This window comes from Nonomuraea antri (assembly GCF_013283785.1).
GTDB lineage: Bacteria > Actinomycetota > Actinomycetes > Streptosporangiales > Streptosporangiaceae > Nonomuraea > Nonomuraea antri.
This window is the reverse complement of the sequence record NZ_JABCPZ010000045.1, coordinates 1-57,140: the sequence shown is the minus strand read 5'-3', so window position 1 is coordinate 57,140 and position 57,140 is coordinate 1. Positions and strand designations below refer to the sequence as shown.

The following is a 57,140-nucleotide window of genomic DNA, read 5'->3' as shown; positions in this document are numbered from 1 at the left end:
GGCGGGCATGCCGGGGAACGCGCCGGTGAGCCCGGGTTTGAAGGCGTACGAGCGCGCCACCGCCTCCTGCATGGCCTGTGCCGCGTACTGGCGCACCTTGACGTCCCGCGCCGACACCAGCTCCAGGTAGGCCGCCGTCACCCCGGTTTCGAGCTGCACGGCCAGCTTGACGGCCTGCGCGGCGGTCGAGGGCACGAAGGGCAGCGCGTACGAGCCGGCCGCCTCGGCGGGTTCGCCGCCCCGGCCGAGGATCAGCGTGCGGAGCTGGTCGCGGCGGGTGCGGTGGGCGTCGTAGGCCGCCCGCACCCGCTCACGCAGCGAGCCGGACGTGCGCGCGCCGAGCAGCCCGTACGCGAAGACCGCCGCGTGCTCGGCGGCCAGGGCCTTGCGCAGCTTGTCGATGTCGTCGTCCAGCACGGCGACCCCCTGATTCACAGTGACCTCGGCAACGCCAGGGCGTGACCGGCCTCGCAGGCGCCGATGCTGGCGATGAGCTGCGCCAGCCCGGGAGAGGCGGCGGCCAGCTGCTTGGGCCGGGCCGCGGCGGCCTTGCGCTCGGCGTCACGCAGCCGCGCCAGCGACGGCTTCGGCGCGGTGGAAGACGTGGCGGAAGCGGCCGGAGTGGCGGGAGTGGGCGCGGCCGAGGCGGCCTGGGGGACGTACTTGCGCAGCTCGGCCAGATGCGCCTCGTGGTGCGCCTTGAACGGGGCCAGCCGCTCGCCCCCGTCGGCCATCACGGCCGCGTACAGCGCGATGGTCCGCTCCTTCTCGGCGATCAGCGACTTCAGCAGGACGACCTCGGCGGAGTCCTTCGCGGGCGGCGGCGGTGGCTCGGGCGTGCCGCCGCAGGCCGTGAGGGCGGCCGCCCCGCCTACCAGCATGGCTCGCCTGGAGAGGTGACGCTGGCGCACGGGCAGGGACCTCCAGTGACTACGGTACGCAGATAGCATCGTACGGGCTCGTGCCCGCCGTCGCCGTCATGCGCCGCGCCACCCGACCGCGTCGAGTGGCGCTCTTTCTGTGCCCCCGTACAGATAGGGTGTCAACTGTCGTCGCTGGCTGCGCGGCCAGACGACGGAGAGCCTGAGGCGAGGTCCGCCCGGCTGAGACTTGACAATAGGGGAGGTCGAGATGGGCAGCGCATCACCCCGCGACCACCTGATGAAGCTCCTTGAGCCCGTGGTCGCCGCGGAGGGCCTCGACCTGGAGGACATCACGGTCACCCAGGCGGGCAAGAGACGGTTGCTGCGCGTGATCGTCGACCGCGACGGCGGCGTGAGCCTCGATGACGTGGCCGACGTGAGCCAGGCCGTGTCCGCCGCGCTCGACGACGACGACTCGATGGGCACCCAGGCCTACACGCTGGAGGTCTCCTCTCCCGGCGTCGATCGCCCGCTGACCGAGCCGCGCCACTGGCGCCGCGCGGCCAAGCGGCTGGTGAAGGCGGAGATGAGAGACGGCTCCGTGGTCGAGGGCAGGATCCTCGCCGCGGACGAGAACGGCGTCGACCTCGACGTCGCAGGAGCCGCCAGAAGGCTCGACTATCAGGACCTGACCCGGGGACGGGTGCAGGTGGAGTTCCGCCGCTTCGACGAAGACGAAGACGACGTCGACGGCGACGAAGGCTAAGGGGGAGCCTCGTGGACATCGACATGAGCGTCCTGCGCAGCCTGGAGCGGGAGAAGGACATCTCCTTCGACCTGGTCGTCAAGGCGATCGAGGACGCGCTGCTGATCGCCTACTTCCGCACCGAGGGCGCCGCGTCCAAGGCGCGCGCCGAGCTCGACCGCGCCAGCGGTCACGTGACGATCTGGGCTGCCGAGCTCGACGAGGAGGGCGACGTCGTCAGGGAGTTCGACGACACGCCTGGCAACTTCAGCAGGATCGCGGCGACCACCGCCAAGCAGGTCATCCTGCAGCAGCTCCGCGACGCTGAAGACGAGATCAACTTCGGCGAGTTCGCCAGCCGCGAGGGCGAGCTGGTCTCCGGCGTGATCCAGCAGGGCAAGGACCCGCGGGTGGTGCTGGTCGACCTCGGCAAGATCGAGGCCGTGCTGCTGCACGCCGAGCAGGTGCCGGGCGAGGAATACGTGCACGGCGAGCGCATCAAGGCGTACGTGGTGCAGGTGAAGAAGGGCCACAAGGGCCCGTCGGTCTCGCTGTCGCGCACGCATCCCGGCCTGGTCAAGAAGCTGTTCGCGCTGGAGGTTCCGGAGATCGTCGACGGCACGGTGGAGATCGCCGCCGTCGCGCGCGAGGCCGGCCACCGCACGAAGATCGCGGTCAGGTCGCGCAAGCCGGGCGTCAACGCCAAGGGCGCGTGCATCGGCCCGATGGGCTCGCGGGTGCGCAACGTGATGACCGAGCTGCACGGCGAGAAGATCGACATCATCGACTGGTCGGAAGATCCGGCCGAGTTCGTCGGGAATGCGTTGTCCCCGGCCCGCGTTTCCAACGTCGAGGTTCTCGATCTCGACGGGCGCGTCGCCCGGGTCACGGTTCCTGACTACCAGCTTTCACTGGCGATCGGGAAGGAAGGGCAGAATGCCCGGCTCGCCGCCCGGCTCACCGGGTGGCGGATCGACATCCGTCCTGACACCCAGGCCGAGGATGCCGCCGGTTCCGTAGATGCGTCAACACGGTAAGCTGGAATATGGTGGCCACGCGGCCCCACAGCGCACCTGTGTGGGCTGCAGGGTTCGCACGGCTAAGTCCGAGCTGCTCCGCCTGGTGCAGGTCGAGGGCCAAGTGGTCCCTGACCTGCGAGGACGGCTTTCCGGCCGGGGTGCATCGCTGCATCCGTCCTTGAGCTGTCTGGAGCTTGCCGAGCGTCGCCGAGCGTTTCCGCGCGCGTTCCGCGTGCAGGGGGCGCTTGACGTCTCGCGCGTGCGGGCGCACCTGGAAGGAGAACCACGAAATGTCATGTAGGACGCCGAGTTGATGGGCGGAGTCAGATTGCTATGAGCGCCTGATGAGCACGCGGCGATGAAGACGTCAAGGTAACGACGGTCCGGACGGCACAGCCAGCCTCCCGGGCCGAGTAAGGGAGTGCAGTGGCGAAGGTCCGGGTATACGAGCTCGCTAAGGAGTTCGGCGTAGAGAGCAAGGTCGTCATGGCCAAGCTCCAAGAGATGGGGGAGTTCGTCCGTTCGGCGTCCTCCACCATCGAGGCGCCGGTGGTCCGTCGGCTCACCGAAGCGTTGGGCGCATCGAAGGGTGGGCCCTCAAGAGGCGGCGGTCAGCCGTCCAACAAGCCGCAGCCGCCCAGGGCTGCTCCCCGGCCGGCCGAAGGCCAGGCCGGCAACGGCGCCCCCGAGGCGCCTGCTCAACCTGCTCCGCGTCCGGGCCCCAGGCCCGGTCCGCGTCCTGGGCCCGCGGGCGGCGGTCAGCCGCGTCCGCCGGTGCCCATGCCTCACCAGCAGCCGGAAGCGGCGCGCGGTGAGACCCCGCCGCCGAGCGCGCCGCAGGCGCGTTTCGAGACCGGCGCGCGTCCGACCCCGGGTCCCAAGCCCGGTCCCGCGGCCCGTCCCGGCCCCAAGCCGGGTCCCGCGCCTCGTCCGGGTGGCGACCGCGATCGCGATCGCGAGCGTCCCGGTGGCGGCGGTGGCGGTGCTCAGGCGCCGCGTCCCGGCGCGCCTTCCGGTGGCGGCCCGCGTCCCGGTCCCGGCCCCAAGCCGGGTCCCCGTGGCCCGCGTCCGGGCAACAACCCGTTCTCTTCCACGGCCAGTGGCATGGGTCAGCAGTCCCGTCCGCCGCGGCCCGGTGGCCCGCGCGGCGAAGGCGGCGGTCCCGGCCGTGAGCGTCGCGAGGGTCCGCCGCGTGACGGTGCGATCCCGCGTCCGCCGCAGGGTCGTGGCGGTGGCGGCGAGGGCAGGCCGACTCCCGGCCCGCGTCCTGGTCCGCCCGGTGCGGCGGGTCCGCGTCCCGGTCCCGGCGCCGGTGGTCCGCGTCCCGGTGGGCCGCGGCCGAACCCGATGATGATGCCGCAGGGTCGTCCTGCCGGTCCCGGTGGCGGCGGTGGCCGTCCCGGTGGCGGTGGCGGCGGCGGTCGTCCCGGTGGCGGCGGTGGCCGTCCCGGTGGCGGCGGTGGCGGTCGTCCTGGTGGCGGCGGCGGTTTCGCCGGTCGTCCCGGTGGTGGCGGCGGCGCGGGCACGCGTACCGGCACCGGTGGTCCCGGTGGCGGCGGCGGTGGGTTCGGCGGCCGTCCCGGCGGCGGTGGCCGTGGTCGCGGTGGCGGCACGGCGGGCGCCTTCGGTCGTCCCGGTGGCCGTCCCGCTCGTGGCCGCAAGTCCAAGCGTCAGAGGCGCCAGGAGTTCGACAACATGTCGGCTCCGGCGATCGGCGGTGTGCAGGTCGCGCGCGGCAACGGCGCGACGATCAGGCTGCCGCGCGGCGCTTCGCTGTCCGACTTCGCCGACCGCATCGGCGCGAACCCCGCCTCGCTCGTGCAGATCATGCTGCACCTGGGCGAGATGGTGACCGCGACCCAGTCGGTCAACGAGGAGACGCTGCAGCTCCTGGGCCAGGAGCTCGACTACAACATCCAGGTCGTCAGCCCGGAGGAGGAGGACCGCGAGCTTCTCGAGGCCTTCGACATCGAGTTCGGCGAGGACGAGGGCGACGAGGCCGACCTGGCCGCGCGTCCGCCGGTCGTGACCGTCATGGGTCACGTCGACCACGGTAAGACGAAGCTGCTCGACGCCATCCGCAAGACCAACGTGGTCGCGCGGGAGGCCGGCGGCATCACCCAGCACATCGGCGCCTACCAGGTCTCCGCCGAGCACGAGGGCGAAGACCGGAAGATCACCTTCATCGACACCCCGGGTCACGAGGCGTTCACCGCCATGCGTGCCCGTGGCGCGAAGTCCACGGACATCGCGGTGCTGGTGGTCGCGGCCGACGACGGCGTGAAGCCGCAGACGATCGAGGCGCTCAACCACGCCCAGGCGGCCGACGTGCCGATCGTGGTCGCGGTCAACAAGGTCGACAAGGAGGGCGCAGACCCGAACAAGGTCCGTGCCCAGCTCACCGAGTACGGCCTGGTGGCCGAGGAGTACGGCGGCTCGACGCTGTTCGTCGACATCTCGGCGAAGAACGGCACCGGCATCGACGCACTGCTCGAGGCCATCCTGCTGACCGCCGACGCCGAGCTCGACCTGCGGGCCAACCCGACGATGGACGCCCAGGGCATCGCGATCGAGGCGCACCTCGACAAGGGCCGCGGCCCCGTCGCGACCGTCCTGGTCCAGCGCGGCACGCTGCGCGTCGGCGACTCGATCGTGTGTGGCGAGGCCTTCGGCCGCGTCCGCGCGATGCTCGACGACAACGGCGAGCCGGTCGAGGAGGCCACGCCGTCGCGTCCGGTCCTGGTGATGGGTCTGACCGCGGTGCCGAGCGCCGGTGACAACTTCATCGTCGTCACCGACGACCGGATGGCCAGGCAGATCGCCCAGCAGCGCGCGGCGCGCAAGCGCAGCGCCGACATGGCGAAGTCGAGCCGTCGCCGCACCCTCGAAGAGCTGTTCAGCGACCTTGAGAAGGGTCGCGTCGACGAGCTCAAGCTCATCATCAAGGGTGACGTGTCCGGTTCGGTGGAGGCCCTGGAAGACGCCCTGCTCAAGATCGACGTCGGCGACGAGGTCAGGCTCCGTGTCCTGCACCGCGCGGTCGGCGCCATCACCGAGTACGACGTCAACCTGGCCGTCGCCGACGACAACGCGGTCATCATCGGCTTCAACGTCCGCCCCGAGCCTCGGGCGCGCGACCTGGCCGAGCGCGAGGGCGTCGACATCCGCTACTACTCGGTCATCTACCAGGCGATCGAGGAGATCGAAGCGGCGCTCAAGGGCATGCTCAAGCCCGAGTTCGAAGAGGTCCAGATGGGCACGGCCGAAGTCCGCGAGGTCTTCAAGGTGCCGAAGATCGGCAACGTCGCCGGTTCGCTGGTCCGCTCCGGCGTGATCGTCCGCAACAGCAAGGCCAGGGTGATCCGCGATGGCGTCGTCATCGCCGACAACCTGACCGTCTCGTCGCTGCGCCGGTTCAAGGATGACGCGACCGAGGTCCGCGAGGGCTTCGAGTGCGGTATCGGTGTCGGTTACAACGACATCAGGATCGACGACGTCATCGAGACGTTCGAGATGCGGGAGAAGCCGCGCGCGTAATGCGCGGCCGGGCGCCCGGCGGAACCTCCGCCGGGCGCCTCTCGCACGCCCGGGCCTGGTCTCCACCGCAGCAGGCGCGGCGTGCGTCTGACACACCAGTGCAAGCGGTGGTTGCCAACGATGTATGTGGGTGCTTTGACCCTGGACATCCTGCTCGGCGACGTGCGATCGCTGAAGCAGAAGCGATCCGTCATGCGACCCCTGGTCGCCGAGCTGCAACGGCGTTACCCCAGCATCGCCGTCGCTGAGACCGGCCATCTCGACCTGCATCGCAGGGCCGAGGTAGGCGTCGCGGTCGTCTCCGCCTCCGCGGGTAACTGCAAAGAGGTGATGGACGCCTGCGAACGCATGGTGGCCTTCCGCCCCGAAATCGAGTTGCTGTCCGCCAGGCAGCGCCTCTACAACGACGAAGACTGAACGAACTGCACGACCGCGTCGTGCGGGAGGGGGAGCGAACATGGTGGATGCAGCACGAGCGCGCAAGCTCGCGGACCGCATCCAGCAGATCGTCGCCGAGATGCTGGAGCGCCGGATCAAGGACCCGCGCCTGGGCTTCGTCACCGTGACCGACACGCGCATCACCGCCGACCTGCGCGAGGCCACGGTGTTCTACACGGTGTTCGGCTCCGACGCCGAGCGGGCCGACAGCGCCGCCGCTCTGGAGAGCGCCAAGGGCATCATTCGCTCCGAGGTGGGCAAGCAGACCGGAGTGCGCTTCACTCCGAACCTGACCTTCAAGCACGACCCGCTGCCCGACAGCGCTCGTCAGCTCGACGACCTGATCAACGTGGCCAGGGCGCGCGACGCCGAGGTGGCGCGCCAGGCCGAGACGGCGTCCTACGCCGGCGAGGCCGACCCGTACAAGAAGCCCGACGAGGACGAGGACGAGGGGCCCGCGGCGCCGTGACGCCCGACGTGCGCGACAGGACCGAGCGGCCGTCCCGCCCCGGGCAGGACGGCCAGGACCCGTGCGCCGTGCCCGAGTCCGCGTGGCGCCGGGCGCTCGACCTGATCGGCGGGGCCGACGAGATCGCGCTGGCCTGTCACGTCGCGCCCGACGGCGACGCGCTCGGCTCCATGCTGGCCGTCGGCTTCGCGCTGCGGTCGCAGGGCAAGCGCGTCGTGGCCTCCTTCGGCGACGTGGTCTTCGAGGTGCCGCGCCTGCTGCGGTTCCTGCCCGGCCAGGACCTGCTGGTGCCGCCCGCGGAGTTCCCCGCCGAGCCCGGCGTGCTGATCGCGTTCGACTCCTCGATGTCGGAGCGGCTGGGGCTGCTGCGGCCGAGCGCCGAGGCGGCCCGCGAGGTCATCGTGGTCGACCACCATCCGTCCAACGTCGGGTTCGGCACGGTCCGGCTGATCGACCCGCGGGCAGCGGCCACCGCGATGCTGGCCGAGGAGCTGGTCTACCGGCTCGGCGGCACGCTCGACCGCGACATCGCCACCTGCCTGTACGCCGGCCTGGTCACCGACACCGGGTCGTTCAGGTACTCCTCGACCACCCCGGCCGTGCACCGGATGGCGGCCCGGCTGGTGGCCACCGGGCTGCACGTCGAGGAGATCGCCCGGGAGCTGTGGGACCGCTCGCCGTTCGGCTACCTGAAGGTGCTGGCGGCCGCCCTGGACCGGGTGGTGCTGGACGACCGGCTGGTCTGGACGTACGTCACCAGGGTCGACCGGGCCGCGCAGGGGCTGCCGTACACCGAGCTCGAAGGCGTGATCGACATCGTCAGGCGCGCCGACGAGGCCGAGGTGGCGGTGGTGCTCAAGGAGGACGACCAGGGCGCCTGGCAGGTGTCGTGCCGCTCGAAGGGTGGCGTCGACGTGGCCGCGGTGTGCGCGGCGCTGGGCGGCGGCGGTCATCACAACGCGGCCGGGTTCACCTCGTACGACAGCGTCGAGGAGACCATGGCCAGATTCCGTGCGGAACTGAGGAAGGCTTGATGGCCGAGAGTGGCTTGATCATCGTGGACAAGCCGGGCGAGTGGACCTCCCACGACGTCGTCGCCAAGATGCGGCGCATCGCGGGCACCCGGCGCGTCGGGCACGCGGGCACGCTCGACCCGATGGCGACCGGCGTGCTGGTGATCGGGGTGGAGAAGGCGACCAGGCTGCTCGGGCACCTGACGCTGACCGAGAAGGTGTACGCGGCGACCATCAGGCTGGGCGTCACCACCAACACCGACGACGCCGAGGGCGAGGTGACCGCCACCGCGTCCGCGGCCGGCGTCACCGCGGCCGAGATCCACAAGGGCGTCGCCGCGCTGACCGGCCCGATCATGCAGGTGCCGCCGCAGGTCAGCGCGATCAAGGTGAACGGGCAGCGGGCCTACAAGATGGCCCGGGCCGGCACCGAGGTCGAGCTGGTGGCCAGGCCGGTCACCGTGCGCGAGTTCGAGGTGCTCGACGTGCGCCATGGCGGCGACGTGATCGACGTCGACGCGGTCGTCACCTGCTCCAGCGGGACCTACATCCGCTCGCTGGCCCGCGACCTGGGCGCCGGGCTCGGCGTCGGCGGGCATCTGACGGCGCTGCGCCGCACCCGGGTGGGGCCGTACGACCTGTCACTGGCCCGGACGATCGAGCAGCTCGCCGGGGAGTGCGTGATCCTGCCGATCGGCGAGGCCGTGTCGGCGGCGTTCCCGCGCAGGGACGTCACCGCCGAGGAGGCCCGGGTGATCGGGCACGGCGGGCGGCTGCCCGCGGCCGGGCTCGGGAAGGGGCCGATCGGGGTGTTCGGGCCCGAGGGCGAGTTGCTGGCGCTGGTGGAGGAGCAGGGGCGGCTGGCCAAGCCGCTGGCCGTGTTCGTCTCCTGACAGCGTCGCCCGAGAGAGCCGCGGGCGTCAGGGTTTGCGGGCGACCAGGATGTCACGGACGATGGCCTGGTCGACCCAGTGCTCGAAATCCGGATATTTCATGACGTCGAGGCCCGCGTCGGTGAGGATCTGGCCGAGGTCGTCGCGGCTGCCGCCATAGGTGTTCCAGGAGATGCCCATCGCGCCACCCGGCCGCAGCAGCTCCGCCCATCCCGGCACGGCCTGCCTGAGCAGCTCCAGCGGGCTGCGCGACAACCCGCCGCCGCCCTTGCTGCCGTGCTGCACCCCGTACGGCGCGTCGGTCACCAGGACGTCGAACGAGCGCGGCTTGAAGAACTCCCTGCTGCGCAGGGTGTCGGCGTTGACCATGGCCAGCTGCTGGGTCTCGCCCGCTTTCATGGCCTCCTTGGACAGCGCGAACGTGACGTTCAGCCGCCGCCCCACCAGCGCACGCGCCCGCCGCACCGGGACGGTCTCCGCACTGTGCTTGAGCCGCTTGTTCTTCAGCCAGGTCTTGATGAAGCCGGTGTACGCCTCGAAGTCCTTGCCGTCGACGTCGAGGCCGTAGGCGTCGTAGCCGTACATGAGGGCCTGGTTGAGGCTGGTGCCGCGGCCGCACATCGGGTCGAACACCTCGACCCTGGAGTCGAGCGGCCGGTCCGAGGCCAGCACGGTGACGTTCAGCAGCAGCTTGGTGAAGTGCTCGTTCGTCTTGCCGGCGTATTTCTGGATGGTGATCAGGTCGCTGCTCAGCCGGTCGAGCGGCCGCATGGCCAGCGGCCTGAGCAGGTCGCCCTCGACGCCGAACAACGCGTACGCCGACGACAGGTTCGACAGCAGCGCGACGTCGTGCTCCGCCAGCGGCGCCGCGGTCTCGAACGTGACGTACGGCAGCCCGCCGATCCTGGTCTCCGCCACCTCCGAGACCGCGGTGCGCAGCGCGCGGTCGCCGAAGACGGCCAGCTCGGCCCGGGTCAGCCGGACGGAGCTCTCGCCGTAGACCCGGTTGAAGGCAGGCAGGATCAGAAGCGCGTAACGAGGCATGATGCCGAATGCTACCCCCCTCGATTGGAGGGAAGCGGGAGGTGCATGGCAGGCTTGGGTGGGATTGATCCGCAAGGTTGATGCGGCACGAGCGAATGGGGCCTAGCGTGCAGGGTTCGGAAAGGTCTGTCGTCACCGTCGGCGTGTACGACGGGGTCCACCGCGGGCACCAGCGGGTGATCGAGCGGGCCGTGGAGATCGCGCGTGAGCGGGGCCACCGGAGCGTGGCGGTGACCTTCGAGCCGCATCCGGACGAGGTCGTGCTGCCCGGCTCGCACCCGGCCAGGCTCACCAGCCTGCGGCGGCGGGCCGAGCTGGTCGCCGAGCTGGGGGCCGACTCCATGGAGGTGGTGGAGTTCACGCTGGAGCTGTCGCGGATGAGCCCGGCCGACTTCGTCCAGAGCGTGCTGGCCGACCGGCTGCGGGCCGCGGTGGTCGTGGTGGGCGAGGGGTTCGTGTTCGGGCACCAGGCCGCGGGAGACGTCGAGACCCTGCGCACGCTGGGCGAGAAGTACGACTTCTCGGTCGAGGTCGTCCCGCTGCTCACCGCGCTGCCCGGCGACGCGCCCGACGGCACCGGTTCGGCTGACGCGCCCGCTTCCGTGCCCGTCTCGTCCACGCTGATCCGCGCCCGCCTGATCGCCGGCGACGTCGAGAGCGCGGCCGCCGCGCTGGGCCGTCCGCATCGGGTCGAGGGCGTGGTCGTCCGCGGCTACCAGCGCGGCCGCCAGCTCGGGTTCCCCACCGCGAACGTCGAGACGCCCCCGCACACCGCGATCCCGGCCGACGGCGTGTACGCCGGTTGGCTGGAGTGCGTGCCCGTCGCGAACCTGCCCACGCTGTACGCGGGGGAGCGGTGGCCGGCCGCCATCTCCGTCGGCACGAACCCCACGTTCGAGGGGGTGCCGCGGACGGTGGAGGCGTACGCGCTGGACCGCGACGACCTGGAGCTGTACGGGGCGCACGTGGCGGTCGAGTTCGCCGCCAGGCTGCGCGGGAACACCAGGTTCGACTCGATCGAGGCGCTGGTCGCCCAGATCCACGCCGACGTCGCGGACACCCGCCGCCTCACCGGCTGACCGCCGCCTGAACGGCTGACCGCTGGCCGGTTGCACCGCGCACCCCTGGGACTCGCCCTTGATGGCCCGGGTCGCTGCCGGCGGCGGCCGGCAGCGACCCGGGACAGGCCCCGGCGGCTGGGGTGGGTGCGGGCCGGGGCCTTTGGTGAATGGCTGGAAGCAGCCGTGAATGGCTAGAAGAAGCCGAAGAAGCCGGGACGCTGCAGGCTACGGCCGTCGACGATGTCCATGACGGTGTCGCTCACCGCGCTCAGGATCCCGCGGTCGCCGTGGTGGTAGGCGTAGCCGTCGTAGCAGCGCCCGAAGGCGCAGCCGTGGCCACCGGGCGTGGTGGCGCTCGCGGCGGTGGCGCCGCCGAGCAGGACGGTGCCCGCCGTCGTGGCGACGACGGCGAGAGCGCGGGCGCCGTGAAGGAACTGCCGATTCATTCTTGACCCTTTCTCTGGTGAGGCGACTACAGACCGTGACTACCCCAGCTTTCGGTCAGTGATGACTACAGGCTGAGTAAAATCCGTGTGACCTCGAAGAAGAGCAGGTTTGTGTGGTGGTTTACGGCGATACCTCGCCAGCCTCAAAGAGCTCGCGGCCGCATGATTGACTACTTAGAGTAATGGGCATCTATGGCCTTGGTCGGGTGATCACCAAGGGAAAGGCGCTCATTGGGCAGGCGACGGGAGATCGGCGGCGGTTGGCTGGCGGGCTTCGCCCGATGGTCCGTGCGCAGGCGCGGACGGGTGCTCGAAGCCGCGCTGGTACTGGCGGCGATCCTGCTGATCGCGGCGCTGGGCGTGGAGGACCGGCTGGCCAGCAGCGGCTTCACCGCGCGCGGGACCGAGGCGGCCGAGGCCGACGAGGTGCTGGCCGAGCGGTTCAAGGCGACGTCCGCCGATCTGGTGCTGGTGGCACGGGCCGGGGAACCCGTGACATCGGCGCGGGCCGGGGCGGCGGGGCGGCGTCTGACGCGATATCTCGCGGAGCAGCCCGGCGTGGCCAGGGTCCAGTCCTACTGGGCGGCCAAGTCGCCCCTGCTGGTGTCACGCGACGGCAGGTCCGCCATCGTGGCGGTGGACCTGGCCGGGGACGACGCGCGGGCGGCCCGCACAGCCCAGCGCGTCGTCCCCGCCGTGGCGCGGGCGTTCGCCCCGCTGCGGATCTCGGCGACCGGGCCCACCTGGGCGAACGTCGAGTTCATCGAGCAGGGCAAGTCGGATCAGCGCCGGGCCGAGCTGGTGATCGCGCCGCTGGCCATGCTGATCCTGCTGATCGCCTTCAAGTCGGTGTTCGCCGCGCTGGTCCCGGCCGTGATCGGGGCGCTCGCGCTGATCGGCACGATGGCTGGGCTGCGGCTGCTGACCTACCTGATGGACGTGTCGGTCTTCGCCCCCAACCTGGCCACCGCCCTGGGGTTCGGCCTGGCCGTCGACTACAGCCTGTTCATCATCACCAGGTTCAGGGAGGAGCTGGCCAGGGGGCTGCCCGTGCCCGTCGCGGTGGAGCGGAGCATGGCGGTGGCCGGGCGCACCGTGCTGTTCTCCGCGCTGACCGTGGCGGTGGCGGTGGCGGGGTTGTTCGTGTTCCCGGTGGACATCCTGCGCTCGCTGGCCTGGGCGGCGATCACGGTGGTGGTGCTCTGCGCGGCCTCGTCCCTGCTGGTGCTGCCCGCGCTGCTCGCGGTGCTGGGGGATCGGGTCAACCGGGGCGACCCGTTCGCCAGGTGGCGCAAGGCCCAGGCGCGTCCCGTCGCCGTCCGGGCGATGACCGGACGGGCGGCGCTTCGGGCGGCCGTGCCGGTGTCGCGGGTGCTGGTGGCGGGCGGGGCGGTGGTGCTGGCGTTCGCGCTGTTCTCGCGGGCGCGCGGCGTCGGGCACCTGGCCGGGGTGGCGCTGTCGGCGCTGGCCCGCCCGGTCGTCTCGCCGCGCCTTCCCGTCACCCCGCCGCGCCCGGACGCGGTGGTACGCCTGTGGCGGCGGACGGCGGCGCGCCTGTCGCGCAGGCGGACCCGGCCGGAAGAACCCACCGGAAACCGGTTCATCGCGGCGACGACCGCGCTGAGGGCCGCGCTGGTCGGCGGGCCGATCGGGAGGCCAGTCGGCGGGCCGGGTAGTGGGCCGGTCGGCGGGCCGGGCAGGGAGGCGATCTGGGGCGCGGCCGGCAGCGTGCTGCTCGGCTGGGCGGTCGGCCGCCTGCGCCGGCGCCGGGCCGAGGAGCACGTGGCCGAGGACCGGATCTGGCGGCGCATCGCGGAGGCGGCCACCCGGCGGCCGATCCTGCTCGGCGGGGGCACGGCCGTGCTGCTCGTGCTGCTGGCCATGCCGTTCGCGCACGCCCGCTTCGGCGTTGCCGACGAGCGCATCCTGCCGGCCGGCGCTGAGTCGCACGCCACGGCCAGGCACGTCGGCCGGGCGTTCGCGCACGTGCCGGACCGGCAGATCAAGATCGTGCTCCCGCGTGCCACGGAGGACGAGCGGCTGGCCGAGTACGCCCGCCGCCTGGCCACCGCGTCGCCGCACGTCACCCGCGTCCAGACGGTCACGGGCACCTACACCGGCAAGACGCACAAGAAGCCCGGCAAGGAGGCGGCCGCGTACCGGGCGGGGAAGGCCACGCTGGTCGACGTCGCCACCGACGTCCCGCCCCAGTCGAAGGCGGCCGGCCGGATGCTGGATCGCCTGCGTGAGGTGCCCGCGCCCGGCGAACGGCTGATCACCGGCCGGGCCGCCCAGGTGGACGACACGCTGACCGCCATGGCCGACGCGCTGCCGATCGCCGGGGCGCTCATCGCGGTGGCCACGCTGGTGCTGCTGTTCCTGTTCGTCGGCGGCGTGCTCGTGTCGGTCAAGGCGATCGTGCTCGGCGCGCTCAGCCTGACCGCGAGCGCCGGCGCGATCGTGGCCGTCTTCCAGGACGGCAACCTCGGCTGGCTGGTCGGCGACTTCACCCGCACCGGACGGCTGGAGGCGATGACCCTGCTGATCACGTTCACCGTGGCGTTCGGCCTGTCCATGGACTACGAGGTGTTCCTGCTGTCCAGGATCAAGGAGCGCTACCAGGCCACCGGTGACCACGCGCGGGCGGTCGTCGGCGGCATCGCGGGCACCGGCAGGCTCATCACGGCCGCGGCGTCGGTGATCGCGTTGTCCACCGGCTTCCTGGTCACCTCGGGCAACACCGTGCTCAAGATGAACGGGCTGGGCCTGGCTCTGGCCGTGCTCATGGACGCCACCATCGTCCGGGGCGTGCTCGTGCCGGCGTTCATGCAGCTCACCGGGCGGGCCAACTGGTGGGCGCCGGAAGTCCTGGCCCGCGTTCACCGGCGCGTCGGCCTCACCGAGACCCAGATTCAGCGTAAACGGCTGTGTGACGCCTTTCGAAGGAGAGACAAGTGAAGTCTGGAACGTTCCATCTCGACGCGCTCGCCCGCTGCAAACGCCTGGTCGAGCCGGCGCTGCGCGAGTCGGTGTCCCGCCTGCACCCGCTGGTGGAGAAGATGGCGGCCTACGCGTTCGGCTGGTGCGACGTCGACGGCGACCCGTGCGGCGGCGACGGCGGCAAGGGGCTCAGGCCGGCGCTGGCGGTGCTGAGCGCGGAGGCCGTCGGCGCGGACGGCGAGCACGCCGTCGCGGGCGCGGTCACCGTGGAGCTGGTGCACGCGTTCTCGATCGTGCACGACGACATCATGGACGGCGACGAACGCCGCCGTGACCGCCTGACCGTCTGGAAGGCCTACGGGCTCGGCCCGGCGGTGCTGGCCGGTGACGCGCTGCTCGCCCAGGCCATCGACACGCTGGGCCGGGCCTCCGGCGGGCCGGCGGCCACCCGGCTGATCTCCGGCACCCTGGTCGACGTGGTGCGCGGCCAGGCCGACGACCTGGCCTTCGAGTCGCGTCCGTGGACCGGGGCGCACGCCGTCACGCTGCAGGAGTACACCTCGATGGCGGCGCGCAAGACCGGGGCGCTGACGGGCTGCGCGTCGGCGCTCGGCGCGGTGCTCGGGGCCGCGCCCGGCCCGCTGATCGGCGCGATGGGGGAGATGGGCCGGCAGCTCGGGCTGGCCCTGCAGGCCGTGGACGACCTGCTGGGCATCTGGGGCGACCCGAGCGTCACGGGCAAGCCGGTGCACAGCGACGTACGGCGGCAGAAGAAGACGCTGCCGCTGATCGCCGCGCTGCTCGCGGACACCACGGCCGCACGGGAGCTGGCCGCGCTGCTCGAAGCGCCGCAGCCGCCGGATCCGCACCTGGTCGCGGCGCTGGCCGAGGAGGCCGGGGGCAGGTCGTTCGCCAGGAACGCGGCCAGGCGGCACCTGGACCGGGCCCGCGCGACGCTGCGCGACCCCAGGCTCGACCCGGTGGCGGCCGACGAGCTGCGCGACCTGACCGACTTCCTGGCCGAGCGAACCCGTTGAACCGAGAAGGGAGCAGCACATGGCCACCGGCGTAGCCGAGAACCTGGAACTACCGCCGATCTTCTGCCCGCTCGAACCAGCGATCAACCCGGCGGTGGACCGGGTCGAGCGGCGTGCCGTCGAATGGATCGAGCGCTTTCCCATCTATGGCAGTGACCGGGAACGCGCCTGGGTGGTCGGCACGAACAGCGCCGACTTCTACGCCCGTTTCGCCCCGTACGCCGACGAGGAACCCCTGCTGGCCGCCTCGCTCTGGGTGTACTGGGGTTTCGCGTTCGACGACGCGCGCTGCGACGCCGGGCGGCTCAGCGCCGATCCGGCGGCGTTCGCGCCGATGGCGGCCGGGTTGCAGCGGGCGCTCGAACGCCCCAACCCGGCGCCGGCCGACGACGCCTACGGGCGGTCCTTGCAGGACATCGCGGCCCGGTTCCGCCGCCTGGGCACGCCGGTGCAGTTCCAGCGGTTCGTGGCGGCGCATCGGGCGTGGTTGTCGGGGGTGATCTGGCAGATCGCCAACCAGGCCGGCGGCCGCATGCCCGGCGTGGACGACTACCTCACCATGCGCCTGCACTCGGCGGGCGGCGAGCCCACGTTCGCCATGCTGGAGATCGCCAACGGCCAGGAGGTGCCGGCCGCCGAGATGGACTCGCCGGCCGTGCGCGCGCTCACCGAGATGGCCATCCTGGTCGCCGGGCTGGACAACGACCGGCACTCGCTGGTCAAGGAACTCGGCAGGCAGCACACCGACCAGAACATCTACACCGTCCTGATGCATCACGTGCACCCGGAGCTGCCCGACGCGGTGCACGCGGCGAGCTGCATGCGCGACCGCGTGCTGTCGCGTTTCGTGCGGCTGCGCGAGGCGATCAGGCCGCGGCTGAGCACGGCCGGGCGGCTGTATCTCGACGGGCTGGCCTTCGGCATCAGGGGGAACGCCGAGTGGGGCCAGCGGGTCCCCAGGTACGTCAGCCGCGGCGACGACCCGGGCGCCACCTACCAGGACGCCCTGACCTGGGCGGACAGCCCGCTGGACGGCAGGGACGAGCCGCTGCCCTACCCCACGGTCTCCTGGTGGTGGGACCCGGCGCTCTGAGCCCGGTCCCCGTCTTCCCCCGCGCCGAGCAGGTCGAGCGCGTGCGCGATCACCGCTTCGCGCTCGACGCCGGGCACGCCGACGACGAGCTGGGTGCTGAAGCCGTCCAGCATGGCGCGGACGCGCACCGACAGGGACTCGGCCTCGGGCCGTGACAGCAGTGCGACCAGCGCGCGGTGCCACGACCGGTCCAGCTCGACCTGGGCGTCACGCAGCTCGGGCACGGCCAGTGTGCGGCTCCAGACCTCCACCCAGAGCACCCAGCGCGGGTCGTTGGGCCCGACGGGCAGGTAGAGGTCGACGTAGGCGCGCAGGCGCGCGGGCAGGGGGGCGTCGAGGGCGAGGAGCGCGTCTCTGCGCACGGCCAGGCGCTCCTCGCTCCACTTCAGCGTCTCCAGCAGCATGTGGTCCTTGCTGCCGAAGTAGTAGAGGAGATGGCCGCCGCTGGTGCCGAGCCGCCTGGCCAGCGCGGCCATGGTGAGCTGGGCCAGGCCGTGCTCGGTGATCGCGGCCATCGCGGCTTCCAGCATCTGCTCGCGGGGACGCTCGAGCCGCTGTCGTGCCATGTCGCCTTCGCCTCGTTCCGGTAACGGGTCTTGACGCCCCACTGTAGAGCAGTGCATTTTGAATGCCATTCAAAGCATTTGAACGGCATTCAAATCCCCCTAGGAGCCGTGGTGCTCAAGCAGTCCCCCACCCCCGCGCTCTCCCGCGTACTCGGCCTGTTCGCGGCCGTCATGCTCACCCTGTCGTGCATCACGCCGGCCTCCTCGCTGTTCATCATCGTCCCCGAGGTGCTCGCCGGTCAGGGCAGCGGCGCGGTGCTCGCGCTGCTCGCCGGCCTGGTCGTCTCGATCGGCATCGGCTGCTGCTACGCCGAGCTGGGCACGCTCACCCCCAGCTCCGGCGGTGAGTACGCGATGGTCGGCAGGCTGCTCGGCCGGCTCGCCGGCTGGATCACCTTCGGCCTGTCCGTCTCGCTGCTGGTCGTCATCCCGCCGATCATCGCCCTGGGCACCGCCGACTACCTGGCCGACCTGGTGCAGGTGGACCGGCCGCTGGCCGGGGCCGCCGTGATGCTGCTGGCCACCCTGCTGGCCGTGCTCGACGTGCGCTCCAACGCGCTCATCACCGGGATCTTCCTGGGCGTCGAGGTGCTGGCCGCCGCGATCGTGGCCTGGCTCGGCTTCACCCACGCCGAACGCGGCGCCGACGTGCTGATCTCCCCGGTGGTGCCGGACGGCGCCGGCGGACTGTCCGCCTTCACCCTGGCCGTGCTGGTCGCCGGGCTGACCGTGACGATGTTCTCGTTCAACGGCTTCGGCAGCGCCGTCTACCTGGCCGAGGAGATCAAGGAGCCGCGCAGGAACGTGGCCCGCGCCGTGTTCTGGTCGCTGGGCCTGGCCGCCGCCGTCATCGTGGTGCCCGCCGCGGCCGCGGTGCTCGGCGTGGGCTCCCTGGACGACCTGGTCAACAAGAGCTTCCCCGACTACGTCCGGGCCTGGGGCGGCGACGGCCTGGCGGTGGCGGTGAACCTGGGCATCGTGGTCGCCATCATGAACGCGGTGCTCGTCATGGCCCTGCAGAACGCCCGCGTGCTGTTCGCCTCCGGCCGCGACAGGGCTTGGCCCGAGGCCGTCAACCAGGCGCTCACCCGGCTGCACCCGCGCTGGGGCTCGCCCTGGGTGGCCACGCTGGTCATCGGACTGCCGGGGGTGGCCATGGCGGCGCTGCTGGAGATCGAGGAACTGCTCGGACTCACCTCGGTGATCATCTGCCTGGTGTCGATCCTGCTCGCCGCGGCCGCCCTGCGGGCCAGGTCCGGGGCCCACAGGAGCGCCCCGGCCTGGCGGATGCCCTTGTGGCCGGCCGTCCCGGTGCTGGTCATCGCCGCCCTGGCGTACGCGCTGACCGAGCAGGACCCCAAGGACCTGCTGATCGCGGCCGGGATCGTGGCCGTCTTCGCCGCCTACCACCTGCTGTATCTCAGGCCGCGATCCGGCACCCGCTGGATCGTGACCACTCCGGAGGACTGAATGTTCGACCTGGTCGTGCGCAACGCCAAGATCTACACCGTGGACGACGGGCGGCCCTGGGCGCGGGCGCTGGCCGTACGCGACGGGCGGATCGCCTGGGTGGGTGACGAGGCCGACCGCCCGGCCGCCGCCAGGGAGATCGACGCGGGCGGCCGCCTGGTCCTGCCCGGCTTCGTGGACGCGCACAACCACGTCCGGCTCGGCTCCGACGACGCCTGCGTGCAACTGGCCGGGGCCGCCTCGCTCGGCGAGATCGGCGGGCGGATCGAGTCGTGGCTGGCCGCGCACCCGGACGCCGAGTGGATCGAGTGCGAGGGCTTCGACTACGCGGCGCTGCCAGGCCTGCCGACCGCCGCCGAACTGGACCGCGTGACCGGCGCCAGACCCGCGTTCGCGCTCAGCTACGACGTGCACACCCTGTGGCTCAACAGCGCCGCGCTGCGCCGGCTCGGCGTCGACCGCGACCATCCGGACCTGCCGTTCGGCGTGGCCGCCACGGACCCGGACGGGGAGCCGACCGGGTTCGTCACCGAGTTCGCGGTACGCGGCCTGTCACGCGACGGCCACCGCGCGCTGGCCGCGGCCGGGGTGCCCTGGGCCGACCGGGACCGCCGGTACGTGCGCCTGGTCAAGTCCCTGGACCAGGCCATCGGCCACGGGATCACCACGGTCGTCGAGCCGCAGAACTCGCTGGACGACCTGGCCCTGTTCGAGCGGGCCAGGAGCGAGGGCAGGCTGAGGTCACGGCTGATCGCCGCGCTGTTCCACCCGAGAGGCACCGGTGAGGCCGAGCTGCGGGAGTTCGCCGCGGCCGCCGCCAAACATCACGACGAGTGGTTCCGGGTCGGGCCGCTCAAGCTGTACATCGACGACGTCGTCGAGCCGCGCACGGCCGCGCTGCTCGAACCCTACTGCGGGCACCGGCACCGCGGTGAGACCTTCTACCCGCCGGCCGAGTTCGCCGATCTGCTGGCCAGGCTGGACGCCGCCGGCTTCCAGGCGTTCGTGCACGCCACCGGCGACCGGGGCATCCGCACCGCGCTCGACGCGGTCGAGCACGCCCGCGCGGTCAACGGGCCGCGTGACGCCAGGCACCAGATCGTGCACGTCGAATGCCTGGACCCGGCCGACGTGCCGCGCTTCGCCGAGCTGGGCGTGGTGGCCTGCATGCAGCCCAGGCACTGCTCGCCCGACATCGCCGGGCCCGGCCACGACTGGGCCGCCAACGTAGGCCCGGAGCGCTGGCGGAAGGCGTGGCCGATGCGCTCGCTGGCGGCCGCCGGGGCCGTGCTGGCCTTCTCCAGCGACTGGAACGTGGCCGAGATGGACCCGATGATCGGCCTCTACACCGCCGTCACGCGCCGGGGGCTGGCCGGCGGACCGGCCTGGATGCCGCGGGAGACCGTCACGCTGGAGACCGCGATCCGGGCGTACACCCTGGGCTCGGCCTACGCGAACTTCTGCGAGCACGACCGCGGCTCGCTCACCCCGGGCAAGCTGGCCGATCTGGTAGTGTTGTCCGAAGACCTGTTCGAGATCCCGGTGGAGCGCATTCCCGGGGTCCGCGCCGAACTCGTCATGGTCGGGGGCGCGGTGGTGCGCGGCGCGAGCGCTTGACCCGTGATGGTAACCTTGCATGTCGGCTCTGTAACGGCGGCGCTGTGCGCTGCCCAGACGGCCTTCACCGCGGCGACTGTAGGCACGCACGGTCGTTCGCACTCTTCATTGTCCGCGTGCCCGAAAGATCAAAAGGAGAGCCGTGTCCCTCGACACCGCTGCCAAGAAGAACATCATCGCTGAATATGCGACCGGCGAAGGCGACACCGGTTCGCCCGAGGTCCAGATCGCGCTGCTCAGCAAGCGCATCAGCGAGCTCACCGAGCACCTGAAGACGCACAAGCACGACCACCACAGCCGTCGTGGCCTGCTGCTGCTCGTCGGGCGCCGGCGCCGTCTGCTGAAGTACCTGCAGAAGGTCGACATCGCGCGTTACCGCTCGCTCATCGAGCGGCTCGGCCTGCGCCGATAACATGGAAAGGGAGCGGCGTCCGCGCCGCTCCCTTCTCATATCGGCAGACTCGGCGCGCCGAGGCGCAAATCCACCGAAGTCTGTCGTACAACTGAAGATCCGAGACACACAGCCCCCGCGTCCGCTCAGCACCATGCGACCCGCGACGCCTGCGGGCCGGTCCTCGGTAGTGGCTTCCGGTAGGAACGAACCTGACCGGGCGCTTCGATCGAAGACCGGCGCTGCACCTAACGAGGGTGCCGGTGAAAATGGGCGCGGGAGACCGACCACCAAGGAGGTCCCCCGTGGAGGGTGTCCACACTGCTGAAGCCGTCATCGACAACGGCTCATTCGGCACGCGTACGATCCGGTTCGAGACCGGTCGTCTCGCTCGCCAGGCGGCCGGGTCCGCCGTGGCCTATCTCGACAACGACACGATGGTGCTCTCCGCCACCACCGCGTCGAAGACTCCCAAGGAGAACTTCGACTTCTTCCCGCTGACGGTGGACGTCGAAGAGCGCATGTACGCCGCCGGCCGCATCCCCGGCTCGTTCTTCCGCCGTGAGGGCCGTCCGTCCGAGGACGCCATTCTCACCTGCCGCCTGATCGACCGGCCGCTGCGCCCGTCGTTCGTCAAGGGCCTGCGTAACGAGATCCAGGTCGTGGCCACCGTCATGGCGCTGCACCCCGACCACCTCTACGACGTGGTGGCCATCAACGCCGCGTCGCTGTCCACCCAGCTCGCCGGGCTGCCGTTCTCCGGCCCGATCGGCGGCGTGCGCGTCGCGCTGATCGACGGCCAGTGGGTGGCCTTCCCGACCCACCACGAGCTGGAGCGGGCCACGTTCGACATGGTCGTGGCCGGCCGGGTGCTGGCCGACGGCGACGTCGCGATCATGATGGTCGAGGCCGAGTCCACCAAGGACACGCTGAAGCTGGTCGCCGAGGGCGCGGTCGCGCCCACCGAGGAGACCGTGGCGCAGGGCCTGGAGGCGGCCAAGCCGTTCATCAAGGTGCTGTGCGAGGCGCAGTCGCGCGTGGCGCAGGTCGCCGCCAAGGAGACCGCCGAGTACCCCGTCTTCCTCGACTACCAGGACGACGTGTACAACGCGGTCGAGGCCGCGGTGAAGAACGAGCTGGCCGCCGCGCTGACCATCGCCGGCAAGCAGGAGCGCGAGAGCGAGCTGGAGAAGGTCAAGGCGCTGGCCGCCGAGCGCCTGCTCCCCGAGTTCGAGGGCCGCGAGAAGGAGATCTCCGCCGCCTACCGCTCGGTGATGAAGAAGCTCATGCGCGAGCGCGTCATCAACGAGGGCGTGCGCATCGACGGCCGCGGCACCAAGGACATCCGCGCCCTGTCGGCCGAGGTCCACGTGGTGCCCCGGGTGCACGGCTCGGCCCTGTTCGAGCGCGGCGAGACCCAGATCATGGGCATCACCACGCTGAACATGCTGCGCATGGAGCAGGTCATCGACACGCTCAACCCCGAGCGGACCAAGCGCTACATGCACAACTACAACTTCCCGCCCTACTCCACCGGTGAGACCGGCCGCGTGGGCTCGCCCAAGCGCCGTGAGATCGGCCACGGCGCGCTGGCCGAGCGGGCGCTCATCCCGGTCCTGCCCACGCGTGAGGAGTTCCCCTACGCGATCCGCCAGGTCTCCGAGGCGCTCGGCTCCAACGGCTCCACCTCGATGGGCTCGGTCTGCGCCTCCACCATGGCGCTGCTCGACGCCGGTGTGCCGCTCAAGGCCATGGTCGCGGGCATCGCGATGGGCCTCATCGGCGAGGGCGACACCTACGTCACCCTGACCGACATCCTCGGCGCCGAGGACGCCATGGGCGACATGGACTTCAAGGTCGCCGGCACCAAGGACGTCATCACCGCGCTCCAGCTCGACACCAAGCTCGACGGCATCCCCGCCTCGGTGCTGGCCGGCGCGCTGAAGCAGGCCAAGGGCGCCCGCCTGGCCATCCTCGACGTGATGCAGGAGGCGATCGACTCCCCGGCGGAGATGAACCCGACCGCGCCGCGCATCATCACCATCAAGGTCCCTGTCGACAAGATCGGCGAGGTCATCGGCCCGAAGGGCAAGATGATCAACCAGATCCAGGACGACACGGGCGCCGAGATCACCATCGAGGACGACGGCACGATCTACATCGGCGCCACCGACGGCCCCGCCGCCGAGGCCGCGCGTTCGGCGATCAACGCTATCGCCAACCCGCACATGCCGGAGGTCGGCGAGCGCTACCTGGGCACGGTCGTGAAGATCGCCGCCTTCGGCGCGTTCATCTCGCTCATGCCGGGCAAGGACGGCCTGCTGCACGTCTCCCAGATCCGCAAGCTGCACGGCGGCAAGCGCATCGAGAACGTGGAGGACGTGATGAGCGTCGGCGAGAAGATCCAGGTCGAGATCGCCGAGATCGACCAGCGCGGCAAGCTGTCGCTGGTGCCGGTCGAGGTCATCGAGAAGGAGGCCGCGGACAAGGAGGCCAAGGGCGAGTCCGCCGAGGGCGGCGAGCCGCAGGCCGAGTCCGCCGCTCCCGAGTCCGCCGCGGGCGAGGAGAAGTCCGAGCGTCCGCGCCGCACCCGCACCCGCGTCCGCACCACCCGCTCCGGCGGTGAAGGGGAAGACCGGAACTCGTGAGCCTGACCACGACGCTGCATCCCGGCAAGGACGGAGCCGGGGTGGTGAGACGGACCGTCCTTCCTGGTGGGCTGCGCGTGGTGACCGAGACCATGCCGACCGTGCGAAGCGTCGCGGTCGGCATGTGGGTCGGCATCGGCTCGCGTGACGAGGCGCCCGAGCACACGGGCGCCACCCACTTCCTGGAACACCTGCTGTTCAAGGGCACGCCCACGCGTGACGCCATGGAGATCTCGGCGTCCATCGAGGGCATCGGCGGTGAGATCAACGCCTTCACCGCCAAGGAGTACACCTGCTACTACGCGCGGGTCCTCGACGAGGACCTGTCCGTGGCGGTGGACGTGCTGGCCGACGTCGTGACCAGCTCACTCGTCACCGACGACGACGTCGAGTCCGAGCGCGGCGTGATCCTCGAAGAGATCGCCATGCACGACGACGACCCGTCCGACGTGGTGCACGAGCAGTTCGCGGCCGCGCTCTACGGCGACTCGCCGATCGGCCGGCCCATCCTGGGCACGGTCGAGTCGATCAACGCATTAGGGCGTGAGCGCATCGCGGAGTACTACCGCCGGTACTACCGCCCGCGCCGCACGGTGGTCTCGGTGGCAGGAAACGTCCGGCACGAGGAGGTCGTCGAGCTGGTCGCCCGCGCCTACGAGCGGGCGGGCGCGCTGGAGGGCCCGCTGGAGTTCGCGCCGCCGCGCACGAGCGGCCCCGGCGCCGCCTCGCGCTCCGGCGTGCGGGTGCTCGACCGGCCGACCGAGCAGGCCAACCTGGTGCTCGGCACGACCGGCATGTCGCGTACCGACGACCGCCGCTTCGCGCTCGGCGTGCTCAACTCGGCGCTGGGCGGCGGCATGTCGTCGCGGCTGTTCCAGGAGATCAGGGAGAAGCGCGGGCTGGCGTACTCGGCCTACAGCTACACCTCGGCCTACGCCGACACCGGCCAGTTCGGCATCTACGTCGGGTGCCTGCCGTCCAAGATCGACGACGTGCTCAAGATCTGCCGGGACGAGGTGGCCAGGGTCGTCGACGAGGGCCTGTCGGCCGACGAGATCCGGCGCGGCAAGGGCCAGATGCGCGGCGGGCTCGTGCTCGGCCTGGAGGACACCGGTTCGCGCATGTCGCGCATCGGCAAGAACGAGCTGGTCTACGACGAGCTGATGTCGGTGGACGAGGTGCTGTCCCGCATCGAGGGCGTCACGCCGGACGAGATCTCCGAGGTGGCGCGCGACGTGCTGAACCGGCCGTTCACGCTGGCCGTGATCGGCCCGTACGGCGACAAGGACTTCTCCGACGCCGTCGCCTGACACGTCCCGCAGAGGCGGTGTCCCGGGTCCGCCCGGGGCGCCGCCTCTTCGCTCTGACCGTGGCACCTGTCGTGGCGGTCGTGCGAGGGGGACGTATAGGGTTGACCGTGTGATCAAGGTAGGTGTGCTGGGCGCTCGCGGGCGCGTGGGCGTCGAGGTGTGCAAGGCGGTCGAAGCCGCCGCCGACCTGGAGTTGGTGGCCGCTCTCGACAAGGACGACCCGATCGAGGCGATGGGCGTCGCCGAGGTGGTGGTCGACTTCACCCACCCCGACGTGGTGATGGCCAATCTCGAATGGGCCATCGGCCACGGCATCCACCCGGTGGTCGGCACGACCGGGTTCGACGCGGGCCGGCTGGAGACCGTGCGCGGCTGGCTGGCCGCGTCGCCGGGGACGAACTGCCTGATCGCCCCCAACTTCGGCATCGCGGCCGTGCTGATGATGCACTTCGCCCAGCAGGCCGCCCGCTACTTCGAGTCCGCCGAGATCGTCGAGCTGCATCACCCGAACAAGGCCGACGCCCCGTCGGGCACCGCGCGGCGCACCGCCGAGCTGGTCGCCGAGGCGCGGGCCAAGGCCGGGCTGGGCGCGATGCCCGACGCCACCAGCACCGCGCTCGACGGCGCCCGCGGCGCCGACGTGGACGGCGTGCACGTGCACGCGATCCGCCTGTCCGGGCTGATCGCGCACCAGGAGGTGCTGCTCGGCGGCGACGGCGAGATCCTCACCATCAGGCACGACACGATGAGCCGGGCCGCGTTCACCCCCGGAGTGCTGCTCGGGGTGCGCCGGGTGGGGGAGACGCCCGGGCTGACCGTGGGCCTCGAACCGCTGCTCGACCTGTGAGTGCGCGAGCCCGGTGATCTCACACGACGTGCCCACGACCGCCTACCGGGCCGCGGGCACGTCGTGAAGGAGAGGATCCCGGCTCCGCACAGCCAGGCCTACGATCATCAACCCTAATAAGCGTTGGTGAGATCAACCAGAAACGTGAGACCGTGTCGGCATGGTGCGATGGGCCGAACCGGGTGAGCTGGCCGGGCTGGTGTCCGTGGAACTGGCCGCGGACCGGCTGTTCGAGCAGGTCGGCATCGAGTTCCCGCCCGGCACGACGCAGATCGAAGAGGTGGACGATCCGGCGTCCGTGCTGGTCGAGGGGGAGCCGCCGGCCGGGTTCGCGCTCATCGGCTGGGTCGACGGCAACGTCCATCTCGAACAGCTCGCGGTGCGTCCCACGGACATGCGGCGCGGCATCGGCGGGCAGCTGATCACCGCGGTGCTCGACCACGCGCGGGCCTGCGGCGCGCCCGCGGTGACGCTGACGACCTTCAGGGACGTGCCGTGGAACGCGCCCTGGTACGCGCGGCACGGGTTCACCGTCCTGCCGGAGGCCGAATGGGGGCCCGAGCTGCGCGCGCTGGTGGCGCACGAGCGCGAGCTGGGCATCGAGGTGGCCCCGCGCGTGGTGATGCGCGGCTGAACACCGGGGCCGGCGCGGCTACCCTTGGGCGGGTGAGCCGGTTTCGTGATGAGTTGTGGCAGGTCGTGGGCGATGTGTACGACCAGATCCTGGCCCACCCGTTCCTGACGGGGCTGACCGACGGGTCGCTGCCCCGCGAGGCCTTCCGCCACTACGTGGTGCAGGAGGCGCACTTCCTGCCCGACTACGCCCGCGCCCAGGCCGCCTGCGCGGCCCGCTCGCCCGACCCGGCCGCCGTGCAGCGCTTCGCCTCCGACGCGGCCATGACCGTCGCCGTCGAGCACAGCCTGACCGTGGAGCTGCTGGCCGCGTTCGGGCTCGACGAGGCCGACGCGCGCAAGACACCGGCCGGGCCGACGACCGTGGGCTACACCTCGTACCTGATGCGCACGTGCTCGCTGGGCACGTTCGCCGAGGCGCTGGGCGCGATCGTGCCCTGCTACTGGATCTACGCCCGCGTCGGCGAGACCCTGATCGGCCGCTCCTCGCCCGACCCCCTGTACGCCTGGTGGATCGAGACCTACGGCGGCGAGGGCTACCAGGAGACGGTGGCCGGCGTGCTCGACCTGCTCGACGGGCTGGCCCTGGGCGGCGAGGAACGGCTGCGGCTGCTCGACCGGGCGCTGACCACGGCCCGCTACGAGTGGCTGTTCTGGGACGCCGCCTGGCGCCAGGAGGTCTGGCCATGCGGCTGAGAGACCTGGTGCAGGCAGACCAGCTCGCGCTGAAGGTGCTGACCGGGCACGACCTGCTCGACCGCCGGGTGCGCGGCGTGGCCACCACCGACCTGCCCGACCCGGCGATGTTCGTCAAGGCGGGCGAGCTGGTGCTGACCGAGCTCACCTGGCACACCGGGCCCGACTCCGCCCGCGCGTTCGTGAAGAACCTGGGCGAGGTGGCGGCGCTGGTGGCCGGCACCGCGCTCAAGGTGCCGCCGACCGACCTCATCGACGCCTGCGCCGAGGCCGGGCTGCCGCTGCTCACCCTGCCCGTGGACGTGCCGTTCAGCCAGGTCACCGAGCACGTGCTGCGCGGGCTGATCGCCGAGATGGGCGCGCCGCCGCGCCCGGCGTACGGGGCACGCCGCCGCCTGGCCAGCACCCTGGTCGACGGCGGCAGCCTCACCAAGCTCGTCACCGCCGTGGCGGGCGAGCTGGACGTGCCCTGCTGGGTCATGTCGCCCACCGGCCGGGTCATCGTCGGCTCACAGCCGCTGGCGGAGCCGGCCCGGCTGCGGCTCGCGCACACGTTCCTGACCGCCAGGTTCCTGCCCGGCATGGTCACCCAGGAGGACGGGACGGCGCTGTCGGTCTTCCCGGTCAGCAAGGGCGCGCCGCACCGGATCGCCAACTGGTTCCTCGCCTACGCCGGCGAGCAGGTGCAGGGCGAGAACGAGGACCTGATCGTGGAGCTGGCCGCGCTGGTGGCGCTGGAGCGCTCGCGTCTGGAGGCGGCCCAGCGCATCGAGCGCCGGGTGCTCGACCAGCTCCTCGACCTGCTCGACTCGGGTGACGCCGCGCTGCCCGGCGTGGTGTCCAGGCTGCACACGCTGCACGTGGAGACCGAGCACGGCCTGCTGGCCGTGGCACTGTCGGCCGGCGGCGGTTCAGCGGGCGCCGCCAACGGCGAGGTGAGCGTGGCCGTGCTGGACGAGCTGCTGCGGCCGCTCGCGCCCGGCATCGTCACCGCGAGCGGCGGCACGTCCAGCGGCCCGACCGGCGCCCAGCCGGGCGGCGCACCAGGCGCCGAGGAGGCCATCGCGCTCGTCCCGCTGGCCGGCAACACCGTCGAGGAGCTGACCGGGCACGTGCTGCGCGGCGCCAGAACCCTGGAGTCCGGCCTCGGCGACGGCCGCATCACGCTCGGCGTGAGCAGCGTGACCACCGGCCCGGCCGCGCTGAGCAGCCTGATCGAGGAGGCCAGGCACGCCCGCACGCTGGCCGCGCTGAGCGGCGACCGGGTCAGCGTGATCACCGGCGACGACGTCAGCTCGCACCGCAGCCTGCTGGCCGCCATCCCGGGCGAGCTGCGCCGCTCGTTCCGCTCCCGGCTGCTCGGCCGGCTGGAGGCCTACGACGCGGCCAACCAGACCGACCTGCTGGAGACGCTGCAGGCGTATCTGGAGGAGTCCGGCTCCTGGTCGGCCACCGCCGAGCGGCTGCACGTGCACGTCAACACGCTGCGTTACCGGCTCAAGCGCATCGAGGAGCTGACCGGCAGATCGCTCAACTCATGGGACGAGCGGGTGGACTTCATGCTGGCCCTGCGCATGCGCTGAGACGAGGGGCACGTCCGGCGCTCGCCGGGCCTGGCGGTGCGCGCCGAGCCAGGCGACCGCGTAGTCGACCGCGGCGCGCAACGGGAACAACCTGGAGTCGGCCGCGCCGACCCGGCCCCTGCGCACCGCGCCGGTCCGCTCGAACCCCGCGCCCAGCCGGGCGAAGTCGCCGGAGTCGAGGTCGAGGTCGACGAACTCCCGCCAGACCGGCCCGTGCCCGCCGTCGACGACCGCCCGGTAGCTGCGCCGCGGCAGGACACCGGAGAAACGGTATTCGGCCAGGTGGAAAGCGGTGCACGTGTCGTATCCGACGCCGAGCAGCAGGACGCGGGCATCGGCGTCGTAGAGCCTGGCCAGCGGTGAGCGTTCGCCGAGCAGGCAGTCGAAGGCGTGGCCGGACACGATCTCCCCGGCCCGGGCGCCGACGGCGGCGAAGGAGGTGTGCGGGTGGGCGCTGCGGCGGGCGCCGGGCAGCGTACGCACGTGTTCGGAGATCCGCCCCATGCCCGTCGAGGGAGTGTGGTCGGGGTCGTAGGCGGGCATGGCCGCCCGGTGGCGGGCGATCTCCTCGGCGGTCATCCCGGCCACCGCGCGGCGGTAGTGCGGAGAGGTGTCGGAGTTGGCCGAGGTGCCGGTGTTGACCGCCAGCGTGCCGCCGGGCGCCAGGACGTCGAGCAGCGCGGCGGCCACCGTGGCCGCGCCGCCCGCGACCGGGCCGAGGCTGCGCAGCGAGGTGTGCGCGAGCACGACGTCACCCGCGCCGATCCCCAGGGCGGCGAAGTCTCGCCTCAGCCTGTCGTGTTCGATCACGGTGGATGCGGGGGCCTCAGATGGAATTGGAGAAGGCGGCGATCTCCTCGCGGTCGTCGCCCAGGCAGGATGCGACCGCCGCGCGCAGGGCGGCGCTCTCCAGTGCCGTCAGCGCGCTGAGCGAGACGGAGGTCACGTCAATGAGTGCAGAGTTGCCGTACTGCCCGTCATCCATTTCGGCCGTCCGAACATTTATGACGCACCGCGGATGTGGGTGTGCGTCGTGATCGATTGAGGTTACCAAGAAGTCGTCGCGCCCCTAAGGTGATTTTGTGAGAGGCAGGTCCGTCGGGCAACCATCTCAGATGGGCGATGGCCCGATCGTTCGCCGAGCGGAGGATCGAAGTGGCGGAGAACGCGCACTCTTTGCCCACCCGTGAGCCGCAGATCTGGGAGAACGTCCCCCCGCGCAACCCGAACTTCACCGGCAGAGAAGATCTCATGGCCCGGATCAGGGCCGGCATCAGCGCCGTGACGGCCGTCGTGGCCACGCCGCAGACCCTGCAAGGCCTGGGCGGTGTCGGCAAGACCCAGCTCGCCATCGAGTACGCCTGGCAGTTCAGGTCACACTACGACCTGGTCTGGTGGATCCGCGCCGATCAGCCGATCCTCGTGCCGTCGACGCTGGCGTCCCTGGCCCAGCGGCTCGACCTGCCTCCGGCCAACGTCACCGGCGTGGAGCAGGCCGCCAAGGCGGTGCAGCGGGTGCTGGAGAGCGGCACGCCGTACCGGCGCTGGCTGATCATCTTCGACAACGCCGAGGAACCCGAGTTCCTCAAGGACTACATCCCCCGGGGGCCCGGGCACGTCCTGATCACCTCGCGCAACTCGCGCTGGAGCGACTACGGCAACGCCGTCGAGGTGGACGTGTTCAAGCGCGAGGAGAGCGTGGCGTTCCTGCGCAAGCGGCTGGGCGCGGGGCTCTCGGAGTCCGACGCGGACCTCCTGGCCGAGAAGCTCGGCGACCTGCCGCTCGCCCTCGACCAGGCGGCCGCCCTGCAGCGCAGGACGCTGATGTCGCCCGAGGAGTACATCACGCTGCTGGAGCAGGAGACGGGCCGGCTGCTCAGCCTGGAGAAGGCGCCCGCCTACCCGTACTCCATGACGGCGGCCTGGCGGGTGTCGGTCTCGCAGCTGGAGGACCAGATCCCCGAGGCGGTCGAGGTGTTGCGCTGCGCGGCCTTCTTCGGGCCCGAGCCGTTCCCCCGCGACGTGTTCCGCTGGGCCGGCGAGTTCACCGGCAGGCTCAAGCCGATTCTCTCCGACCCGATCCTGCTCACCAGGGTGATCAGCGCGCTGGAGCGCTTCGCGCTGGTCAAGGTGGAGCCCGTGTCGCGGACCATCCAGGTCCACCGGCTCAACCAGGCGCTGCTGCGCGACGAACTGTCCGAGCCGGACCGCCGGGCGCTGCGGCACGAGGTCCACATGCTACTCGCGGGCAGCGCCCCCGGCGACCCGGACGACACCAACCTGTGGAACAGGTTCGAGGAGCTGGCCGCGCACGTGGAGCCGTCCGGGCTGATCAGGTGCCACGAATCCAGGGCACGAGACTTCACCAAGAACTTCATCCGATACCTGTACGTCCGCGGCAACTACGCCTCGGCCCTCGGGCTGGTCCGGCAGGTCATCGAGGTGTGGACGGAGATGAGCGGCGCCCAGCACGAGGACGTGCTGGTGGCCCGTGCCCACCTGGGCAACATCTACCGGGCGCTGACCCGCTACGGCGAGGCGTACGAGGTCGACTCCGAGACGCTCGACCTGATGCGCGAGGAGCTGGGCCCCGACCACGACCAGACCCTGTGGGCGATGGGCGGCTACGCCTCCACACTCAGAGGACGCGGCGAGTTCGAGCGCGCCCGCGAGATCGACGAGGAGTCACACCGGCTGCACGACAGCAGCTACGGCCCGCACGACATGCGGACCCTGCGCACGCTCAACAACCTGGGGGTCGACTGCGTCCTGACCAACGACTTCCAGCGGGCCCAGGACATCCACTACGGCAACTACCGGTACCTGAGCTCGCACGAGGACATCGGCAAGCGCCTGCTGCTCCAGGCGTGGAGCAACCTGTGCCGGGCCGTCCGGCTGAACGGCCAGATCCTCGACGCCGCCGAGCTGAGCCAGGACGCCCACCAGTACGGCGTGACCGCGCTCGGCCCCGACCACCCCGTCACCCTGCAGGCGGCCAAGGAGTCCGCGATCTCGATGCGCCGGGCGGGCCGGCTGGCCGAGTCGCTGGCGGCCATGCAGGACGTGCACGCCCGCATGCGCCGCGCGTACGGCGACGACCACGCCGAGACGATGGGGGCGGCGCTCGGCCTGTCCAACGCGCTACGCCTGGCCGGTGACCTGGAGGAGGCCGAGCGGATGGTGCGCGAGACCCTGCGGCACTATCCCAAGGTGTTCGGCGAGGAGCATCCGTACTCGCACGCCTGCCTGCTGAATCTGGCGTTGCTGCACCGGCTGCAGGGCGATCCCGCCCACGCCAGGCAGATCGACGAGCGGGAGCGCGCCTGGCTGGCCGAACGCCTCGGCGCGCGGCACGACTACGTGCTGAGGTTCGCCATGAACCTGCAGAGCGACCTGGCCGCGCTGGGCGAGTTCGACGCGGCCAGGCGGCTGGGCACCGAGACGCTCCAGCAGCTCAGCGACAACCTGTCGGCCGATCACTACTTCAGCCTCGCCTGCGCCGCCAACCTGAGCATCGACCTGAGGGAGACGGGCGCGCAGCAGGAGTCCGACCGGCTGTATCTCGACACGCTGGCCAAGTTCACGCAGCTCCTGGAGGAGGACCACCCGGACGTCGAGGCGGTGGTGGGGCGCAGGCGGCTCGACATGGACTTCGACCCGCCGCCCCTCTGAGCCCGCAGGCCCGGCACCGCCCTGAGCCCAGACCCGTCACCCGCGTTCCGCGGCCCAGGCCTCGCGGTGCCGCTCGGACCAGCGTCGTGCCAGGGCCTCGGCGGCGGGCGGGACCGGTTCGGCCAGCCAGCCGCCGAGCGTGTGCCGCAGCCCGGTGACGAACCGCGTGCCGGCCTCGGTCAGCTCGCCGCTGTCCAGCAGGGTGCCGGTGACCTCGTGCGCGGCCGCCCGCCAGCGGGCGAACTCCGCCTGCGCGCGCGGCGCGAGCTCGGCGTCCGCCAGGTGCTCGCGCCAGAATCCCGCCACCGCGGCGTGCGCGTAGGCGCCGTGCAGCAGCCCGAACAGGGGACGCGGGTCGGGGCGCCACGGCGCGTAGTAGCGGCGCCCGCTGTCGGGGGCGATCAGGTCGACCACCTCGCTCAGCGCGTTCAGCTTGGCGTGCTGCAGCTCGTGCGCCAGGATGAGCGCCAGGTCCAGCCCGCCGACGGGGTCGGACACCGCGATCGCGCCGAACGTCTCCCGAGACGAGGCGCTGTGCTGGTCGTGCGTGCGGGCGACCACCGGGACGAGCGTCGCGAGCACCGTGGCGAGCTCCGCGGCCACCCCCGGGTGACGCTCGCTCAGCAGCCGCCAGGCCGCGCGCAGGCAGTCGGTCCACCGCTGCCGCCGGTCCGCGTCCAGCCGGTCCTCCGTGTCGTCGCCCGGCCAGCGGCACGGGTCGAGGTCGTCGATCGTCACCGTGAACCCGGGCGCGAGCGGCACGTGGCTCAGCGCCTGCCAGCCGGGCTCGTCGCGCCGCGGGTCGATGCCCAGGCCGGCGACGTCGAGCAGGCCGCTCTCGCCGGCCGGTACCACGGCCACGGAAACCACCTCGGGCGTGCCCGTAGGCGGGAGCAGCCGGCCCAGCCCGGGCAGCACCAGCTCGCCGCCGCTCACCGGCACGTCCAGGCGGCAGGCGACGCCGGCCCGCACCGCGGCGGCCAGCGCCACCGCCGCCAGCCGGCCGGGATCGCCCTGACCCCGGCAGGTCCGCAGCGCCCAGGCGCCGACCGCGGGGTGGCGCAGGCACCGGGCGACCGGCTCGGGCGCGTCCGCCTCGATGCGCGCGAGCACGTCGTAGGCCCGCTCGGCGAGCTTCGCGTGCGGGTGCCCGCGCGCCGCCGCCTCGGCCACGACCAGCCGTACCAGGAGGCGGTGCTTGCTCTCCTGGGCGGCGCACAGCTCGCCCACGGCCCGCAGGCTCTCCCCGCCCGCCGCCGGGGCGGCGAGCGCGGCGAGCGAGGAGTCGGAGATCCGGTGCCGCTGGATGTTCATGCCGTCCCCCGGATCGTGGCCATGTCCCTGGCGCATCTGTCGGCGATGTGGGTGATCAAACGGTAGAGGTCGCGGCAGTAGACCGAGGGCGTGGCGAAGCCGGTGCGCGGATGGAAACGATGCGCGTACAGGCCGCCCCCGCAGGAGGACAGCAGGTCGCAGTCCCGGCACAGCGGCGACAGGGCGTCCACCCCGATCTGCCTGGCCACGATCGAGGGATGCAGCATGGCCCGGTCCAGCGGGTCGGTGAGCACGTGCAGGCGGGTGCGCGCGGCGCCCTGGTAGGCGCTCTTGAGGATGTCCGACTGCTCGATGCTGCCGTCGGTCTCGATCACCACCATGCGGACCGGGGACAACCCCACCGTCTCCGCCCGCGAGGGGCTGCCCATCAGCAGCCGCATGATCTCGCGGAACATGCGGACCTCGGTGTGCATGACCGGGCTCCCGTACCAGCGGTCGAAGATCGGGATCAGCCAGTCGGCGTACGGCGTGGTCGCCGAGGCGGGATCGAGGAAGGGCGGCGGCTCGGCCCAGTTGCCGTGCGGCAGCAGGAAGTCGACCGTCGGCGGATCGAACTCCAGCAGCGCCTCGTAGGTGCGCAACGGGTCGTTGCGTATGTCCACCGTGCACAGCAGCCCGCTGAACAGCTGGTGGTACGGCCCCGCCGTCAGCCGCCGCAGGGACTCACTGACCAGCGCGTGACTGCCCTTGCCCGTGGCGAAGCGCCGATGCCGGTCGTGGGCCTCGGCGTCGCCGTCGAGGCTGACTCCCACCCGGATCTCCAGCGAACGCATGAGCTCCAGGAACGACCGGTCGAGCCGCACGCCGTTGGTCTGCAGGTTGACGTCGACCCGGGTGCCGGCGCCGACCGCCGACCGGACGCCGCGCACCAGGCGGGAGATGAGCTCGGGACCGGCCAGCAGCGGTTCGCCGCCGTGCAGGATGACCTCGATGGCCGGCAGCTTGTGCTGCTCGGCGTGCTCGGCGATGCGCTGGATCGCGCGCTCGGCGATGGCGTCGGACATCCGGCGCGGCTGGGACCGCCAGCTCTGGTCGGCCATCTCGTAGACGTAGCAGTGGCGGCAGGCCAGGTCGCAGCGGCTGTGGATCTTCAGGATGAACTGCTGGAAGGGGTACGGCTTCCAGCCCGTGGCCAGCAGCGCGTCGACGTCCACCAGGTCGGGGAAGGCGTGGGCGGGCGGTGCTGGTGAATCAGAACTTCCTGGCACCGCCCAACTCCCTCACGACTTCCACGGCCAGTCCGGATCTCTGCCAATGGGCTCGGACTTCGTCCTGGTAGTGCAGCAGTTCCTCGAAGAACAGGTATAGCCCATCGATGTCCGAGACTTGCGGCAGCCAGTCGTAGGTGCCGAGTCCGTCCTCCTCCAGCGGTGACAGCAGGCGTGCGGCGGCTCTCAGCTCGTGCGGCGGCACCTCGCCCGGCGCCATCTCGGCGATGCCGGTGCGGTAGGCGCGGGCGAGCGGATGGCTCGGCCCGTGCACGCCCAGCGCGCTCAGCACGGCCTCGGCGGCCTGCTTGGTGCTCGCGCCCGAGGCCAGTTCGAGCGCGCCCGGGTTGGCCAGCGCGACCAGGATGCGCAGCTCGGGCGGCAGGTCGCGGAGCGCGCGCGGCGGCCGGTCGAACTCCGCGTGCGGCTGCTTGCGCGCCAGCAGGAGCAACATCTCGGGCACGCGCTCGCGCCGCCCGCGCAGCACCTCGGCCACGCACTGCGCCGGCGGCCGCGACGACACCGCGAGCCGCTGCCCGATGGCCTGGCGCACGAGTGCCAGCGATTCGACGAGCAGGGCAGACACCAGCCGCTGGTAGCCCTCGTCCGGGTCCTCGTGCAGGGCGAAGGCGTAGCGGATGACGGGGTCGGGCGAGTCCGGGTCGCGCGCGGAACGCAGCTCACGGGCGGCGCGGATGAGATCGCGCTTGGACTCGACAGGCCCGGTGGCCGGGCGCCTGCCGGGCAGCAGCCTGGCGAGGTACCTGTCCAGGCCGCGGTCCGCCCGCTCGCAGGCCTGGCTGAACTCCTCCCAGTCGGCCGCCGTGCGCGCGGCTCTGGCCTCGGCGATGCGTGCGGTGTACTCCTCGCGCCTGACGGGCCAGGCCGGCGCGGGTTCCTCGCTCTCCTGGCGATCGGGGTGCAGCTCGTCCAGCTGCGCGCGCAGGGCCCGTACGGACTCGTCCAGCTCGGCCGGTTCCGGCCGGACCGGCTCGGCCCTGGCGAGCGCGGCGGTCACGTGGGCGACGAGGTCGTCCAGGCCGCGGGAGAACTCCTCGGAGCCGTCGGCGACCAGCACCAGGTGCACCTGCTCACGCAGCCGGGCCAGCTCGGGCGGCGCGACGTAGCCCGTGACCAGCAGCGCGGTGAAGACCGGCCGCCCGCCCGAGCCGGCGGCCCCGGTGGCCGGGCCGGGGCCCGCGAAGATCGCCGGGTTGAGCGCGATCCTGGCCCGGGTGTCCCGGGCGCCTGGCAGCAGGAACACCGGCGCTTCTCCGGCGTCGTCGACGCGCTCGACCGGCACGCCCGCCATCAGCAGCCTGGACTCGACGAGCATGGCCAGGTCGGCGAGGTCGGGGGGACGCGGATGGTCGGACGGCGCGGCCGCGACCCGTCCGCCGTCGATGAGCGCGCCCGGCGTCGTCGCCGCGTAGCTCGCCGAGCTCAGCTGCAGCAGCACGCGGAGGTTGCCGCCGCTGCGGCGCAGCAGCTCGCGCAGGCCGTCGTCGGTGAACGGGGCGATGCCCTGGCGGGCGGGCAGGTAGGCGCCGAGCACCAGCTCGCACTCGCGCGGCGTGAGCGGCAGCAGTCGGCAGACGTGGGTGCCGAGGCGCTGGCGCAGGTCGGGCGGCATCCGCTGCCAGCCCTCCAGGTTCGACAGCAGGAGCAGCATGCCGCCGGCCCGGGGGATCATCTCGGCCAGGCCCTGCAGCACCGCCGCGTTGGCGGCCGTCGAGGCCTCGTCGACGAGGAACTTCTCGCACTGGTCCAGGACGAGCACGAAGGGCCGTCCCGCCCGGGTGACCAGGGTGGCCAGCAGTTGCAGGGCGTACCTGCACATCTGCGGGTCGTCGATCCGGCCGCCCACGCCGAGCGCGCGCGTCGACTCGGCGCTGATCCGCCGGCCGCACAACCAGTCGTAGGCGGCGTCGGAGTAGCGGGGACGCAGCAGGTACGACAGCGCCCGCTGGAACCGGGGCGCGTCACCCGCCACCGCGGCGATCTCCCTGGCCTGGGCCTCCAGCACCTCGCCTTCCTCGACCTCGTGCTCGTCGAACAGATGGAAGACGCGCCCCGGATCGGCCCGCACCTCGGCCGAGAGCCGGTCCCCGGCCTGCGGCCCGACGTGCCGCGCGATCCACTCGACGGCGAGCGCGCCGAGCTGGCGCAGGCACAGGTCGATGAGCAGCTCCTGGGACAACTGCGGCATCAGGCGGCGGTAGGCGGCGACGAAGTCGCCGTCGGTGAACCTCAGGTAGAGCTGGACCGCGCGGGGGTCGGCCTCGTCGACGAAGGCCATCATGTGACGGGCGGAGTGGGTCTTGCCGGCCCCGTGCGCGCCGTACAGGCAGCCCAGGCCGCCGTCGCGGGCCGGCTGCTCGCCGAGTTCGCGCAGGTAGTCGCCGGCCCAGGCCACGGCGCACTGGACGCCGGGCAGCACCGCCGTCGGCGACAGCCTGGCCCAGTCGTGCAGGAGGCCGGGCTGGAAGCACTCCTCGACGGCGGAGATGCCATGGGCGGGGAACGGGTTGCGCGCGGCCTGGTCAGACATTGACCGCACCGAGCCATCTCTCGCGCTGCCACATCTTGGTCTGCATGTACGGCCCGTCGATGCGCAGGTCCTTGGCCTGCGGCCAGGGCTCCTCACCGTCGTACTCGCTCAGCCGGAAGTCGAGCATCATCTCCAGGTAGTGCAGCACCTGCCCGATGGTGTACGGCTGGGCGCCGAAGGTGGTCCTGACGCCCTGCGGGTCGAAGGGCGTGGGCGAGGCGCCGTTCCAGCGCGCGTCGGCCAGCGCCGCGATCTGGTCGGGGGTCAGCGTGCTGAGGTCGACGACGAGGTGGCCGCGCCTGGAGAACCGCTGCCGGTCGGCCGGGGTGAGCTGGGCGGCGTTGGCGTGCCGGTAGGAGTCGACGGTGAAGACCACCACCGCGGCGCTGGTCTCGAACACCGTGGTGGCCAGCATGATCAGGTCTTTGGCCGGCACGCCTTCGTAGCGGATGCCGAAACCGGCGTTGCGGGTGGAGAACGCGGTGGCGATGTGCCGGGCGATGTCCTGCAGGTCGTATTCGTTCATCTGCGTGTTCCGGTCCCTGCTCAGCTCGGCGAAGGCGGGGCGCAGGTCGTCGGGGATCTGGATGCCGTGCGCCGGCATCTGGTTGCGTAAGGACAGCAGCGTCGAGCGGACCAGGCCGTACGCGTCGTGCGTCATCTCGTCCTGGTCGGCGCAGTGGGTGACGAGGACGTAGCCGGGCTTGCGCGTGCACGCCTGCCGGTACAGGTGCATCACGTGGTTGGCCAGCGAGGTGCGCCCGCTGTTGCCCTTCCCGGTGATGAGGAAGAACGCCGAGGCCTCACGGGCGGCCGCCCGCTCCGCGGCCGCCTGGATGACCGCGAGCTCGACGAAGCCCCCGAGTTCGAGCAGGAGGGAACGATCCGACGCCGAGGACAGGGCGTCCAGCGGGCGGTTGACGTAGGGATTCCCGGCCAGCAGGCCGTACAGGTCGTAGCGGTCCCTGCCGCCGGTCATCTCTCACCCGCCGATCATCGTCAGGTAGACGGGCAGCTCCTCGGCGGCCTCGTCGAAGCGGGAGTCGCGGAAGAGCGGTTCCAGGAAATCGTACTTGCCGTGATATGCCTGGGTCAGGGCCTGGATCCGCTCCGGCTGCGGCGCGAACCGCTTCAGGAAGTCCTGGGAATGATCCATCGCCAGCCGGCCCTGATGGACGAGTTCGAGCGCGCGCAGCAGGTCGGGCTGCCGCTGCGCGTCGGCGTACAGATCCGGGCTCTGCACGCGCAGCACCACCAGGCGGGTGACCAGATCGGTCCGGAGCGAGGCCAGGGCCGGCGTGCCGCTCATGATCGCCTCGGTCACCCGTAAGACGTTGAGCACCCGTTTCATCTTGCGCGGGTTGGGCGCCGCGATCTTCTCCAGCAGTTCCACGTGGGTCTTGGGCAGCCCCTCCGTGCCGGACGCGCGGACGAACCTGCTGATGTCGGCCGGATCGACCGGATAGAGGTGGATGGGGAGCTGGATCATCTTGTCGAGGTATTCGTCGCCGACGGCGTAGCCCTCGGGGAAGCCGAAGTCCTTGTAGCGCACCGCCACGCCGCGGTCGACCACGTCCTTGGCCAGGGCGATCACCACGAAGACGTGCCGCAGGTCGAGGAACAGCTTGATCGATTCGAGCACGTCGACGATCTGGTCGGGGCCGCACCTGTCGAGGTCGTCGACGAAGAAGACGATCTTCCTGCCGCGTTCGGCCAGCCGGTCGGCCTCCCGCTGCAGCAACGCGCGCAGGCGGCCGATCTGGCTGTCGCTCTGGCCGCGCATCTCGGCGTACTCGCGGGCCAGCTGGCCGATCTTCTCCATGCTCGCCGAGCCGAGGCCCATGCGCTTCAGCAGCTCGTCCGCGGCCAGGTTGAGCGTGATCGAGCCGACCCGCTTGGCGATGTCGGCGAACCGGCGCCGGGGGTCCTCGGCGAGCGCGTCGTGCAACGCGTTCAGCAGCGGCCGCAACATCTCCGGCTCGCCCCGATGCATCCAGGGGTTGAACCTGACCCGGACGAACTCCTCGCCGTGCTCCTCGAGCAGCCGTTCGTCGATCATTCCCAGCAGGGTCGACTTCCCGCTGCCCCACGCGCCGTAGACGCCGATGGTGAACGGCGTCTCGGTACGGGGATCGGAGATGATCGACACCAGCGGGTCGACGTAGCGATGAAAACGCAGGAGATCGCCGAGCCGGTTGACCGGGGCGTCCGAGAGCATTGCGATATCCGGCATGTTTCCCCTCCACGAAGAGGATGCATCGGGACGGCCGCCTGATAGCGCCGGTTATCGAACTGTGATCCTCACCGGGCGTCGAGGAACTCCGTGACGATACGCGCGAAGTCCGCGGGCTCGTCGACCCAGGGGAAATGGGCCACGCCCCGCTGCATCACCAGCCGGGCGTCGGGGAACAGGCCGGCGAGTGAGCGGGCGTGATCGCGGCAGGGGTGCGCGTCGACCTCGCCGGCGAGCACGAGCACCGGCGCGTCCAGCCGGGCGATCCCGGCCCTGACCTCCTCGGGGGTGACCGGGGAGGGCGCGTAGAACCCCAGGGCGGGCGGCTGCTCGCTGGTCTCGAAGTCCAGCAGGGCGTGCGCGGCGATCTCGTCGTCCCAGCGGCCGTAGAACAGCGGCAGGAACTCGGTGCCCTCCTCGGCGAGGTACGAGGCGCGGGCCTGCTCGTACCAGGGCTCGTGGGCGCGCCTGGCCAGACCCGCCTCCTGGTCCTCGGGCGTGGGCACGAATCCGGCGGCCACCGTGGACGGCGTGATCAGCGCCAGGCTGCTCACCCGCTCGGGGTGCAGCCCGGCGTAGCGGATCGCCACGTTCGCGCCCGCCGAGTGGGCCAGCAGGTCCACCCGGTCCAGCCCGAGGTGCTCGCGCAGCGCCTCCACGTCGTCGGCGAGCCGGTCCCAGCGGTAGGTCTCCGGGTCGGCGGCGGCGTCGGATTCGCCGGTGCCCCGGCCGTCGGCCAGGATCAGCCGCCGGGGGATGCCGCCCAGGTCGCCCAGGTAGCGGGAGGGACGCGCCGGGCCGCCCGGCAGGCACACGAGCGGGCTGCCGGTGCCCTGAAGGTGGTAAGCGAGCTTTGTCCCGTCATGGGCGCTGAAGTGAGGCATAAGGGGATTATTCACGATCGCTCGACGGCACAGGCTCGTCGAAGTGGGCGGGCGGCGCGGGACAGCCGCTGACCGCCTCCACGATCGAGGCCGCGACCTGGTGCAGCTTGACGTTGCTGTCCTGCGAGACGCGGCGCAGGAACGCGAACGCGTCACGGGCGGTGCACCGGCGCCGCGCCATGACGATGCCGAGTGCCTGGTCGATCGTGGCCCGGGTGCTGAGCGCCTGCTTGAGCTGCGCCGCCACCTCACGGGTACGTGCGCCGCCCAGCGCGGTGCGATACAGCACGCCGACGTGGCCGGCCGCCACCCGGACCGCGGTCTGGGTCTCCGCGGCGAAACCGCCGCACCGGCCCGAGTAGAGCGCGAACACGCCGAGCACCCGGTCCTCGCAGATCAGCGGCTCGGCGTAGAGGCTGCGGATCTCGGCGCGCTCCGCGGTGAAGCCGCGCCAGCGCGACTCCACGGCCAGATCGCTGACCTCCACCGGCCGCCCGGTCTCCAGCACGTCCAGGCTGGGGCCGTGGCCGACGGTGGCCTGCAGCTCGTCCAGCCGTTCCGCGCCGGGATGGGTGACGGCGACGGTACGCAGCCCGCGCTCGCCGGCCAGGGCGATGCTGCCCATGGGGGAGTCGGGCATGGCGCGTACGGCGATGATCAGGCTCTCGGTGAGAGCGCGGTCCAACTCCTCGATGATGGGCCGGTCCACGGGACTCCTCGCGCTAGCCGACGGCGAGCCACGTCTCCGGACCACTCGATAGACGATTCTGCCCCGCGGACCGGCCTCGATGCCAGGTCTCAGGAAATATCCGGATAGTCGAAGCCGGGCGGCTGCGGCGGCCCCCCGCTGACGGCGGCCACGATGTCACCGGCGACCAGGTGGAGCTTGCGGTTGCGGTGCTGCGAGGCGACGCGCAGCAGCGAGAGCGCGTGCCCGGCGTCGCACCGCTGCTGGGCCATCAGGATGCCGACGGCCTGGTCGATGACGGCCCGCGTGTCGAGCGCCTGGCGTAACTGCTCGGTGAGCTCGGCCTGTTTGGTGGCGCGCAGCGCGGCCTCCAGCAGGATGCCGACGTGCTCGGCGGAGAGCTGCGCGACGGCGCGGACCTGCTGCGGGAAGCCGCCGGGCGCGTCGCCGTAGAGGTTGAGCGCGCCGCGCCCGTTGCCGAGCGGCTCGGAGTAGACGCTGCGCACGCCTCGACCGGCCACCCGGGCGGAGAAGTCCGGCCACCGGTCGTCGCAGGCCAGGTCGGTGGCCAGCACGGCACGTCCGGTGTCCATGGCCTCCAGGCAGGGGCCCTCGCCGCCGTCGTACTGGATCTCGTCCATCGGGTGGGCCCGGTTGTCGGAGGAGGCGATCGTGCGCGGCCGGCCGTTCCACATCAGCGTCAGGCTCAGCGCCGGACGGCCGGGGATGGTCGCGGCCGTGAGGTCGGTGATGCGGCCGAGCGCCTGCTCCAGATCGTCAGTGGTCAGGAAGGTGGCGGCCAGGTCGTTCCAGGCCGCCGCCAGCGTCCGCGCGTCCATCCGGGTCCCCGTCTCCGACGTCAGGGGACGACTACCCGGGAGTCAGGAGGTATGCCTCTCAGGAGAGGGAGGTGTCTCAGGAGAGGTAGGCGTCGATCTCGGCGAGATAGGCGTCCTTGAGGTGCCGCGGCAGCCAGGTGATCTCGAAGGCGTTGCGCTGGAGCTGGGCCAGCTCCTGCTCGGTGAGCTGCAGCGCGTCCTGGATGGCCGCCACGTTCTCCTGCACATACCCGGGGAAGTACGCCGGGTCGTCGGAGTTGATCGTCACCCGTACGCCCAGGTCCATGAGCTTGCGGATGCCCTCGGCCTTCATCGAGTCGGTGACGTAGCCGTTGGAGATCGGGCAGCAGGTCAGGCCCAAGCCCTTGGCCAGCACCAGCTCGACCAGCCGCGGGTCCTCCAGGATGTTGACGCCGTGGTCGATCCGGTCGACGCCGATGTCCTCGACGGCCTGGCGGATGTGCTCGATCGAGTTCTCCTGGTCCACGTCGCAGTGCATGGTCAGCAGGTAGCCCTCCTGCCTGGCGCGCTCGTAGACCGCGGCGAACTTGGCCGGCGGGTTGCCCTTCTCGTCGGAGTCCAGGCCGACGCCGACGATCCACTCCTTGTACGGCAGCGACTCCAGCAGCGTCGCCATCGCGTACTCGGCCTGGAAGTCGCGCAGGAAGCACATGATGAGCTGGGCCCGCACGCCGAGCTGGGCCTGCGCGTCGAGCAGCGCCCGGCGCAGCCCGCGGATCACCACGTCGAACGGCACCCCGCGCGAGGTGTGCGCCTGCGGGTCGAAGAAGATCTCCGCGTAACGCACGTTCTGCGACGCGGCCTTGCGCAGGTACGCCATGGCCAGGTCGTAGAAGTCGGGCTCGGTGCGCAGCACCTGCATGCCCTCGTAGTACACCTTGAGGAACGACGGCAGGTCGTCGAAGTCGTAGGCGGCCCGCATCTCCTCGACCGTCGCGTACGGCAGGTCGATGCCGTTGCGCCGGCCCAGCTCGAACTTGAGCTCGGGCTCCAGCGTGCCCTCGATGTGCAGGTGCAGCTCGCACTTGGGCAGACCGGCGATGAAGTCCTTCACGATCAAACCTCCGAGACGATGGGGTCGACGACCTCGAGCCGCACGCAGTCCACCAGACCCAGGTCGGTGACGGCGTAGTCGGGGATCGCGGTGATCGACAGGAAGAACAGGTACATGAGCGGCGCGGGCAGCGCGCAGCCCAGCTCGCGGGCCAGGTCGTCGAGCCGCTCCTCCAGCACCGCCATCTCGGCGGCCGGCAGGTCGGAGACGATGCCGCCGACCGGCAGCGGCAGCAGCTCGCGCACCTCGCCGTCCACCACCACGGCCTGGCCGCCGCCCGCCGCGGCGACCGCGTTGATCGCCACGGCCATGTCGGCGCGCGAGGCGCCGACGCAGATGATGTTGTTGTCGTCGGGGGCCGCGCTGGTGGCGATCGCGCCGGCCCGCAGGCCCATGCCGCTGACCATGGCGACCGGCTTGTTGCCGGTCTTGCCGTACCGCTCGACGACGGTGACGAGCAGCGCGTCCTGCTCGACGGACGGCTCGACGATCCCGTCCACCACCGGCAGGGTGACGTCGCGGCGCCTGCGCACGAAGACCTGCTCGGTGAAGCCGAGCGTGAGCACCGTGGCCTGGTCGCCCGAGGCGCGCAGCACCAGGTCGTCGGCGGTGACCGGGTCGATCGGGAACGGCCGCACCGCGCCGCGCTCCGGAGCCGGGGTCGGCGTGATCATCGCGCCGTCGCGGGCGGTCAGCGCGCCCGCGGCGACGACCTCGCGGACCTGGAAGTCGTCCAGGGAGTCCACGATCAGCACGTCGGCGAACCGGCCGGGGGCGAGGCTGCCCACCAGGTGGTCGATCCGGTACATCTCCGCGCAGTTCACCGTGGCCATCTGGATCGCGGTGACCGGGTCGACGCCCGCCTTGACCGCCATCCGCACCAGCTTGTCCATGTGCCCGCCGGCCAGGACGTCGGCGGCGTGCACGTCGTCGGTGCAGAACGCGATCCTGCGCGCCCCCACCTTGGCCACGACCTGGATGTTCTCCTGCAGGAAGTGCGCCACGCTGGACTCGCGGACGATGCCGTAGATGCCGCGGCGCAGCTTCTCCAGCATCTCCTCGTGCGAGTACGACTCGTGGTCGAGCCTGATCCCCGCCGCGGCCAGGCCGCTGATGCGGCGCGGGTCCGACAGCGGCGCGCAGCCGAACACCGGCAGCCGGTTCGCCCTGGCCTGATCGAGCGCGTCGAGCACGGCCGGGTCGCCGTGCTCGACCATCTCCTGCACGGTCTCCCAGATGCCCACGCACTCGGGCCACCGCTGGGCGACGCGGTGCTCGTCCGGGCCGAACGGGTGCCCGACGGTCGACTCGGGCACCGTGTACGGCGCCTTGGCCGGCGCGCCCCACCAGATGCGCATGCCGGTGCGCTTGGACTCGTCCAGCGACTTGCGCACGCCTTCCAGGCCCTCGGCCACCAGGATCTGGTCCAGGCCGGACACCACGCTCGTCGTGCCGAACGGCACCACCAGGTCGGCGAAGCTGGTCACCGAGAGCTTGCTGCACTCGATGTGCAGGTGACCGTCGATCAGGCCGGGCACCAGGTAACCGCCGCGGGCGTCGATGACCTCGGTCTCGGGGCCGCGCGGCAGGCTCGGCTCGACGGCCGCGATGCGGTCGCCCACGATCCCGATCTCGGCCGGGTAGACCTCGCCGGTCAGGACGTTGACGAGTGTCCCGTTCGCGATGATCTTCTCGGCGGGCTTGCGCCCGTACGCCACGTCCAGCAGGTCACGATCCATCAGGAAGCCCCCTCGATAGCCACAGTCTGTACGGCGGGCCGCCGGTCGAGAACCGCGTACGCGATCCCCGCCACGAGGAAGCCCGCGAAGATGCTGAAGTCGCTGCCGCCGGTCGCCTCGGAGATCGGGCCGACGTAGGCGGCGGAGTTGACCCAGAGGGCGGCGGCGACCATGCCGAGCCCCTGGGCGATGAGCGCCGGCCACCGCACCTGACCGGGGCCCTCGGTGTCGAACAGCGCCCGCGCGTCGTAGCGGCCCTTCCTGCGCACCCAGTCCGTGATGTACACGCCCGCCCACGGCGCCAGCCAGATCACCAGCAGCGCGAGGAAGTTGTTGAGCAGGGTGTTGAAGTCGTTCGAGGTCACCGCGACGAACGTGATGATCGTGCAGAGGATGAGGTCGGCCACGACGGCCACCCAGCGCTTCACCTTGATGCCGGCCGCCTGCAGGTTCAGGCCGGAGGAGTACAGGTCGGTGGTGTTGACCGCGAACAGCGAGACCATCGCCAGCAGCAGGTACGGCACCACGAACCAGCCGGGCAGGACGCCGGGGAGCCCCGAGATCGGGTCGGAGGTGTCGGCCGTGAGCGCGGTGGCCACGGCCGCGCCGAGGGTCATCAGCAGGATGTAGGGGACGAACCCGCCCAGCGCCGCGTAGCCGAACACGGCCTTCTTCGACGAGTTCTTCGGCAGGTAGCGGGAGTAGTCACCGCCCAGCGGCCCCCAGGACAGCCCGCCGCCGGCCATGACCAGGGCCACGGCCCAGGTGAACGCCGAGAAGTCGGCCGGTTCGCCGGCCGAGAGCTGCACCTTCGGCGCGATCAGGACGGCCATCACTCCGAAGAGCACGACGAAGACCCAGGTGAAGTACTTCTGCGCCTTCATCACGGCCGCGTGGCCGATCAGCGGCAGCACGAGCTGGATCAGGGCGGCGATCACGATGACCGCGATCTTCAGCCCCAGGCCCTGCGAGGTCACGCCGGCCTGCTCCAGCAGCGACAGCGCGGCCAGCGTGATGAGCACCATGCCGCCGGCCTCGAAGCCGACCATGTTCAGCCAGCCGAAGAAGCTCAGCACCCGGGCGCCCTTGGGGCCGTAGGCGGCCCTGGAGACGGCCATCGTGGAGGTGCCGGTGGCCGGGCCCTGCAGGCTGGTCAGGCCGACCAGCGGGAAGGCCAGCAGGTTGCCGACGATGATGGCGAGGACGGCCTGGGTGAAGGTGAGGTGGAAGAAGGAGACGATCGTGATGCCGTAGACGAGGGTGAAGATGCCCATCGTCGTGCCCGTCCAGAGGAAGAGCAGGTCACGCGGCCGGCCGTACCTCTCCTCGGCGGAGACCAGCTCGATTCCGCGTTGTTCCATGGCTCCTCCTGGGGGGTTCACCGAAATATCCGCATTCAGTGAACCAAAGGGGCCTGACCTGGTGATTTATCCAGATGTACGAGCGTGACGCGGTGGTTTGTATCCCACTACAAGGTGATCGCCAAACCGGCCGACAACAACAGGCCGTACGCCAGTTGCAGCTTGCCGGTCTGCTGGAGCGCGGCGATCAGCGCCGGGCCGACCGCCCCACCCCGGACGATCTTCACCGGGCCCATCGCCAGCGGCGCGGCCAGCACCGCCAGCGCCGCCGCCGGCGCCAGCGGGATCATCGCCAGGGCCACCGCGAACGGCACGATCAGGCACGCCGCGTACAGCGTGCGGGTGCGGGCCGCGCCCAGCACCACGGCCAGCGTGCGCTTGCCCGCCTCGGTGTCGGTCGGCACGTCACGCAGGTTGTTCACGACGAGCATCGAGCACGACAGCAGCCCGACCGGGATCGAGGCGATCAACGCCGCCCACGACAACTGCTCGGTCTGCACGAACGCGGTGCCGACCACCGGCACCACGCCGAAGAACACGAACACCGACAACTCGCCCAGCGCCCGGTAGCCGTACGGCGTCTTGCCGCCGGTGTAGAACCACGCGGCGGCGATGGCCGCGGCGCCGACCAGCAGCACCCACCACGCCTGCGTGACCACCACCAGGATCAGCCCGAGCACCGCCGCCAGCGCGAAACAACCCAGCGCGGCGGCCAGCACCTGCGGCGGCGTCGCCACGCGCGAGCCGACCAGGCGCATCGGGCCGACCCGCTCGTCGTCGGTGCCCCTGATGCCGTCGCTGTAGTCGTTGGCGTAGTTGACGCCGATCTGCAGCGACAGCGCCACGAGCAGGGCCAGCACGGCCCGCCACCACACGAATCCGCCTTCGCCGATCGCCACGCCGGTGCCCACCATGACGGGGACGAGCGCGTTGGGCAGGGTCCGGGGGCGTGCGCCGGCGATCCACTGGCCGGGGGTTGCCATGTCGTCGAAACCTCTAGCTGATGTCCGTGGTGAGCCTGACCATGCGGATCGGGCGGCCCATGTCGAGCACGCGCTCGGCCATGTCTTCACCCCATCCGGCGGACTCCAGGAAGCCGAGCACAGCGTAGTTGTCGGCGAACACCCACGTCACGATCTGGCGGAAGCCGTCTTCGCGCAGATGGTCGACGGTGGCGTTGAGCAGCCTGCTGCCGTGCCCGCGGCGGACGAAGTCGGGGTCGACCAGCAGCGTCAGCATCTCCGCCACCACGCTGGGGTCGAGGTCGGGGTCCTCCGCGGGGGCGTGCGAGGCCAGCCCGACCACGCGCTCCCCGCCGCGCGGGGTGGTCAGCGCGGCGCTGCCGCCCGCGCCCAGCGCCGGGAAGCCCTCGGTGTCGAGAATGGTCTCCACGGCGACCAGCACGCGATGACGGGGGGTGGGCGGGGCGACGATCGCCTCGTCCCACTGGCGCAGCCACATCTTCTCCGCCGCCGGGCCGGTCATCTGCTCAAGTGGGCCCTCGGGCAGGAAATCCCGATAGCCGTAACGCCAGGCGCGGATCTGCGTGTTCGCAACCTGGAGAACATCCTCGCGCCGGGCCGCCCGGACGCCTACGTCTGCCATCTCGGCCCGCTCCTTCGCCTGCCGTCCATGCCACAAGGCACGAGTTACACCGTATCGGTGTTTGACCCTTGGAGACGACGCGAACCCCGCTTCCTCGCCCGGTACGCGCGTGTCTTGGTGCGGTTTCCGCATACCCGCATCGAACACCACGAACGGGAACGGTTTTTGGACGTGTCGATGAATGCCCACTGGCAGGTCGCCTCCGCGCACACCTTCAGCCGGTCCCACGGTGTCTCGACCGCGGCGACCAGGATCCTGGCCAGCCCGCCCGGCACCCCGTTCTCGGCCGGCACCAGCTCGGGGCCGTGGCCCGGGGCCCCACCCTCGTCCGGGGCGTTGGTCGGGTTGACGCGGACGTGCAGGGGCAGGGCCGGCAGTTCCGCGGCCTCGCGTCTGAGCGCCGCCCGCAGGCCCTCGCGCAGCGCGAGCGCGGTCTGCAGGTCCTCGTCGGCGGCCCGGTCGCGCGGCCCGATCAGGCCGCGCTCGCGCAACCAGATCGCCAGTTCGGCGGGGGAGGCCAGCTCGTCCGCGTCGGCTTCGACGTCGTAGGTGTTCACGAAGTCCCGCACGAGCTCGGCGGAGAACGGCATATCGCCTACTCTACTTGGCCGATCATGCCCTGCTCCGCCCCCGGTCGTCCCGATGTTCCCGCCCGGTCGCGGGATCCGACACGCCTGCCGATGTGCCTGCCCGATGCGCTCAACCGGTGGCGGGCGCGGGCAGGTCCGTGAACGCCTGCCCCAGCCGCCGTACCCCCTCCACCAGCTCGGCCAGGTTCGCCGCCGCCATGTGGGTGACCCGCAGCCGCGGCCCCGGCGGCTCCGACGGGTAGAAGATCCGCCCCGGGCTCACCAGGGCGCCGTTGCGCTGGGCGGCCTCCACCAGGGCGTTCTCGTCGGTGTCCGCGGGCAGCCTGACCCACAGGTGCATCCCGCCGCGCGGCAGCAGGTGCAGCTCGGCCGCGGGCAGGTGCGCGGCCAGCGCGGCGGCGAGCGTGTCGCGCCTGGTGGCGATCTCGGCGTGCACCGCCGTCAGGTGCCGCCGCCAGGCCGCCGAGGTGACGAACTCCAGCGCCGTCTCCTGCAGCGGCCTGGCCACGAAGAACGACTCGACGAGCTGGCTGGCGCGCAGCCGGTGCGCGGCGGGCCCGCGGGCGATGATCGCGGCCACCCGCAGGCTGGGCGACAGCACCTTGGTCAGCGACTGCACGTGCACGACCGTCCCGTGCCCGTCCATGGACACCAGCGACGGCGGCGGCTGCTCGGTCAGGTAGCGGGCGAAGTCGTCCTCGACCACGAACGCGCCCGCCGCCCTGGCCACCTCGATGACCTGCGCGCGCCGTTCGAGCGTGAGCGTGGCCCCGGTCGGGTTGTGCAGGGTCGGCTGGCAGCAGAACACCCGGGCCCCGGTCATCGCGAACGCCTCGGCCAGCAGGTCGGGACGGACGCCGTCACGGTCCATCGGCACCGCGTGCGCGCGCAGCCCGGCCGCCTTGGCCGCGGCCAGCGCGCCCGGGTACGTGGGCGTTTCCAGCAGCACCGGGGTGCCCGGCGCGGCGACCGCGCGGAAGGCGTGGGTGAGCGCGGCCTGCCCGCCGCTGACGATCAGCGTGTCGGACGTGGTCACGTCGCCACCCGCCTGCGCGGCGAACCACCTGCGCAGCTCCACCAGCCCGGGCAGCGGCGGCATGGCCCAGGCGTCCGCCCTGCGCACGGCTCGGGCGGCCGCCGCGGCCAGCTGCTTGTCCGGCCGGAGCCCCGGGTTCAGGTAGCCGCCGGTCAGCGGGATGACGCCGTCGGCCGGCGGGCTGAGCAACGAGGTGACGCCGCTCTCGTCCACCACCCGGTCGCCCAGCGCCACGGTCTGCCACGACAGGTCCGCGGTGTCGTGCGGCGCGGCGACCAGGTGCGCCACGAACGCCCCCGTGCCCGGCTTGATGATCACGCGGCCCTCGGCGGCCAGCCGGCCGAGCGCTCTGGAGACGGTCACCGGGCTGACGCCGTGCCGCCGCACGATCTCCCTGCTGGACGGCAGCCGCGCCCCCGCACCCAGGCGGCCGGCCTCGTCACGCAGTATCGCGGCGATCTGGGCGATACTGCTATCGTTGTTCATGAAAGACCACGATAGCGCTACTATCGCGCAGACAGTAGCACTCCCTCCGCGGATGTCGGCCGCCCGCCAGGGCACCCTCCTGGCCTTCCTCGGCGTGCTGGCCTTCTCCGGCTCGTTCCCGGCCACCGTCTTCGCCATGGAGGGCTTCGACCCCTGGCTGGTCGCGATCGGCCGGGCCGCCGTGGCCGGCGCCGTCGCCGCGGTCTGCCTGAAGGCCGCCGGGCACCCGCTGCTCCCGCCCAGGCATCAGTGGCCCGCGTACGCCGCGATCTCACTGGGCGTGGTCTTCGGCTTCCCCGTGTTCAGCGGCCTGGCCCTGGACCTGGGGGCCAGCACGTCCCACGCGGCCGTGGTCATCGGCCTGCTCCCGGCCGCCACCGCGGCCACCGCGGTCGTGCGGGCCGGCGAACGTCCGCGCCGCCTGTTCTGGCTGGCCGTCGCGGCCGGGGCGCTGGCCATCACGGTCTTCACCCTCACCAGGAGCCACACCGCCTCGGCCGCCTGGCCGGACCTGCTGCTGGTCGGCGCGCTGCTGTCGGCGGCCGTCGGCTACACCGAGGGCGGCCGCCTGTCGCGGCAGACGCCGGGCTGGCGGGTCATCTCGCACGCGCTGGTCCTGTCGCTGCCGCTCACCGTGCCCATCACCGCAGCCCTGGCCGTGACCACGCCGATCACGCCGTCCGTCCCGGCGCTGGCGGGTTTCGCGTACGTCGGCCTGATCTCGATGTTCCTCGGCTTCTTCCCCTGGTACGCGGGCCTGGCCAGGGGCGGCATCGCCAGAGCCGGGCAGACGCAGCTCGTCCAGCCGCTGCTCACGCTGGTCTGGGCCTGGTTCCTGATGGGGGAGCGGTTCGGCCCGGCGACCGTCGCGGCGGCGCTGGCCGTGCTGGTGTGCGTGGCCGTCACGCAGCGCGCCCGTACTTGAAAGCCGTGACGCCACCACGCACGATGGGGAGGGGAGGTGTCACACCCATGGCGGACCTCACGATCCCGGACGGCGGTTTCTGGCCGGCCCCGGAGATCCCGCAACCGAATATCTACCCGATGGAATGGCGAGTGGAGACCGAGAAACTCGCCGCCATCTACGAGAAGTCCAAGCGCATGCTCTGGAACCCGGCCGACCTGCCCTGGGACGGCCTGTCACCCGACGACTTCACCCGCGAGCAGCGGCTCGGCATCATGTACTGGTTCGCGGTGCTGGCCAATTTCGACGCCTCGGGCCCGGCGGTCTTCGCCCGCGCCACCATCCAGGCGTTCGAGAAGCACGAGGAGGACCCGGTACGGAAGTGTTTCTTCTCCATCACCCGTGACGAGATGAACCACGAGGAATGCTGCCAGCGCACGATCGCCAAACTATGGCCGGGCGGGCCGCTCGACTGGACCCCGTCCGACGATCTGGAAAAGGCCGCGCACAACAACATCGGCTGGCTCTACCACAACGGCGGCCGCTACTGGACCGGCTACACCTCGGCCGTCGGCAAATACTCTCTGCCGGTGCTGTTCACCAGTTTCATGATGGGGGAGATGGCCGCCTCGACGCTTTTCCGCGGCATGGCGAGCGGCACCCAGCATCCGGTGTTCAGCGAAATGTTCAATCGCATCGGCCGCGACGAGTCACGCCATCTCCAGATCTGCATGACCATTCTGGAGAACGAATGGCCCGGGCTCACCGACGACACGCGCACGCTCATCACCCGTCAGCTCCGCGCGGGTTTCGTCTTCCTGTCCATGATCCTCTGGGAGCCGCCGGCGGGCTTCTGGGAGCTGCCGCCGTACTTCCTGGACAACCACCGCGTCCTGATGGACCACGCCAGGGACGCGGGGCTGGGCGTACTGTCCTACGAGGAGCAGGCGGAGAACTGGCGCGTCGCCATGGCCAGGGTCAGAGCCATCGTCGAACGGTGGGGGATCGCTTTTCCGGCCATTCCTGAACTCGACCTGGAGGGCGTCCCGGTGGACTTCATCGACCCAGAGGAGATCATCCCAGTGTTCTAACCCTCGCCCTGCGCCCACGGCCCGGACGCTCGTACGGCGCCCATGGTCGGGACACCCGTACGGCGGCGCCCATGGTCGGGACACCCGTACGGCGGCGGCCACTATCCCGGCGCTCGTACCGTGGCCACTATCCTGACGCCCATGTGGCCACGACGTGACGGACTACGCGTGCTCGAACTCGGCACACCGGGCGAACTGCGCACCCGGTTGACCGACCTGGTCCTGTCCGGAGCCAAGACTGCCACGGCCGGCCTGCTCACGCTCGACTACGAGGCCGAGGGCGAGGAGTTGGAGCACGTCGGCGAACGCCTGGCTCTGGTGGACGACGCGGGCGACCGGGTCGCCGACGTGGAGGTGACGCGGGTCGACCTGCACCCGTTCGCGGCGGTGCCGTGGGAGTTCGCCCAGGCGGAGGGCGAGGGCTTCACCTCGATCCAGCACTGGCGCGACGCCCACCGCCGCTACTGGCTCGCCCAGGGCGGCCAGGTGGACGACACGGCCACAGTGGTCTGCCTCTGGTTCCACGTGACTGACGCCCCCACTCCAGCGCCCGAGTAACGCCGGACGCCCGCGACCAGGTCACCCAACTGCCCCCGGCCTCCAGTCCAGGTCATGACGCCGGCCTCCCAGGTCTCGGGCCCGCGCCCGCCGCGTCGATGCGACTTCCCAGACGCTCACGGACACGTCGTCAACGCGCGCGCCCATATCCCGACACAATCCGGTACTCGCCGAGAAACGCCGATCGAGCAGCCGGACGCAGCCGTCGGGTGGTACTGACAACGAACGGCGACTTCCCACAGCACACCCACACCGCAATCACCCAGCGCCCGGGCCCCTCGCGAGCAGTCGGCGCTGCCAGAAGGGGCGCAGTCGATGGGGCGCTGCCGATAGCGGTTGCCGATAGGAGGCCGGCGGTTGGGCGCCGCGCCTCAGCAACCCTCGCAGTCCCATTCCACGGTGAAGGCTGGTGCGATCAAGGGGAGCGGCGCAGTCCGCGACCACGAGCAGGACACCTGCCATCACGCCACCCGCCATCACGTCGGCCACGCAGTCGCGACCGAACCGCCCTTGCGGGAGACCGCTCCGGCGGGGAAGCAGCTCCCGCGGAAACCCGTTCCCGCCGGAATCACAGCCGGGTCGGCGGCGCACGCCGCGCCGAAGACGCAGCCGGGCAGGCGACGCAACCGCGCCGAAGACTGGCCAGTCCAGGAGACCGGCCAGCCCGTGAGACCAGCCGAACCGTGAGACCAGCCGAACCGTGAGACCAGCCGAACCGTGAGACCAGCCGAACCAGGAGACCAGCCAGCCCAAGAGACCAGCCAGTCCGTGAGACTGGCCGGACCAGCGATCAGACCTCGGCGGACCAGTGATCAGGGCTGGGCGGGCCCAAAAGTGCGGACCCGAAGTCAGGGCTCGGCCGGCCACTGGTCTCGCGGTGAGACGTAGCTGCCTCGATGCGGGATCGTGTAGACCCAGCCTTCCTCCCGCAGATAGGCCATCCCACGCCGAATGGTCTCCCTGGCCACCCCGTAACGCCGCTTCAGCGTGACCTCGCCGGGAACGGGATGCTCCGGTGGCAGTTGCCCGGAAATGATCTGCCGGCGGATTTCGTCCGCCACGTACCGGTACAGCGGGCTGCTGCGCTCAGTTTGCGGCCGCTCGTCCAGCGAGCCGAAAAACGTACCTTCGCCCTGAATGGTGTGCACGAGACCTTGATCGCGCAACACCCGGATGGCTTTTCGCGCGGTGGTGCGGGCCACGTGAAATTCCCGCTGGATTTTCGCCTCGCTGGTCACGAGATCCCCAGGGGAGAGCCCTTGGACGATGCGGGACCGGATAACCTCGCTGATCTGGAGGTAAAGATGCACCTCACCCTTGCGATCCACCATGGTCCCTAGGGTATATGGGCGCCCGCCTTAAGGCTGGGGAGATTAAGAACTCTTCCCCTTCGGCCAGTTTTCCGGGCTCGTCACGAAAGTCCCCCGCTGCGGAACCGTGAATACCCAGCCCTGTTCTCTCAAGTATGCGACGGCTTGTCGCGCTGTGACTTTGGCGACCTGATATTGCTCCATCATGGCCTTTTCGCCGGGTATCGCCCTGTTCGGCGGAAACTCGCCGTTCAAGATTCTTTCTGTGACTTCCTCGGCGATCTTCTGATAGAGCGGAATCTTCCTGGATGTCCGCGGAATCCCCGGCCGGCCGACGAATGTGCCCTCGCCCTGAATCGTGTACGCCATTCCCTGTTCGCGCAGCTCGCGCGCGACTCGTCGAGCGGTCGTCCTGGCGATGTCGTAGTCCTTCTCCAGCTTGGCCTCACTCGGCACTGGATCGCCGTCCTTGAGTTCGCCGCGTTCGATTTGCGCGCGAATCAAGTCTGCGACCTGCTTGTAGATAGGGACGGGTCCTTCGCGATCAAGCACGTCGGGAGTATAGACGAAAACGTACATGCAGCACAAAGCAGACGTTTCGTCGAGTGTATGAATACGGCTACTAGACCAGTGGATACGTGAGGCGTTACAGTGAGGACGTGTGTTGCTGGGAGGAGGATGTTCACTACGGCCACCATTTGTCGGGCACCACGCCAATGTGTATTGAGTTGGACTGGAGGCCCGCATTCTCCCGAACAAACCGAATGCGAGTGCGGGACCAAACGTGCGAATGCAGGCCTGTGGTTTACGAGCTATGTCAGGCGGGCGGGATGTCACTCATTCGACGAATAACGCGACATAGCGGAGGGGAGAAAGTCGAGGAATGCACCATGCGACTCTCGTTGGACGTAGCCGAGGCCTGGCAGCTCATACTGATCGGGGCGGCCCGATGACCTCCCGGTAGGCGCCCCCGTGCGGTCCAGAGGTCATCCCTCCATGGCCTCTGGATCTTTATCCGCCTTCGTTGCAGGACGAGGTGGATCATTCTCTCCCGGCAGGTGTCATCCCATCGCGCCAGCGGGCGCCTGCCGGGGCCTTTCACTTGGCGCTCGGCGACGAGTCTGGTGCTCGGAGACAAGTCGGGGTCACTGGTTGGGATCCGCTTCACTTCGCCGCCGTCCGAGGCCAGACTGTTGCCTGCGGCCATCGCTTACTTCCCTCGGTCTTGCTTCTTCGCCTATTCCGGGGGATTACGCGATGGCCGTCGCCATTTCCGCCAACGGCCGCGACCATGAGCCGATGGGTCTCTACAACCTGCTGCTGGCGGAGCTGGAATGTCCTCGCTGCCTGGTGCGCGCGAGGTGCGCGGTGGAGTTCCGGCTGGGCCTCTTGGACCTGCGCGAATACCGGCTCGGTGACATCCTGCGGTGGGCCGGCGGCCATCGGGGCAAACCGCTGCGGCGTCCGGACGAGGGCACGGCCGACGGCGAGGGTTACTGCGAGTGCGCGCACTGCGGCAAGGACTTCTGGGTGCGGGTCCATGTCCGCGACGACCGGATCGCGGAGGTGAGGCCCGATGCCGACCGCCCTGCCCATATTTCGTAGGCCGTGTCCCGTGATCACGACCTCGGTGTCAGCGACAGGCGAGGACTGTTTGTGCGCGGGCGGCGCACCTGTCACCGTGCTCTGATGGCTGGGCTGTTGGGTGACAAGCGCAGGTTCGCTGTGGAGGTGGGACCCTGGGACGGCTCGGCGATGCGTCGGGTGGATCTGTGGATCGCTGATCAGTGGGTGACGTGCGAGGACAACATGGTCTTCGTCCCGCAGTTTCGTCATTGCGTGGCGCGCACCGTTGCCGCTGAAGGCCAGGCCCCGCCGTTCGCCGGTTTGTCGCCGGCCGCCGTTCATCGCCGGCTTCTGGCTGGGATCGGGGACGGCGAGCAGGAGTGCGAGCGGTTCGGCTTCTTTCACCGCTGGGGCTGGGGCCCCACGACCGACAACGTGACGTCATTCCTCTGGCGGGACGGCGGCCATCTGGTGATCACGTTGGAGTTCTGGCGGGAAGGCCACCTGCTCACGCATCCCGAGCATGCGGGAACGGTCTTCGTGGCCGAGCTCCCGGTCGCCGAGTTCGTGGGGATCCTGGAGGAGACGGTGACCCTTCTTGAGGATGCGTCTCCCGCAAGTTGATCATGGGACACTCCCCAAGGCGATCACCCGGGCACCACCGAGCGAGGGTCTCGGCTTGCGGCGGGGCTGTTGCCCCGGCAGGCGGGCGAGTGACGACAAACTCCCGCCTGCCGGGGGTTCAGGCGCGGTGTTCGCGGGCCACCCCGGTCCACGGACACGCGCTGCTCTCCAGGAGCGCGGACGGCCGCCGGCAGCACAGCGCGGTATCTCCGTAGTCCCCACGCTGTAGCCATGTCATCGGACCCGGGCTCGGGGCCGGGCGGCGACGCCGTACATGACGAGGGCTCGGCCAGGGGAATCGCTGCCCACGATGTCCATGGACGGGCGCCGTCACGTAGGTGTGGCCCCGCGCCCTCCGGGAGGCGCAGGACCACACCGCCACGAGTACCAGGCTCGATGACGTCCAAACGGCCTGTCCGCGCGATTAGATTCTCATGGGCTTTCCTTGGCCGTCAGAGGTTCGGAGCTATCAGCGGGATCATGGCTTTTGGCCTTCGCTGGCCTGGTGCGCGGCTGTTCTTGGGGAATCTGGCGGATGGACGAATCTCCTTCATGCGGCGATGCGGCGCCAGGCCGTGTCGGTGACGATCAGGTGGTCGAGGAAGCGCAGCCCCACCGTTTCCGCGGCTTCGGCGAGACGGGCGGTGGCGGCGAGGTCGGCCTCGCTCGGTTCCAGCGAGCCGCTGGGGTGGTTGTGCGCGACGCCGAACACCGCTCCTCCGGCGGCGAGCACGGACGTGATCACCTCCCTGACCGGCACCGTCGTGTGGTCCGTGCCGCCCTCGGTGAGCACGGAACGCCGCAGCACCGCGCCCCGCGTGTCGCAGACGACCACGACCAGGCGCTCGCGCGGCCGGTTGCGCAGCAGCGGCGCGGCCACGTACGCCAGGTCGGACGTGCTCGCGACCCGCTCACGCGCAGGCTCGGCCTCGGCCCGGCGCACCAGGTGGAACGCCGCCGCGACGCGCGCCGCCTTGGCGGGGCCGACCCCCGGTACGGCGAGCAGCCGGTGCGGGTCGGAACGGGCGAGCCCGTCGATGTCCCCGCAATGCTGGATCACCTGGGCGGCCAGGTCCATCGCGCTGGACCCGCGAAAACCCGAGCCGAGGAGCACGGCCAGCAACTCCCGGTCGGCCAGCGCCGAGGCGCCGATGGCCATGAGCCGTTCGCGCGGTCGTTCGCGCTTGGGCAGGTCTTTGACTCGCATCCGCAAAACCTCCAGGACGGTTCTATCAGCGGGGACTGACAACTCTGAGCTGGGGATTTGTGGCTTGTGTGGGGGTGAGCGGTCATCTGGGCCTCTTGGCGTGACCGACCTGTGGTGGCCCTGCCGGGCGTCGTTGTTTCCGCGGCTGTCTCCGCGGGCTGCGCTCGCTTGGTCTCTGCGGGTCGTGAGGGGTGGCGGTCAGATGGGGGAGGTGGGAGC

General features: G+C 71.1%; 51 protein-coding genes. 27 read left to right on the top strand and 24 right to left on the bottom strand.

Going from position 1 to position 57,140, the window contains the following annotated elements:
• Both HII36_RS17495 and HII36_RS17490 read right to left on the bottom strand, forming a co-directional pair.
• Positions 1-417, bottom strand: a 417-nt coding sequence (locus HII36_RS17495) for a ferritin-like domain-containing protein (RefSeq protein WP_328807757.1), incomplete at its 3' end; no start/stop codon positions are given.
• A gap of 14 nt (positions 418-431) precedes the next feature.
• A complete protein-coding gene (locus HII36_RS17490) occupies positions 432-911 on the bottom strand; it encodes a hypothetical protein (protein ID WP_173524253.1) in 480 nt (159 codons plus the stop codon).
• A 220-nt stretch (positions 912-1,131) separates the two neighbouring features.
• Between HII36_RS17490 and rimP the strand changes: the two genes are divergently transcribed.
• The 8 genes from rimP (at position 1,132) to truB (ending at position 8,977) form a co-directional block, all read left to right on the top strand.
• Positions 1,132-1,629, top strand: coding sequence for a ribosome maturation factor RimP (gene rimP / locus HII36_RS17485; RefSeq protein WP_173524252.1), 498 nt, complete (start codon positions 1,132-1,134; stop codon positions 1,627-1,629).
• Positions 1,630-1,640: 11 nt separating this feature from the next.
• Positions 1,641-2,645 carry a transcription termination factor NusA gene (nusA, locus tag HII36_RS17480; protein WP_328807756.1) on the top strand — a complete coding sequence of 335 codons (1,005 nt, stop codon included), beginning with the start codon at positions 1,641-1,643 and terminating at the stop codon, positions 2,643-2,645.
• The gene (locus HII36_RS17475; protein WP_173524251.1) at positions 2,629-2,928 is read left to right on the top strand and encodes a YlxR family protein; all 300 of its coding nucleotides are present in this window, start codon (positions 2,629-2,631) and stop codon (positions 2,926-2,928) included. Before nusA ends, HII36_RS17475 begins: the two co-directional genes overlap by 17 nt.
• A 125-nt stretch (positions 2,929-3,053) precedes the next feature.
• The gene (infB, locus tag HII36_RS17470; protein WP_173524250.1) at positions 3,054-6,164 is read left to right on the top strand and encodes a translation initiation factor IF-2; all 3,111 of its coding nucleotides are present in this window, start codon (positions 3,054-3,056) and stop codon (positions 6,162-6,164) included.
• Positions 6,165-6,284: 120 nt separating this feature from the next.
• Positions 6,285-6,581 carry a DUF503 domain-containing protein gene (locus HII36_RS17465; protein WP_173524263.1) on the top strand — a complete coding sequence of 99 codons (297 nt, stop codon included), beginning with the start codon at positions 6,285-6,287 and terminating at the stop codon, positions 6,579-6,581.
• 40 nt (positions 6,582-6,621) lie between these two features.
• Positions 6,622-7,071, top strand: coding sequence for a 30S ribosome-binding factor RbfA (gene rbfA / locus HII36_RS17460; RefSeq protein ID WP_173524249.1), 450 nt, complete (start codon positions 6,622-6,624; stop codon positions 7,069-7,071).
• Positions 7,068-8,105, top strand: coding sequence for a DHH family phosphoesterase (locus HII36_RS17455; RefSeq protein WP_173524248.1), 1,038 nt, complete (start codon positions 7,068-7,070; stop codon positions 8,103-8,105). Before rbfA ends, HII36_RS17455 begins: the two co-directional genes overlap by 4 nt.
• Positions 8,105-8,977: a tRNA pseudouridine(55) synthase TruB gene (truB, locus tag HII36_RS17450; RefSeq protein ID WP_173524247.1), complete on the top strand. Its 873-nt coding sequence runs from the start codon at positions 8,105-8,107 to the stop codon at positions 8,975-8,977. Before HII36_RS17455 ends, truB begins: the two co-directional genes overlap by 1 nt.
• Before the next feature lie 27 nt (positions 8,978-9,004).
• On the opposite strand, the gene HII36_RS17445 is transcribed toward truB, so the two are convergent.
• A complete protein-coding gene (locus tag HII36_RS17445) occupies positions 9,005-10,021 on the bottom strand; it encodes a TRM11 family SAM-dependent methyltransferase (RefSeq protein WP_173524246.1) in 1,017 nt (338 codons plus the stop codon).
• A gap of 95 nt (positions 10,022-10,116) precedes the next feature.
• Here HII36_RS17445 and HII36_RS17440 point away from each other — a divergent pair, with 95 nt between their 5' ends.
• Positions 10,117-11,100, top strand: coding sequence for a bifunctional riboflavin kinase/FAD synthetase (locus HII36_RS17440; protein ID WP_173524262.1), 984 nt, complete (start codon positions 10,117-10,119; stop codon positions 11,098-11,100).
• 173 nt (positions 11,101-11,273) lie between these two features.
• Here the strand turns inward: HII36_RS17440 and HII36_RS17435 are convergent, their stop codons facing one another.
• Positions 11,274-11,528: a hypothetical protein gene (locus tag HII36_RS17435; protein WP_173524245.1), complete on the bottom strand. Its 255-nt coding sequence runs from the start codon at positions 11,526-11,528 to the stop codon at positions 11,274-11,276.
• Positions 11,529-11,759: 231 nt separating this feature from the next.
• Here HII36_RS17435 and HII36_RS17430 point away from each other — a divergent pair, with 231 nt between their 5' ends.
• The 3 genes from HII36_RS17430 to HII36_RS17420 are packed head-to-tail and all read left to right on the top strand — an operon-like array spanning position 11,760 to position 16,598.
• Positions 11,760-14,486, top strand: a complete 2,727-nt coding sequence (locus HII36_RS17430) for an MMPL family transporter (protein WP_173524244.1) — start codon at positions 11,760-11,762, stop codon at positions 14,484-14,486.
• Positions 14,483-15,505, top strand: a complete 1,023-nt coding sequence (locus tag HII36_RS17425) for a polyprenyl synthetase family protein (RefSeq protein WP_328807755.1) — start codon at positions 14,483-14,485, stop codon at positions 15,503-15,505. The genes HII36_RS17430 and HII36_RS17425 overlap by 4 nt, the downstream gene beginning before the upstream one ends.
• A gap of 19 nt (positions 15,506-15,524) precedes the next feature.
• Positions 15,525-16,598 carry a terpene synthase family protein gene (locus HII36_RS17420; RefSeq protein ID WP_173524243.1) on the top strand — a complete coding sequence of 358 codons (1,074 nt, stop codon included), beginning with the start codon at positions 15,525-15,527 and terminating at the stop codon, positions 16,596-16,598.
• Here HII36_RS17420 and HII36_RS17415 read toward each other — a convergent pair.
• On the bottom strand, positions 16,559-17,164 hold the full coding sequence (locus tag HII36_RS17415) for a TetR/AcrR family transcriptional regulator (protein ID WP_173524242.1): 606 nt from the start codon (positions 17,162-17,164) through the stop codon (positions 16,559-16,561). The genes HII36_RS17420 and HII36_RS17415 overlap by 40 nt on opposite strands.
• Before the next feature lie 111 nt (positions 17,165-17,275).
• On the opposite strand from HII36_RS17415, the gene HII36_RS17410 reads away from it, so the two are divergent.
• The 9 genes from HII36_RS17410 (at position 17,276) to HII36_RS17370 (ending at position 28,359) form a co-directional block, all read left to right on the top strand.
• A complete protein-coding gene (locus HII36_RS17410) occupies positions 17,276-18,634 on the top strand; it encodes an APC family permease (RefSeq protein ID WP_217369629.1) in 1,359 nt (452 codons plus the stop codon).
• Positions 18,635-20,251, top strand: coding sequence for an amidohydrolase (locus tag HII36_RS17405; RefSeq protein ID WP_173524241.1), 1,617 nt, complete (start codon positions 18,635-18,637; stop codon positions 20,249-20,251).
• 142 nt (positions 20,252-20,393) lie between these two features.
• Complete coding sequence (gene rpsO / locus HII36_RS17400) at positions 20,394-20,663, top strand: 30S ribosomal protein S15 (protein ID WP_173524240.1); 270 nt, start codon at positions 20,394-20,396, stop codon at positions 20,661-20,663.
• A 284-nt stretch (positions 20,664-20,947) separates the two neighbouring features.
• Positions 20,948-23,290 (top strand): polyribonucleotide nucleotidyltransferase, encoded by a 2,343-nt coding sequence (locus HII36_RS17395; protein ID WP_173524239.1) that lies wholly within the window; start codon positions 20,948-20,950, stop codon positions 23,288-23,290.
• A 2-nt stretch (positions 23,291-23,292) separates the two neighbouring features.
• The gene (locus tag HII36_RS17390; protein ID WP_173524259.1) at positions 23,293-24,600 is read left to right on the top strand and encodes a M16 family metallopeptidase; all 1,308 of its coding nucleotides are present in this window, start codon (positions 23,293-23,295) and stop codon (positions 24,598-24,600) included.
• A gap of 109 nt (positions 24,601-24,709) precedes the next feature.
• Positions 24,710-25,447 (top strand): 4-hydroxy-tetrahydrodipicolinate reductase, encoded by a 738-nt coding sequence (dapB, locus tag HII36_RS17385; RefSeq protein WP_173524238.1) that lies wholly within the window; start codon positions 24,710-24,712, stop codon positions 25,445-25,447.
• A 160-nt stretch (positions 25,448-25,607) separates the two neighbouring features.
• Positions 25,608-26,081: a GNAT family N-acetyltransferase gene (locus HII36_RS17380; RefSeq protein WP_173524237.1), complete on the top strand. Its 474-nt coding sequence runs from the start codon at positions 25,608-25,610 to the stop codon at positions 26,079-26,081.
• A gap of 32 nt (positions 26,082-26,113) precedes the next feature.
• Positions 26,114-26,776: a TenA family protein gene (locus HII36_RS17375; protein ID WP_328807754.1), complete on the top strand. Its 663-nt coding sequence runs from the start codon at positions 26,114-26,116 to the stop codon at positions 26,774-26,776.
• Entirely contained in the window at positions 26,767-28,359 is a 1,593-nt protein-coding gene (locus tag HII36_RS17370) for a PucR family transcriptional regulator (RefSeq protein WP_173524235.1), read from the top strand. Before HII36_RS17375 ends, HII36_RS17370 begins: the two co-directional genes overlap by 10 nt.
• Here HII36_RS17370 and HII36_RS17365 read toward each other — a convergent pair.
• Positions 28,312-29,169 (bottom strand): aminoglycoside N(3)-acetyltransferase, encoded by an 858-nt coding sequence (locus HII36_RS17365; protein WP_328807753.1) that lies wholly within the window; start codon positions 29,167-29,169, stop codon positions 28,312-28,314. The two genes, HII36_RS17370 and HII36_RS17365, sit on opposite strands and share 48 nt — an antisense overlap.
• Positions 29,170-29,481: 312 nt before the next feature.
• On the opposite strand from HII36_RS17365, the gene fxsT reads away from it, so the two are divergent.
• Positions 29,482-32,031: an FxSxx-COOH system tetratricopeptide repeat protein gene (gene fxsT / locus HII36_RS17360; RefSeq protein WP_173524234.1), complete on the top strand. Its 2,550-nt coding sequence runs from the start codon at positions 29,482-29,484 to the stop codon at positions 32,029-32,031.
• 36 nt (positions 32,032-32,067) lie between these two features.
• Here the strand turns inward: fxsT and HII36_RS17355 are convergent, their stop codons facing one another.
• The 15 genes from HII36_RS17355 to HII36_RS17285 form a co-directional block, all read right to left on the bottom strand.
• A complete protein-coding gene (locus tag HII36_RS17355) occupies positions 32,068-33,381 on the bottom strand; it encodes an HEXXH motif domain-containing protein (RefSeq protein ID WP_173524233.1) in 1,314 nt (437 codons plus the stop codon).
• Positions 33,342-34,574 carry an FxsB family cyclophane-forming radical SAM/SPASM peptide maturase gene (locus tag HII36_RS17350; protein WP_328807752.1) on the bottom strand — a complete coding sequence of 411 codons (1,233 nt, stop codon included), beginning with the start codon at positions 34,572-34,574 and terminating at the stop codon, positions 33,342-33,344. The genes HII36_RS17355 and HII36_RS17350 overlap by 40 nt, the downstream gene beginning before the upstream one ends.
• Positions 34,558-37,125 carry a hypothetical protein gene (locus tag HII36_RS17345; protein WP_173524232.1) on the bottom strand — a complete coding sequence of 856 codons (2,568 nt, stop codon included), beginning with the start codon at positions 37,123-37,125 and terminating at the stop codon, positions 34,558-34,560. Before HII36_RS17345 ends, HII36_RS17350 begins: the two co-directional genes overlap by 17 nt.
• Positions 37,118-38,104 carry a hypothetical protein gene (locus HII36_RS17340; protein WP_173524231.1) on the bottom strand — a complete coding sequence of 329 codons (987 nt, stop codon included), beginning with the start codon at positions 38,102-38,104 and terminating at the stop codon, positions 37,118-37,120. Before HII36_RS17340 ends, HII36_RS17345 begins: the two co-directional genes overlap by 8 nt.
• 3 nt (positions 38,105-38,107) lie before the next feature.
• A complete protein-coding gene (locus tag HII36_RS17335; protein WP_173524230.1) occupies positions 38,108-39,358 on the bottom strand; it encodes a KAP family P-loop NTPase fold protein in 1,251 nt (416 codons plus the stop codon).
• A gap of 68 nt (positions 39,359-39,426) precedes the next feature.
• The gene (locus HII36_RS17330; protein WP_173524229.1) at positions 39,427-40,242 is read right to left on the bottom strand and encodes an alpha/beta fold hydrolase; all 816 of its coding nucleotides are present in this window, start codon (positions 40,240-40,242) and stop codon (positions 39,427-39,429) included.
• A 7-nt stretch (positions 40,243-40,249) separates the two neighbouring features.
• The gene (locus HII36_RS55705) at positions 40,250-40,951 is read right to left on the bottom strand and encodes a GAF and ANTAR domain-containing protein (protein WP_217369627.1); all 702 of its coding nucleotides are present in this window, start codon (positions 40,949-40,951) and stop codon (positions 40,250-40,252) included.
• 89 nt (positions 40,952-41,040) lie between these two features.
• Positions 41,041-41,769 (bottom strand): GAF and ANTAR domain-containing protein, encoded by a 729-nt coding sequence (locus HII36_RS17320; protein WP_173524228.1) that lies wholly within the window; start codon positions 41,767-41,769, stop codon positions 41,041-41,043.
• 76 nt (positions 41,770-41,845) lie between these two features.
• The gene (locus HII36_RS17315) at positions 41,846-42,844 is read right to left on the bottom strand and encodes an adenosine deaminase (RefSeq protein ID WP_173524227.1); all 999 of its coding nucleotides are present in this window, start codon (positions 42,842-42,844) and stop codon (positions 41,846-41,848) included.
• Positions 42,845-42,846: 2 nt separating this feature from the next.
• A complete protein-coding gene (locus tag HII36_RS17310; RefSeq protein ID WP_236003588.1) occupies positions 42,847-44,583 on the bottom strand; it encodes an adenine deaminase C-terminal domain-containing protein in 1,737 nt (578 codons plus the stop codon).
• Positions 44,583-45,944 carry a purine-cytosine permease family protein gene (locus tag HII36_RS17305; protein ID WP_173524226.1) on the bottom strand — a complete coding sequence of 454 codons (1,362 nt, stop codon included), beginning with the start codon at positions 45,942-45,944 and terminating at the stop codon, positions 44,583-44,585. The genes HII36_RS17310 and HII36_RS17305 overlap by 1 nt, the downstream gene beginning before the upstream one ends.
• A gap of 107 nt (positions 45,945-46,051) precedes the next feature.
• On the bottom strand, positions 46,052-46,927 hold the full coding sequence (locus HII36_RS17300; RefSeq protein ID WP_173524225.1) for a 1,4-dihydroxy-2-naphthoate polyprenyltransferase: 876 nt from the start codon (positions 46,925-46,927) through the stop codon (positions 46,052-46,054).
• Positions 46,928-46,940: 13 nt separating this feature from the next.
• The gene (locus tag HII36_RS17295; RefSeq protein WP_173524224.1) at positions 46,941-47,549 is read right to left on the bottom strand and encodes a GNAT family N-acetyltransferase; all 609 of its coding nucleotides are present in this window, start codon (positions 47,547-47,549) and stop codon (positions 46,941-46,943) included.
• Positions 47,550-47,593: 44 nt separating this feature from the next.
• A complete protein-coding gene (locus HII36_RS17290; RefSeq protein ID WP_173524223.1) occupies positions 47,594-48,139 on the bottom strand; it encodes a CGNR zinc finger domain-containing protein in 546 nt (181 codons plus the stop codon).
• A 109-nt stretch (positions 48,140-48,248) separates the two neighbouring features.
• The gene (locus tag HII36_RS17285) at positions 48,249-49,661 is read right to left on the bottom strand and encodes an aminotransferase-like domain-containing protein (RefSeq protein WP_173524222.1); all 1,413 of its coding nucleotides are present in this window, start codon (positions 49,659-49,661) and stop codon (positions 48,249-48,251) included.
• 52 nt (positions 49,662-49,713) lie between these two features.
• Between HII36_RS17285 and HII36_RS17280 the strand changes: the two genes are divergently transcribed.
• The 3 genes from HII36_RS17280 (at position 49,714) to HII36_RS17270 (ending at position 52,214) form a co-directional block, all read left to right on the top strand.
• On the top strand, positions 49,714-50,586 hold the full coding sequence (locus HII36_RS17280) for a DMT family transporter (protein WP_236003587.1): 873 nt from the start codon (positions 49,714-49,716) through the stop codon (positions 50,584-50,586).
• A gap of 47 nt (positions 50,587-50,633) precedes the next feature.
• Positions 50,634-51,656, top strand: a complete 1,023-nt coding sequence (locus tag HII36_RS17275; RefSeq protein WP_173524221.1) for a hypothetical protein — start codon at positions 50,634-50,636, stop codon at positions 51,654-51,656.
• A gap of 141 nt (positions 51,657-51,797) precedes the next feature.
• Positions 51,798-52,214 (top strand): ASCH domain-containing protein, encoded by a 417-nt coding sequence (locus HII36_RS17270; RefSeq protein ID WP_173524220.1) that lies wholly within the window; start codon positions 51,798-51,800, stop codon positions 52,212-52,214.
• A gap of 848 nt (positions 52,215-53,062) precedes the next feature.
• Here HII36_RS17270 and HII36_RS17265 read toward each other — a convergent pair.
• Both HII36_RS17265 and HII36_RS17260 read right to left on the bottom strand, forming a co-directional pair.
• Positions 53,063-53,545, bottom strand: a complete 483-nt coding sequence (locus tag HII36_RS17265; protein ID WP_173524219.1) for a GntR family transcriptional regulator — start codon at positions 53,543-53,545, stop codon at positions 53,063-53,065.
• A 42-nt stretch (positions 53,546-53,587) separates the two neighbouring features.
• Complete coding sequence (locus tag HII36_RS17260; RefSeq protein ID WP_328807751.1) at positions 53,588-54,076, bottom strand: GntR family transcriptional regulator; 489 nt, start codon at positions 54,074-54,076, stop codon at positions 53,588-53,590.
• A gap of 705 nt (positions 54,077-54,781) precedes the next feature.
• Between HII36_RS17260 and HII36_RS17255 the strand changes: the two genes are divergently transcribed.
• Both HII36_RS17255 and HII36_RS17250 read left to right on the top strand, forming a co-directional pair.
• The gene (locus HII36_RS17255; protein WP_173524217.1) at positions 54,782-55,129 is read left to right on the top strand and encodes a hypothetical protein; all 348 of its coding nucleotides are present in this window, start codon (positions 54,782-54,784) and stop codon (positions 55,127-55,129) included.
• Between the two features lie 84 nt (positions 55,130-55,213).
• On the top strand, positions 55,214-55,714 hold the full coding sequence (locus tag HII36_RS17250) for a hypothetical protein (protein ID WP_173524216.1): 501 nt from the start codon (positions 55,214-55,216) through the stop codon (positions 55,712-55,714).
• A 550-nt stretch (positions 55,715-56,264) separates the two neighbouring features.
• On the opposite strand, the gene HII36_RS17245 is transcribed toward HII36_RS17250, so the two are convergent.
• Entirely contained in the window at positions 56,265-56,921 is a 657-nt protein-coding gene (locus HII36_RS17245) for a JAB domain-containing protein (protein ID WP_173524215.1), read from the bottom strand.
• Positions 56,922-57,140: the final 219 nt, after the last annotated feature.

Coding starts and splice junctions, on each gene's coding strand:
- HII36_RS17475 (WP_173524251.1), top strand. CDS start 2,629: ATGCGTCAACACGGTAAGCTGGAATATGGTGGCCACGCGGCCCCACAG.
- HII36_RS17290 (WP_173524223.1), bottom strand. CDS start 48,139: ATGCCGTTCTCCGCCGAGCTCGTGCGGGACTTCGTGAACACCTACGAC.
- HII36_RS17280 (WP_236003587.1), top strand. CDS start 49,714: ATGTCGGCCGCCCGCCAGGGCACCCTCCTGGCCTTCCTCGGCGTGCTG.
- HII36_RS17335 (WP_173524230.1), bottom strand. CDS start 39,358: ATGCCGGATATCGCAATGCTCTCGGACGCCCCGGTCAACCGGCTCGGC.
- HII36_RS17380 (WP_173524237.1), top strand. CDS start 25,608: ATGGTGCGATGGGCCGAACCGGGTGAGCTGGCCGGGCTGGTGTCCGTG.
- HII36_RS17440 (WP_173524262.1), top strand. CDS start 10,117: ATGGGGCCTAGCGTGCAGGGTTCGGAAAGGTCTGTCGTCACCGTCGGC.
- HII36_RS17275 (WP_173524221.1), top strand. CDS start 50,634: ATGGCGGACCTCACGATCCCGGACGGCGGTTTCTGGCCGGCCCCGGAG.
- HII36_RS17330 (WP_173524229.1), bottom strand. CDS start 40,242: ATGCCTCACTTCAGCGCCCATGACGGGACAAAGCTCGCTTACCACCTT.
- HII36_RS17250 (WP_173524216.1), top strand. CDS start 55,214: ATGGCTGGGCTGTTGGGTGACAAGCGCAGGTTCGCTGTGGAGGTGGGA.
- rimP (WP_173524252.1), top strand. CDS start 1,132: ATGGGCAGCGCATCACCCCGCGACCACCTGATGAAGCTCCTTGAGCCC.
- HII36_RS17305 (WP_173524226.1), bottom strand. CDS start 45,944: ATGGAACAACGCGGAATCGAGCTGGTCTCCGCCGAGGAGAGGTACGGC.
- HII36_RS17355 (WP_173524233.1), bottom strand. CDS start 33,381: ATGCGCCAGGGACATGGCCACGATCCGGGGGACGGCATGAACATCCAG.
- truB (WP_173524247.1), top strand. CDS start 8,105: ATGGCCGAGAGTGGCTTGATCATCGTGGACAAGCCGGGCGAGTGGACC.
- HII36_RS17245 (WP_173524215.1), bottom strand. CDS start 56,921: ATGCGAGTCAAAGACCTGCCCAAGCGCGAACGACCGCGCGAACGGCTC.
- HII36_RS17435 (WP_173524245.1), bottom strand. CDS start 11,528: ATGAATCGGCAGTTCCTTCACGGCGCCCGCGCTCTCGCCGTCGTCGCC.
- HII36_RS17415 (WP_173524242.1), bottom strand. CDS start 17,164: ATGGCACGACAGCGGCTCGAGCGTCCCCGCGAGCAGATGCTGGAAGCC.
- fxsT (WP_173524234.1), top strand. CDS start 29,482: ATGGCCCGATCGTTCGCCGAGCGGAGGATCGAAGTGGCGGAGAACGCG.
- rbfA (WP_173524249.1), top strand. CDS start 6,622: ATGGTGGATGCAGCACGAGCGCGCAAGCTCGCGGACCGCATCCAGCAG.
- HII36_RS17295 (WP_173524224.1), bottom strand. CDS start 47,549: ATGGCAGACGTAGGCGTCCGGGCGGCCCGGCGCGAGGATGTTCTCCAG.
- HII36_RS17465 (WP_173524263.1), top strand. CDS start 6,285: ATGTATGTGGGTGCTTTGACCCTGGACATCCTGCTCGGCGACGTGCGA.
- HII36_RS17310 (WP_236003588.1), bottom strand. CDS start 44,583: ATGGATCGTGACCTGCTGGACGTGGCGTACGGGCGCAAGCCCGCCGAG.
- HII36_RS17420 (WP_173524243.1), top strand. CDS start 15,525: ATGGCCACCGGCGTAGCCGAGAACCTGGAACTACCGCCGATCTTCTGC.
- HII36_RS17340 (WP_173524231.1), bottom strand. CDS start 38,104: ATGACCGGCGGCAGGGACCGCTACGACCTGTACGGCCTGCTGGCCGGG.
- HII36_RS17285 (WP_173524222.1), bottom strand. CDS start 49,661: ATGAACAACGATAGCAGTATCGCCCAGATCGCCGCGATACTGCGTGAC.
- HII36_RS17300 (WP_173524225.1), bottom strand. CDS start 46,927: ATGGCAACCCCCGGCCAGTGGATCGCCGGCGCACGCCCCCGGACCCTG.
- HII36_RS17405 (WP_173524241.1), top strand. CDS start 18,635: ATGTTCGACCTGGTCGTGCGCAACGCCAAGATCTACACCGTGGACGAC.
- HII36_RS17320 (WP_173524228.1), bottom strand. CDS start 41,769: ATGGACGCGCGGACGCTGGCGGCGGCCTGGAACGACCTGGCCGCCACC.
- HII36_RS17445 (WP_173524246.1), bottom strand. CDS start 10,021: ATGCCTCGTTACGCGCTTCTGATCCTGCCTGCCTTCAACCGGGTCTAC.
- HII36_RS17265 (WP_173524219.1), bottom strand. CDS start 53,545: ATGGTGGATCGCAAGGGTGAGGTGCATCTTTACCTCCAGATCAGCGAG.
- HII36_RS17270 (WP_173524220.1), top strand. CDS start 51,798: ATGTGGCCACGACGTGACGGACTACGCGTGCTCGAACTCGGCACACCG.
- HII36_RS17345 (WP_173524232.1), bottom strand. CDS start 37,125: ATGTCTGACCAGGCCGCGCGCAACCCGTTCCCCGCCCATGGCATCTCC.
- HII36_RS17255 (WP_173524217.1), top strand. CDS start 54,782: ATGGCCGTCGCCATTTCCGCCAACGGCCGCGACCATGAGCCGATGGGT.
- HII36_RS17370 (WP_173524235.1), top strand. CDS start 26,767: ATGCGGCTGAGAGACCTGGTGCAGGCAGACCAGCTCGCGCTGAAGGTG.